Source organism: Citrobacter braakii, assembly GCF_002075345.1.
GTDB classification, from domain to species: domain Bacteria; phylum Pseudomonadota; class Gammaproteobacteria; order Enterobacterales; family Enterobacteriaceae; genus Citrobacter; species Citrobacter braakii.
On record NZ_NAEW01000008.1, the window covers coordinates 1 to 57,671 of the forward strand.

Here is a 57,671-nt window from a genome sequence, read left to right on the forward strand (position 1 = left end):
CAGAATTTGCCTGGCGGCTGTAGCGCGGTGGTCCCACCTGACCCCATGCCGAACTCAGAAGTGAAACGCCGTAGCGCCGATGGTAGTGTGGGGTCTCCCCATGCGAGAGTAGGGAACTGCCAGGCATCAAATAAGTGAAGAAGCCCATCCTGCCGGATGGGCTTTTTTGCGTCTGTGCGGAATGAAAATCGCCGGATGCAGCGTACCATTTTATCCAGCCCATCATGTTGTAACCGGTGTGCAGGCCTGGGAAGCGCAGCACACCAGGCTCTCCCGGCAGCACATTGCCTGCTATCCGTGCACGGGGTTGTGTCGCTCGAGATCGTCCACTTCTGTACGTCCCGTCACGTTAAACCCCATCTTCTTATAGAAGCCAGATGTCAGCTTGTTAAAAGGCACGACTAATCTTACGTATGGATTTTGTGAGGGGTAGAGCAGTAAAGATATTGAGAGATGATCGGTTGGAAAGTATCAGAAACTATAAAAGCAAAAACCCGCCTCTAGGGCGGGTTCTTTAGAATAGTGGTGCCCGGACTCGGACTCGGAATCGAACCAAGGACACGGGGATTTTCAATCCCTTAAAAAAATACCAAACGATCTAGTAGAACTGACAGCCCTTTACTGGTTTACCTTAAGTAAAATGTTTCAGTTGGGCGCTACAAGCCTTAAATGAGGTTCAAATGAGGCGTTTCGGAGCTACCAGATATCTACCATTGAGCATGGATGGCTTATTACAGTGTAGCTTCGTAGGTCTGACATCTATGTTGAATTAGATGAAAGAACCTCATCCAGAGCAAGCAAAGTAATTACATCCCCAGCAATATCTGATCTGATTCCTGGCGATTCCGACCTCACCATTATAGTGATGGGCTGCCCCCAGAAGAATCAGAGAACAGATACCATTTTTACTGTAAACCGTGGCCAATACTACTTGACCACTACAGTTTTGTCAGACGATACTTGCATTAAGTATGAAGTTAAATACCTTTTTTCAGCAAATAAAGGTCAGCACGTCTGAAGCGTGGATTGCTCTCTAGACGCTCATCGGTTGCTCCCTTTTTGCCCAAGGGAATAAGAAAGGTATCAAAATTCTTTGCCACTACTTGATGAGCAAGGTACTGTGCTCGCCTTAAAGACAGCCAGTCATTAAAAGAATCTTCCCCTGTAGCATCCGTACTACCGACAATCAACAGTATATAATCCTCAGCCGAATATTGCGCAATGGCATTACGTATATTGCTGAGGTCTTGCCGATTTCGATTCGCATGCGCGCTAGCAGGAGAAAAGTACACGCTGCCAATCAGCTGCGGACTCACTTTCAGCTGGTTTTGAAGGATTTCCATATAGTTACTTTGCTCGCCCGCAAGACGGGGCGAACAGAGTTTATCAAGATGATCCAAAAACAAACGTGTTTTCTTCGCTCGCGCAATAGCCTCCTGGGAAATGACGGTGCGCGTTGTACCATCATAATTCAAGGCGTCATTTTTTTTGTTTTTTATTAGAGAGTTGGAATGAGTCACACTGCGGTTTTCACAGTTAAAAGTCGTCATTCCCTCCATCGGCTTTGCAAAGGATATACCCGATATAAACGAGAAGCAGATGAAATAATATTTAACCATTGACATTACGGGTCGTCGACTCCTGGGAAAAATAATGTATAAAACGCGTTTCGATTTCTTTGTCGAAATCATCGACATAATTATCAAGAAAAATAAAGCCGGTATCGTTATTCCAGCTCGTGGCGCATTGCAAAGCCACATAGTTATCAGCAGCATCCGCATCCGGTGCCACCACCACGAGTTTACTTACCTTTCCTGAAGAGAAGGTATTCTTGATGGTTGTACAAGCTTCCTGAACGCCAGCTAAGGTTTCTGGATCGATGGAATCATCTTTCCCTGAGATAAACATAATCACCACATTGCGGGTAAGGCTTGAACTCCCCGAAAAAAAACTTCTTCCGGCCCAAAGCAACCCTTCCAGCGCCAACAGATCTTTCCCGGAATAGTCTATTGAGTTAAGCGCGGATTTAACGCTTTCCGGTGAGGACATATTGCTGCTAACCACAGTCGATGGGCAGGTATTCGTGTCGCCAAAATAATTATTTCTGGAGACAGAAAGTGCATAGTGAACCGTTGGCGATAACGTGATTTTCGACGCAGACTGAGAATAGTTCTCTTCGGGCATGGAAAAATCACCCTGATTTGCTACCTCATCTGTGTAATCTTCGAAATAGCGATAATTCTGGTAGCGCTTTGCATAGTGCTGCGCCAACGGCAGGAATTTTATATAGTTTTCACTTGCCTGGAGGTCTTCAACAACCTTGGTTTGTTTATCTACCTTTTCCTGAGCATTATCAATGCTAGCCTCAAGCTGCGGCAGGCTATTGGTAAGCGAAGTCAACTGGTTATTAACTGAATCAATTTGCTTTTGCAACTCAGCATACTCTTCGGTGCCCGGTTTATACTTAGCCTGTTCTTTCTTAAGATCGGCTAACTTTCTGTCCAGAGTAACGATAGAACTATTGGTACTGGAAAAGTTATTTTTTGCAGAGGTAAGTTGCGACTTATAGGATGTCAGAAGATCTTCCTCCCTAAAAGCGTTCTCCCACCAGACAAAACTAAAGTCGTCACCACGGTTAATTCCCGTATAACATCTACCGGCATTATTGACGCGATAAGAATAGGGAATAATATTGACCCTGGTATCCGCAGCATCACCCGTTAACCGTTTTATGGCATTATAAAGGGGCTGACTAACGCGGCTCATATTCGGTTTATTTTCAGGAGTACTTTCAACGGCCAGATGTATATTTAAAGGATGAAGGACCTTAACCGTATTATCCAGAGAAGTAATATTGAGATGTTTGCTTAAGTGCAGCGAATCATTCAATGTTTCAAAGGGGACAGTGGTGGTTTGCGAAGTATTTGTTCTTGCTGAAATAATTTCCTGCAGCCGATCATTATCTTTCAACTCCTCCATATCCTCTACGGAAGCATACTTGAACTTCTGCGTATACTTAAAGGGGCTTGTACCCGATGCGCTGACAATCTCATTAAGCGCTGTCTGTGAACGACCATGATCGATCAGGGAAGTCCGAGCGACAGCGCTGGTAATATGGATATTTCTTAGTTTGTCCAGGATAGAAAATGAAGTGTTTTCTACCCAGAATATTGAGATCATCACCATCATGCCACCAATAGCCCATAGCGGCATTAAGCTTCCCTTTTCAGAGAAAAAATGCGTTTGTAATTTCATTTATGATTCTCTATCAATGATGATGTCCAGGCATCACCGAACTGCTGCCAATAACGAGATCACCATCAGAATAAAACATATTACTTATTTTACGGCAGACGGTAACTCTATACATTCCGTTATTTTTGGCAAAAGAAGTTTGAACATTGAAGCTATAAGCCGATAGCTTTTTTTTCAAAGAACATTGTGTCCCGTCCTTTGAAGGAATATGGATTACCTGATAGGCATCTGTCTGATAGGCAACCTCTTCGACATAAAGATCGAAAAACTCTTTCGACGATTCCCCAAGAGCCTGAATATGATGCCTTAAAAGCTCAATATCTTTTGCCTGCAAATTTTTATTACTAAATAATGTGGATCGCTGCGCAACCAGACTGGCGACCTGGGCCGAAGTTTTTTCAGCACTATAACTTAATACCATCACGTAAGTTTGCTGCAGAGCGTAAATAAAAAGTCCGGAAAAAAACAAAAATACAAAGGCGGCCTCAACTGCGACACTGCCTTTTTCACAGTTAAGTCGTTCACCTATAGTAGTCATTAACAGCGATAGTCTCTCTTATCAGAACAACAGGAAGGCCAAATAACTCGCATATTTCATCACTAGATGCCAAGCGTTTGACCTCATAACTAAATTTGATTATTTTACTTTTTTCACTACATTTTTCGGCCGTTGTTTTTGAAATATCACTATAACACTCGACGGCAGATGGCTTATATTTCAATGAATTAAAATAGTTTCCTGTTCCCAGAGATTTTATCTGTTCGTCAAAATCAAAAGATAACTTGTCTGGTTCACTCTTAAGCAAGGCAAGATCGCTTCTTTCGGTGGCCAGGGATTCATTCAAGGCGATCATTGCCATATCATTTTGAAATTTCAATATCTCATAGGTAAACATGATAAACATAAAGATAATCAAAAAAACCATAGAGGTTTCTATTGATGCAACTCCTGACTCAGATTCGAAATCGTTTAAACGCTGGGTCATATTTTATATTTTACTGGCTTTAAGTTCTTTCATAATAATATTGGCGTCGTCGATAGAATAACGGGTTAAAAGTAGATCATAAGCCCGTCCAGTGCTACCTTCGCTGACGAGACTAAGGATCAGATTTGAGAAAATTTGTTCACTATCTTGCTCCTGATAGGCCTGATAAAAAACATCTGCGACTGGCGTCGCATTACCGGCTTTAGTCTTCTTCATCCACTTTGCCAGATTGATATTCTGCGCGAGGGCGTCATTGCCAGGCAAAAATTGCTTTGCCTTCTCCAGAAGTGCTATGCAGGTATTAAAAGCATTTTTTTTACAATAGGCGATGGCTACATACATCATACCTTTCCCTTTATCTTCATCGGCCAGAACCGAACTCGACTGATTGAGATCTTCATAATGTTCAATTGCGCTATCCAGCTCATTACGTAACAAATTGTTCCGCAATAGCGCAATTTTCAGACGGGAATAATGTCGGCTACTGGCATCAACCATTTTGCTCAGCGCGGTCAGCTCGCTATTTTCCATGTCGTAACGATTAAGCTGATGATAGATATCAGCAAGGCGGAAGCGAACATCAACATCATAAATATTATTTTGAGCCTCCACCCGAGTAAGTTCCAGGGCCTTTTCAAGCGCACCGACTTCTACCGCTAGCGCGGCAGTTAGTCTGGTATCCTTGGAACTATTAACCTGCGAGCAAGAACAGGCCAGTAGAACAAATAAAACAAGAAACTTTTTCATGAAATCATATCCAACGAGAGATTTTGCATGGAGCGTAATAGGCCAGGTAAAATAATTTCCACAATAATAGGAAACATGATAAACAAAATTAATGGAATACCCATCTTTGCATTCACTGCACCAATTTTTTCTTCCGTTTCAATAAAATGAAACTGCCGTATCTCTTGCGCAAGGTTTTGCAGACTGCTGTGCATGCCCGCCCCAAACTGCGCCGAGTTCTTCACCGTAGAATTAAACTCCTGAACTTCAGAAAGGGGAACTTCTAGGTAAAGACGATCGCAGGCCTCATTCAGTGAAGCATATTTTATGGTATTACCAAAGTTAGATATACTTTGTCCCAGTAACGGAGAAAAGCGATGAAGCAAGGGTGATATAGCATCTACCGAAGAGGTTAACGTCATCCCGGTTTTGATGCAGGTTGACATGAGATCAAGAAAATAGACAAAGTTTGTTCTGAACTTCAGAAGTTGTTTTTTATGTTTACGCTCAAGATGTATCTTTAAACCAATATAAAAAATCGTACTCCACACCGGAAACGCATAGAAAGGTATATCACCAAACGTTGCCTTAACCACCAACATTGCCAGCAAGACCAAATATGCAGCAAATACACCAAGATAGAACAGGGTGCTTTGCTCATGGTTATAGTAGCCAGCATTCCTTACCAACTCATGAAACTGAGTCTGGCTCAGATACTTTTCGTTAAATTTATATATCTTTTCTTTCAGGTGGTTAAATATATACTTCGCTCTGTTAGAAAAACTTAAATACTCTGTGATAGTATTATGTTTAGAAACGATAAAATAAAATCTATCGTAATATTCCTCTTCTTTTTTTTGTTTTCTTATAACAAAGAAGAATACAACAACACCAAAAGCAAAAAGGATAATGGAAACTATCTGGATCACAGTTCAACCTTTTGAATCATCCGCGATATAATTACAAAACCTAGCGAAACGCTAATGACCACATAAATCAGAACATAGCGCCCATAAAGTTCATTAAACAAATAAATAAAATTCGCATGTGCAAAAGAATACATCACACCGAGCATTATCGCAGGCAAGGTTGCTAGAATAAAAGCAGCCCCACGCGATTCAGAAGTCAGCGCTCTGGTCTTCTTTTTGATTATCTGTGCGGCAATTAAGTCATCCGCCAGAGCCATCAATGTATCCTTTAAACTGCTGCCTTTCTGCACAGAAATTTTCAGGTAAGAGCTAAAAACATAGTATCCCTTGTAAGGATAGATTTCTTCGCCCTTATCCAGTATTTCTTCGAAACTGACTCCGCTTTTTAGCTGCAATGAAATTCGCTTAAACTCTCTCTGCATAATGCCAGCCAGGTTAATCGAAACTGAATCGACGGAAGCATAAAGCGTTTGGCCCACGGCGAGGTTACGGCTAATCAATCGCAGCGCATACGGAAAATGAACTTCAAAGTAGTCACTGAATGCTTTCTGGTATTTTTTACGTACGACATAAACTGCAATGGCAAACGTCGTCCCAACAGACAGCGCATACGTCAAAGGCGAAGTCTTAAACGTTATGCAACAAAACCCCACAAAACATACGTAGCCGAACGTCAGAATAGATGCCGTGACAACATTCTTAATGCCATAAATAAGAATAAAATCCGGTGACGAACTGCCACTAAAATACGACCCCAATGTCTTTTTAGACACTGTTTTCGCCTTGCTTTCTATAAAATCATCGCCCATGATCGCAGCAAGCTTGCGGTTGAGATATTGAGTCTTAACTCGTTTAAAAATAACCCAGCCAGGCAGGAGACAAAAAAATATGAAAGCAAAAAAGCTAGTCATTGATAATTTCCTTCAACTCCTGCTGCAAACCATAAAATGCGACTTTACGATCCAGAAGAGAATGCGAAAAATTACGTTGTTGCTGATACACCTGTGTACCATCATTTTTTTTAACGCTGTTAAGGACGAAAACATCCTGGCTTTGTATCACATCCCCTTCAATACCACCGATCTCGCTGATACAGGTAACCTTACGTTCACCGTTCGACAAACGAGCACATTGTACAATAATGTCTACAGCCTGAGAGATCTGTCCTTTTAATGTTCTGGTAGGAATATTGGGATTGGCCATCGACAGCATACTTTCCAGACGAACCAACGCATCCTTTGGCGTATTGGCGTGAATGGTTGAGAATGACCCATCGTGCCCGGTATTCATTGCCTGCAACATTTCAAAGGCTTCTTCACCACGGCACTCACCAATAATAATGCGGTCCGGGCGCATACGGAGTGAGTTAATCACCAAGTCACGTATGCTGATATTGCCCTCACCGTCAACACCTTTCGGGCGGGATTCCAGTCTGACAACATGCGCCTTTTGGATCTGTAATTCCGCCGCATCTTCTATTGTCACTACCCTGTCGCCATCGTTAATTTCATTGGAGAGTGCATTTAACAACGTCGTTTTACCCGAGCCTGTGCCGCCAGAGATAATAATATTCGCTTTAACGCGCACCATCAGACTCAGATAATGCGCCATCTCCGGGGTCATGGAAGAAAAATTTATCAGTTCCATCAGACCCAGCTTATCTTCTTTAAACTTACGGATTGAGATAGTACAGCCATCCAGAGCTATCGGCGGAACAATAATATTTACGCGGCTACCATCTTGTAAGCGTGCATCCACCATCGGTGAACTTTCATCCACTCGTCTGCCTATCGCTGCCACGATTCTTTGTGCAACGCGCATTATCTGATCGTTGTTTTTAAAGATAGATTCCAGCCGAATCAACTTCCCCGCTCTTTCAATATAAAGTGAAGATGTCCCGTTTACCATAATATCATTTACCGAGGTGTCATTTAACAACTCCTGCAATGGGCCAAGGCCAAATATATCATCATAGTAACTTTTTACCAGCTTATCTATATTGCGTCTGGTGATAATGATATTTTCACTATCGAGAATTGAAATCAGTTGAGTCTCAATTGAATCCAGCGTTTCAACAATATCAACAACATTATTTCCATCTATTTTTAATCGCTCCACCAAAAGGCTGCGTACTTTCTCATATTCTTTGATTTGCATAACTTACCTGAAAATAAAGTCAATGATATTTATGGTGTTATCTTTTTTGAATCGACTTAAAAAAGATTCCTCTCTTAACATGGTGGTAGAGAAGTCAACCTTAACCCCAAGTTTGGAATGAATATCATTATCGGTTATACGCAACCCGGCATGGTGCAAAGGTTGCCGTAAGCAGAACAATTTGTCTTTACCTTTACCATTGCTTTCTTGCTTAAAAGATATTTTGTTACGTAAAAAGTTTAGATTATAAATGGACTCTATTTGACCATTGGTGAGCAACACTCGTATATCACTATTATCCAGTAAATTCATTCCTGCTGAGGATGTCATTAGATAATAGGGTACATTGATAAAAATAAACCCGTAGATATCTGAGACAGAATCAATAAAGTTATCAATGCCTTTAACCAGCGCATCTGAATCACTCATAGATATGTCATCCATTAATAAATTGAATGAAATGTAGTCAAAATGCTCATCAAATGCATTAATAAGCTTACGGGATGACAGCGAATCTAATTCTTCACCATCCCGGGTTATATGTTGTAGCGCTTGCTTATTCGCGCGTACGCCCAGATCGGCATCATAATAAATATTAGCCAGATCACAGTTAATAAATAATGTTGAGTAAGATTTAAGCGTTTTATTCTTTTTTAAGTCTCTGAAGGCGTAATAACTCAAATTAATATCTGGGGTTGTATTGCAGATCGCAATCGTCATCGAGGTTCGCGACCGGACATAGCCAAATCCTTTAAGAATGGTTTTAGTTAGTCTGGGTAAATCAACATTATTAATAAAGTATGCGGCATAACCTTGTTCTTCTGCGTTCCACGATGCATCTAGGGAATTATTATCACCAAGCAGTACCGCCGGATAGCGCCCGCGAAGAATCATGGCAAACTCTTCTATATCGCTGCTGGAGTACGACGTACCATCTACAATAAACCACAGACGGCTTGACGTTGACACCCAGTCTTCAATGATCGTGATCGTATCCTTTGGTGTGGCAGTATGGTATTCCAGTCCAATGCCATAGACACGAAGCGCTTCTTCTAGTTCGGATGTTTGTTTGTTAGTGGAACTAAAATAAATAACTAAATCTTTCTTTTTAGCTGGAGAAAAACGTTTTTTAAACTTATCAAAATTCATGCTAAATCCTCAATTGCCGATCGTTAATGCTGGTAGCACAAATTTCAGATTGATTGTATTCACGTATTTCACGAGTGCTACTTTTATACCAGTTAAAATCATCCAACTGATTAACATAGCAGGCTTTTGGATTGTACTTGTTAAGCTGTAGTTGTATATCATGGATTGCATCGCTAACCACCACTTCAGATTTAATAGCATAAGTGTTTACAAGGTTAACAGCTATTGCATGTGCCGCATTTATATTTTCATTTTTACTGAAAACCGTCGCATTAACAAACCCATTGGCGGCGTTCTCAAGAATTATTTGCTCTAGTTTTAAAAATGTATATGCATCTGGTTGGGTAGTAATCTTGATAATGATAACATTATCATCCACGGTATTTAACCAGTTATCAGGCACGCTACATGCGCTGACAGCCAGGCTAACAAGCACAATTATTAATCTTTTACTCAATGACATAATCGGCCTCTTTCAACAATTCCATCGTGGACTTATGGGTCACTTTATTGATATTGAAAAAAGTTTCCCATGGACTGGAAAAACTGGCAAGTGGGAGACTAATAGTATTTTTTTCGGTAGGCTTGATATATTCTACCGTCGCAAAAATCACCAATTCACTTCTACCACTGTTAAAACCTATAGATTTAAATAATGCACCAAACATGGGAATATCACTCAGGCCAGGCACCTTGTTGACATATTGAGCTTGGTTATTATCAATTAATCCACCAAGAACAAAGCTTTCCCCATCGCGCATGCGCACCGAGGTCGCGACATTTCGGGTATTAATGGTCGGCAACTCTGTGTTTTCATATTTGTAATAGCCACCAATTTGTGATGACTCAACGGTTACATCCATGCTGATAGATGCGTCTGTATTTATCACCGGGGCAAAATTAAGTTTAACACCATAGTCTTTCCATTCAACCGTTGAGCCATTTTCACTACGTTGAAATATAGGAATCTGGCCGCCGCCATGAAAGCTTGCCGTCTTGCCATTCGTCACGGTCAGACTGGGTGTGGTGAGAACATTGGCAAGATTATTTTTTGCAAGTGCATTGATTGCAATGCCTAATGAGTTGAAACTCATTCCTTTTACCATGGAACTGTAAAGCCCACCACTGATGGTTAAATCGCTTCCGTTACTGGAGACAGCCCCCTGGCCCCAATCAATTCCCAGCGTCTCGGTAACCTCTTTAGACACTTCGGCGACGGTAACACGTATTTTAATCTGTTGATTCTTCTGCGTGAACAGTGAGTACTTTATTTGCTCCTCACTAAAGTATTCCTGGACGAGATCTTTTATATAATCAATATCTTCACTGGTGCTGACGGTGCCGCTGATGGTTAAAGAATTTCCCATGTCGATAGCTTTAACTTCTTTGAAACCTTCATTGGCTAGCAAAGTATTGATGACGGTAGCCTGACCACGAAAATCATTTACGGAAATCGGAAGCGTACGCGCTTCCCCTTGTTTACCATTGATAATAATATTGGTCTGGCCGCTGGTTTTGCCAAAAATATAAATGTTATGTTCATCCACCACTCTGAAATCTGCAACATCGGGAGAACCAATAACAACTGTATCAATGTCGAAATCAACTCTGTACTCTTTCGTTTTATTAACATCAATATCAAGTGCAAGGCATGCATGACTGAACATGAGCAACAGTAAACCGCCAAGAGTTTTATTAATTACGTCCATTTGAACTTTTTGCTCCTCGAATCTCGATGACTTTAATTTTCTTCTCTGCCAGTGGCGCACCAGAAACAATATCCGCAGCGGTTATTTCTCTTGAGTCGACGCTGATACTTGCTAACGGCTTGTTAAGCATGGTCACTGTCACAGGTGAAACAAAGAACATCCCCAGAACCTGGGCCTGAATAACGCTATCAATGTCATCCTTGTTAAAATAGGCATAAACAATTCTGGTATCGGGCGCATTGCCGCTTTTATCTAATTTACTGGAACTTCTATCAATAGTATCACCCTTAGAAATATCCAGCAGACTAGATTTTTTTTCTTTCCCAGCCCGGTCTTTGGCATTTTTAACAATCCAGACATTACTGGCAAACTTCTTCACGCGCGTATCTTTGTAATCTTTACCTGTTGAGCCACCTCTCTTCTGGTAGAAATCTTCACGATAGATCTTGTTATCGTTAGAGATCAAATAAAGGTCTACAAAACCGTAGTCAGCTACTTTGGGATTTAGAATACTTTCAGCACTTACCGATAATGGAAAGGCAATAAGTTCAGAATCTATTTTTTCTGGCAAATTCTTAAGATTTTCCAGAGTCAAAACCTGCCCTGCACTGATTTCAGTTTCGGCAATTGCACCTTCGCTAAGCAAAACATCCATCTTTTTTTCATCCAGCGCTTCTGCCAGTTCATCAGGACGTTGCCCAGGGTTAAATTTAATCGTTTTTCGGGTATAAAAGTCACCTTCAGGAATTTCACCTCTTTGCATATCTTTCTGCGCCACGAAATATACGCTTTCGATGCGTTCGTCAATGATGGGTTGCTTATCATCAGCCCCTTTTTTATAAATACCCATTACGCCAACCAACATCACGACAATAGCCAGAATTGCTATATATCTATAGCGCATATAATTCGCCTTTCATTCAACCGATAAAAGTAAACGTGCATAAAGCTAATGCTATAGGTATACCGTAAGGAATACCTTTTTTAATCATATCAACTTTTCCCAATGGCGGTATTTTGCACAAGACAAAATGCCACAGCAGGGACCAGCATCCACCAATAAAAATCACCACATAGAGAATAGCTATGTGCCATTGCTCAGGACATAATAACAAGGTCAGAAAAAGAAACTTTACATCTCCCATCCCGATAATATTTTTATATGATAATGCAATGCCGCAAGACAACGTGATCGCTGGGATAATATATCCCCCTCTAACATAGCAATTGCTTTCATCTAAACCAAGTAAGTAAGCAAATCCAATGAAAAGCAGTACAACCAAGGCTTTGTTGGGGATGCGCCGGTATCGAATATCCATCCACATAATATATATGGATGTTAAAACAATCAGAATATAAAGAATCATACTTGTTCAGTACCTATGACGGGAGGTAATCACCCCATTATACCCATCACTAATACCATTTTCGTACACGCATCATACAATCTACCCATATAATAGAAATTTTCATTAGAGCCTCCATGAACGTCAAAGATATAATACTCTCATGCAGACGTCGCTACGCCAATAATAGCGTATTCAGTCGCTGCTACATCTGTATCTTGGACAAGATGATTTGCTGCCTTTGGCAAATAAAGTTAATTTTAAATAGATATAAACCTTTAGATTTCCTTCTGCGCTATCTCAAGTGCCAACAATAATAACAAAATTCTTTAAGTTCCTCTTGTCAAGATAGTTTCAGCATATGTTATTTTGACTTCCATAATTTTCCATGCGTATACAAGGGCGATCAAGAAATCCCCACCCTCCCGGGAAAAAATGAAATATAATCCTGCTGACATCGCCACACCAATAATGGCATATTCAATCGCAGTAACACCTGCATCACGGGAGAAATGGTTAACGGTCTGTGGCAATGCTACAAGCTTTATACCGATATACAACTTAAGAAGAATTTCATAGATCACGTAATTATCAAACCTGCAAATGAAGAATATAACATGGCCATATAACACTGACCTGTAATTTGGTCAGTGTTATTCATTATGACCGCGTAATTACTTATTCAGAATGTTGCCCGCACCTGTGATTTTCGTAGACATTGTTTTCCATGCGGCTTCCAAGGAGGCGAGGAATCCACCCTCATCAAAGATGTAGAACAGACCAGAAGCCATTGCCACACCAATAATGGCATATTCAATCGCAGTAATTCCCTTCTCACCGACTAGGTGATTTACTTTATGTGCCATATGAATGTGAGCGGCAGTGTATGCTTTAATAATCATGTTGTTTAACATCGTCAATTCCAATTATGAACAATGGGTTACTTAGAACATTCAGTCGGTCTATTTCAAGGATCAAGTAGACACAAGCAAGAATATGTTATTTGTTTACACCAAGCGTTAACTTGATTACGGCATAGTAAGACGCTGAACTTCCTTTGTCATATCAAAAAAAAATATATAAATAAAATACCTTATTCTATAAATAAAATCACTAGCGATCTCTTTTAAGTATAAAGACCAGTTTATCATTTATCTGTTCGTTTATAGCTTCAATCGGAAAGATATCTTCATTGTTCATGATGAGTACAAACTGCCCCCGACTCTGATGCATGGCTACCGGGATAAAACGTGTCTCTTCAAATTTTTTCATTCCGCTCGTCGTCTGAGCTCTTCCTGAGATAGTGGCTTTTGTAAAAGACTGTTTTTGCAATGATAATGTTTTGAATTCAACATAGCTTTCCGCACGATACGTATTTTCAGATACAGCCAGTTTGCTTTTATCTCTGGTAACCTTTATAAAAGTCATTTTATCGTCGATATCAAAGGTTACATTCACTTTGACAACATAATTGTTTTCATTTGACCGCAATATTCCATGGTAGCTTGATGTAAAAATGCTCTGCTCACGTTTACCGTCAAACCAGGCAAGGCCAACAGCAAAAAAGATCAGTGCAGCAAGTAGTATCAAGTATTTAAAGCGATGTATTGCAGAGCGTTGTATTGGTATCGACAATTTCGCCATCATCAAGCGTCCTTCTGACTAAATGACAATTCACATTCCTTTTGTTCAACTGATAATCTATGCGTTCTTTATGAAAAGTGAATTTCACACCATCAAGATAAAACTGATTAATTTCATCTTTCGAATATTCCCTTATGACACCAACACCGACTCCCGCCATACTGCAGGCCAACAACAGTGACATCAATACAATGACCCTTAATGATAGCTTTTTACGCGCCCTGATACTTTTTTTATGATTATTTAACATTTCATGCTTTACAGAGTGGTCGGTAATGACGATCAACGCATTAGCTTCGCTGGATGCTAAATCCTCAGGTTCACACGTGGGACCGATGTCGCTATCGAACGTAAACAGAGCTGCAATATCCTTATCAATAACATAACCTTCCCGAGGCTTCGTCTTTATCAATTGCCTATCATTGTCCTTAATTTTCCTACGTAGCGAGTTGATCGTTTGATTTATTGTAAAATCACTTACAAATCGCCCATTCCATACTTCCTCTGCAATTTTCTGGCGTGAGATACAGGCCGGAGATGTATTTAAAAGAATCTCCAGAAGACATTTTTCCTTCGCCCGTAAAGCGATCATTTCACCTTTGAGATACACATTTTTGTTGTCTAAATTAAGGTCGCTATCGTTGCAGTCATCTACAGTAACCATATGAAATGTCCTTCGTCTTTCTGTACCACCATTATAAGAACGGAAAATTACAAATCACTATTTTTGTCTATATATGTTAAATCAACGAGAAAATACAATGTTTATTATTTTATGCGATATATTATCTCGCTTAGTGGCACTCTTTTTCGTAACGCGAGATTTCTGGATCATATTTCATAAAAATACAAGCTTTTCATTTCTAAACGAATGCTAAACAAGTCGTATTTTATATTCTATTTATCCGGAAATCCTCTCTCTGGTAATGGTTGCCATATAAACTAACTTTCGGTATCTGCAAGTTTAGTCATAAAATGTAAGCATAACGTAAAGAATTTCGCACCCGGCATTACGCTATAATTCAATTACCCGGCCCACGTTCAATATATATTTCATTTTTTATAAAAGTGATAACTTGCTAATGGGGTCCCATACCCCAGACCAAAGCTGCAGCTCCAGCGGCACCTTATTTTTACCTTTCTGGCGGTTTAGCCCGTCCCCCCTTTCCCTCCTGCTACACCTCTATAGGGCAGATTTGTCTATGGGCCCGGGGTCACTCCATAACTCAATTACCAGTTCTACTGGTAAATCATCATACTATGACGTGGAAAGCGGGGAATTTTGCTGATGCGAAGAATCGTAAGGGGAAATAGGAATATTACAGGTGGAGTAAATGGTGGAAACACCCGACTGACAAGGGGGGTTGATGACGCTGAGTTTTTCCCCCTTGCCTGAAGAGGAGTCTCCCCGGTCTTCCCCCGGGGGCAGGGTCAGGTAATTTGTTGTTAAATAAGGTAAATTATGAAATCCCCCATTTCCCAGTATTCTCTGCTTCATTATGAATAATCTTAGAGAAAGGAACCGTAGAGGACCGTAGAAAGACCGTAGCAGTGGGGTAAGGAAGAGACACATCAGAGGGTGTTGAGGTGTCTAAAAGTAACGAACATCTGCGAAAATGGCGAGAAATCCAGCAAACAATTAACGTGCCGTAACGACCAGAAATCTACCGTAGCCAGAAAAGGAAAAAGCCTCGCTTTTCAGCGAGGCCTTATGAATAGTGGTGCCCGGACTCGGAATCGAACCAAGGACACGGGGATTTTCAATCCCCTGCTCTACCGACTGAGCTATCCGGGCAACGGGGCGCATTAAACCGTAATCCGGACACCCCGTCAACCAAATTTCTCGCTTTTTCTGTCGGTTGCTTAACTATGCAGCGATTTCGCTGTTTTCTCGAGGGTTTTGCTCAAAATTACAGCCCGCCGTTATCGCCTTCGCGGGGAACCCATTCACTTTTAATGGATGTTACATGGCGTGTGCCGGTAACTGAATACTCTCCGACAATATCCTGATCTTTTGGCGAAACGAGAGTGATGAACTCTCCTCTACCAAAATAACTCTCGACAGAACCGATAAGGCACTCCCCATTTACCCAGACAGGAATGGCTGCGACAGGTTCAGACGTATAGTTCCCTGCAATCCCTGAACTGTAATTGTCCGCGTCTTCCTGCAACGTACCGGCAGGGATTGGGCAGATAGGGGAAACGCCGTCGCTTGCCTGTTGGTTTTGTAAAAGAATGCTTTGCATTTTGTTCAGTTCGGTAATGAGCTTTGTTTTGTCTTTGGTATTCAATTTCGGGAGTAGGGGTTGTCCTTCTTCCCGTGGTTCGATTGAATTCATATCGTATTCATAGCGATAGTGGACGGCTACGACGGGAGCCTTCTCGTCTGGGCTAAATGGACGCAACAGATAAAGCTTCTCTTCATTATATAAGCCGTTGTACCAGAGAGCGTAAACCTTACCGTTGATGCGCACCCATTGGCTCCACTGGTTGGCGCCGCGCCCATTCTCCGAAAATAGCGCCCCGGGTACGCCAAAGTTATCGTCATCCTGTTTGCCATTAACGACGACGAAGGCATTATCACCGCGTTTGAGTACGCCGGTGTAGCTGAATAATCCTGTGCCACCAACGTAGCTGTTGATGATGAGATCGCGTTTACCGTCGTCATCCAGATCAATGAGCGTAAAGTTCACGCCTCCATTTTCCGAATCGACACTAAACGTTGTGCGGGAAAATGCCTGCCACTCATCATCGCTAATCTCAGGGGAGGGTTTCGCGGTTGGTTCTGTTGAGTCTTCAGCGTAAGAGATCCTGAAATCAGTGATTTGACCGGTTAATGGAAACTGACTGGCGATTTTGCTCAGTTCTAAGCCCGGATCGCTTTTTTGCATGCTCTCTACGGCGCTACGTAGCGTTTTTAGGGCCGTGTTATCTGTGTCTACATCAGACTGAGAACGTACGATGCTAACGAACGTAGGGAGCGTCCAGACACCGCCAACAGAAAGGTTTCCTTGTCCGCCGCTGCGGTATTCGTCGCGCAAGGTGAAGTTGTTACCCTCCCAGACCCAGAGCTGAATGGGATCGCTGAAACGGGCTATCTCACCGTCCTCATATTCACTGGCATCACTCGTGATTAGTTTAGGCGAAGAAGTTAGTTCAGTATTGGTTAGCCAGAGGATGGTACGTGAGCTATCAAAGCATTCGGTTTGAATGAGTACATGTTGTTTATCCACCGGAATGCGGTAATAAATGCGTTCCTGACCCTCTTCCAGTTCGCGGCAATTCATCTCGGGAGTGACCCTAATTTGGGGTTCTATTTTTTGTCGCTGCGCGGTCGTTAATGGTTCCACGTCCGGCGTGCGGAGGACGGGTTGGGTGATGATAAGTGGGGCCGGCTCATCGTTAAGCACATCATTACTGGTTTTATCTCCTGGATGCAGCACAGCGCTTTGGGTATTGATGCGTTTCTGGAATTCATCCATTTTCAGCAGCACAGCGCTCGAACCTGCATTAGAAAGCAGTAATCGTTCGCCATCTGCTGCAAACTCAATGGTATTGTCCTGACGTAAGGCGTCCAGAAACACCTTTCGCTGTTGGTAGTTGAGTTTAAAATATCCCTCTGCGGAAAACGTTAGCGCGCCTTCCTTTTGACCATCAATAAAAAGCGTGGCGTCTTTCAGGGAGGGTTGATTCGCCGTACGCTGTGCAAAAGCAACCTCGACATACACGCTGGTGTCGGGGCCAGCCGCACGTGTGAGCAGTACGCTTACCGCATGGTCACTATAACCTGCTGCCCGACAGGTACCCGTATTATCACACGCAACTTCCCAGTCTTTATGTGCAAACGAAAAACCGTTTAATGGATTGGCATACAGGGGGGCAGAGATAAAACCTGCGAGGAGAATGCAGTGCGCGAGACGCATATAATTCCTTTTAATATGTCGGTATTGCCGAAATTATATGCGGTTCACAAAAGTTACGAAATCCGAATTAAGTCAGCGCACCGCCCATACGGCACTGAGCAAAGCGCAGGATATCTTCAGCCAGACGGTGTGCCGTTTCGACATCAGCATGGCTACGATTCACCAGCATGCGGCTCAGACAGCCCTCCAGCACCAGTTCCATCTGTTTGGCGACCATTGCTGGGTCGTCAACTTCCAGCGTCGTCAGCAGCTCATGGGTGAAGTCATGTGCCGCCTTTTTTTGCTGATCGGCTAACTGATGGATCGGATGCCCGGGATCGGGGTAAAACGTACAGGCGGCGATAAACAGGCAGCCTGGATAGCGATTATTGCTCACGCATTCGGACAGCGCGGTGTAGCGTGCCAGTAATTTCTGTTCAGCGCTCAGGGTGTCATCCAGCAAAAGTTGACGCCGCCAGATATCCACCCGCTGGCTGAGGTAACGTAACGCATCGTACAGAATGGCCTCTTTGTCGGGCCAAAAGCGTTGTAGTTCATCAAGAGGATAATCGATACGATCGGCCACCATTTCCAGTGTGGTATTGGCTATCCCTTGAACCTCAAGTAATTTCAGGGCTTCTCCCAGGACATCTTCACGTTGCACGGTATTCTCCTCCGTATTTCTTGTTGCAAGTGTCGCTCACGGTTGGCGATCGCGCAAATGTGCGCTGAAGGTCGTGGCATCCATAAAGCCGGTTACCCGAGCCTCCGGATGCTCTTTCCCCTCGGCGTCAAAGAACAAAATAGTCGGCAAACCTAAAACTTGTAGATGTTTCAGCAGAGCGACATCCTGGGCATTATTTGCAGTCACATCCGCCTGCAAAAGCACCGTGTCGCCTAGCGCTTGCTGAACCTGCTGATTGCTAAACGTATACTTCTCAAACTCCTTACAGGCCACGCACCAGTCAGCATACAGATCCAACATCACGGGCTTGCCTTTAGCTTGTGCCAGCGCCTGATTTAGCGCATCTACCGAAGCCACAGGCGTGAAGTTAAGGTGTGTCTGGGTTTGAGCTTGCGGCACGCCGAACGCCCAGTCCTGCAATGGCCGTACGCTTACCAGCGCTGCAGCTAACAGGATAATTTGCACGATGCGCATCCAGGCGTGCTTTGCCTGGAGGCTGGTGATAAATGCCCAGCTAAAGAATGCGACGCCCAACAGCGACCACAGGCGAACGCCCCAGTCGTCGCCAATGATGCGTTCGAGTAAGAAGACGGGGAGCGCCAGAATGACAAAGCCAAAAGCGGTTTTGACATGTTCCATCCATGGGCCGCTTTTAGGTAACAGACGATTACCGAATACGGTAATTAGCATCAGAGGTAATCCCATCCCCAGCGCGTACAGATACAGCGTGCCGCCTCCCAGCCACATGTTCCCGCTCTGAGCGATATACAGCAAAATCGCGCTTAGCGGGGCTGTTGTACAAGGAGAACAGATGAGGCCGGCAATCGCCCCCATCGCAAAGACGCTACCGGGGGAACCGCCTTGTTGACGGTTACTCATCAATGTAAGGCGTGTTTGCAGCGATGAAGGGAGCTGCAGCGTGAACAAGCCAAACATCGAAAGGGCCAGCAGCGTAAAGACCACGGCAAGGCCAATCAGGACGTAAGGATGCTGTAGCGCAGCCTGGAACTGCAATCCGGCGGCCGCAACAACCAGACCCAGCGCGGTATAAGTGAGCGCCATTCCCTGGACGTAGATAAACGTCAGCAGCAGCGCGCGTCCGGTTGATAAGCGTTGTTTGCCGCCCAGCACGATACCGGAAATCAGCGGATACATCGGCAATACGCAAGGTGTAAATGCGATGCCAATTCCGATTAGCAATGCCCACAGCGCAGAGAAGGGAAGCTGGGTTGCAGGTTGTGGTCTCTCTTGCAAAGTATCGGTGGCAGGCACTGGCGCAGGTGTCGCCCTGGTATTGGCAGACACTTCACTTAATGGCACCGTTTTAGTTTCAGGCGGATAGCAAAAACCGGCGTCGGCACAGCCTTGGTATGTGACCGTTAATGTTGCGCCAGATTTAGCCTGATTGACCGTGACCGGGATAGTCAATTGTTTACGGTAAATCTCACTTTTGCCATAAAACTCATCTTCATGCCAGACGCCTGGCGGTAGTTTTACCTCGGCGATATCGGCCTGAGATGGCGTAATGCTTATCTGTTTTCGGTACAGATAGTAGCCATCTTTAACCTGCCATGAGAGGTTCAGATCGTGTTGGTTTTGCTGAAAATCAAAAGCAAACGCCCGATCGGCAGGAACAAACTGCGAGCGGCCAGGCGCGTCAAATAATCCGGCAAAGGTAGATGTGCTGCACAGCAGCAGGATCAGCGTAAGGATGCGTTGAGCCATGAGCGGTAATCAAAGTCTCCGTGAGTGACGGGTAAAACCAGAAGTTCAGGCGTTTGGTATGGATGATGTGACTTCAGGCAATCGAGAAGGGCTTGCTGGTGTGTGACGGTGGTTTTTAAAATCATCTGGACTTCATATTCCTGCTCCAGCTTACCTTCCCAATAATAGAGGGAGGTCGCGCCAGGCAGCAGCGTCACGCAGGCAGCCAGCTTTTCCGCCAGCACTTTGGCGGCCAGATCCTGGGCGGTTGCTTCATCCGGGGCGGTACAGAGCACCACAACGGTATCGGGGATGGAAATATCCTGACTCTTTACATCAAGCATAAACACCTCGAAAGAACAGAGTAACCAGCTAAAGAGTGGTCACTATACAACGGACGAGGGAAGGATGTTAGTTAAAGCGGGATGATGAGGAGGAGGAACTGCAGGGCGCGAAGGCACCCTGCAGTAAAGTTTTACAGCATGAAGCTGCCCAGCAAGAAGCCGAAGCAGACAGCCAAAAGCACGCCCAGAGTACCCGGGATGAAGAACGGATGGTTAAAGACGAATTTACCGATGCGGGTTGTACCGGTGTCATCCATCTGCACCGCCGCAACCAGAGTTGGGTAGGTTGGCAGAATGAACAGGCCAGAAACAGCTGCGAAAGACGCAACAGCAGTCAGTGGGGAAACGTTCAGAGCCAGAGCCATCGGCATCAGTGCTTTAGCGGTTGCAGCCTGAGAGTACAGCAGCGCAGAAGCAAAGAAGAAAATGACAGCCAGCAACCACGGATGACCCTGAATTACGCTACCTGCAGTATCTTTGATCCAGTCAATGTTGTGAGATACGAAGGTATCACCCAGCCATGCAACACCCAGGATACAAATACAGGCGCTCATACCCGCTTTAAAGGTGCTGGAGTTCAGGATGGAGTCAGTTTCAACGCGGCAGACGATCGTAGTCAGCGTCGCGACGCTCAGCATGATGATCAGGATTGCGTTGGTGGTGTTCATCAGCGGTTTAGCGACCAGGCCGAGGCTTGGGCTGTTGATGATGGCGTATACAACTACGCAAATCACGCCCAGCAGGAACAACCAAACGGAGGTTTTCGCGCCAGCTTTGATTTCAACTTGTCTTTCACCACGCAGTTCAACCAAACCTTCTTCCAGACGCTTACGATAAATCGGGTCGTCAGACAGTTTGGAGTTGAACAGCATCGTTACCAGGAAGGACATCACCAGAACGGCCAGCAGAGTGGACGGAATGACCACGGACAGCAGGTGAATGTAGCTGATGCCATGACCTTCCATTACGGAAGACATGTAAACCACAGCTGCGGAGATTGGCGACGCCGTAATCGCAATCTGTGCAGAAACCACTGCGGTAGAGAGCGGACGGCAAGGTTTGATACCTTGTTCCTTCGCGACTTCAGCGATAACCGGCAGAGTTGCCAGAGAGATGTTGCCGGTACCGGCAAAGATAGTCAGGAAATAGGTCACGATTGGTGCAAGAATCGTGATGTATTTCGGGTTTTTACGCAGCAGTTTTTCAGTTTGATGAACCAGATAGTCCAGACCACCGGCAATCTGCATGGCAGAGATGGCAGCGATAACCGCCATGATAATGGAAATAACATCGAACGGAATATTACCTGGTTTTACGCCAATAGCGGCAAGAACCAGAACACCCAGCCCACCTGCAAATCCAATACCGATACCCCCAAGTCTGGCACCTAAAAAGATTGCCAGCAAAACGATGATAAGTTCTAAAACTATCATATTAGCCTTCCTTGTTGTTTAACAAGTTGATATTAAATTGTTGTTTTTAAGTAACTTCGAGTAAGAAAAAAGGCACGTCATCATGACGTGCCTTCTCCGGTACTACCCTACACGATTACTGTTCGCTTTCATCAGTATAACGTTTTGCTTTATAAGCAGGGTGCATCAGGTTCTGTGCAGAGAAGATATCGTCCAGTTCAGACTCGGTCAACAGACCGCGTTCCAGGACAACTTCACGTACGCTCTTACCGGTTTCGGCACAAATTTTACCGACGATGTCGCCGTTGTGGTGACCGATGAACGGGTTGAGATAAGTAACGATGCCGATGGAGTTGAATACAAACGCTTCACAGACTTCTTTGTTAGCAGTGATACCACTAACGCATTTTTCCAGCAGGTTGTAGCAAGCATTGCTCAGAATGTGAATGGATTCAAACATTGCCTGGCCAATGACCGGCTCCATTACGTTCAGCTGCAGCTGACCAGCTTCAGATGCCATAGTAACGGTGATGTCGTTACCGATGACTTTAAAGCAAACCTGGTTTACGACTTCTGGAACAACTGGGTTCACTTTTGCTGGCATGATAGAAGAACCAGCCTGCAGTTCCGGCAGGTTGATCTCGTTCAGACCAGCACGTGGGCCAGAGGAGAGCAAACGCAGGTCGTTACAGATTTTGGACATCTTAACAGCCAGACGTTTCAGTGCGCCGTGAACCATAACGTATGCGCCGCAGTCAGAAGTTGCTTCAATCAGGTCTTCTGCCGGAACACAGGCGAAGCCAGTGACTTCAGCCAGTTTCTGTACTGCCAGCGGGGAGTATTCTTTCGGCGTGTTCAGACCCGTACCGATTGCAGTTGCACCGAGGTTAACTTCCAGCAGCAGCTCAGCGGTACGACTAATGTTTTTCACTTCTTCTTTCAACAGTACGCTGAAAGCATGGAATTCCTGACCGAGGGTCATCGGTACAGCATCCTGCAGCTGGGTACGGCCCATTTTCAGGATGTCCTGGAATTCAACAGCTTTTTGTTCGAAGCCTTCACGCAGCTGGTTCAGGGCATCGATCAGTTTGATGATGGATGCGTATACCGCGATACGGAAGCCAGTTGGGTAAGCGTCGTTGGTAGACTGACATTTGTTAACGTGGTCGTTCGGGTTCAGGTACTGATATTCACCTTTCTGGTGCCCCATCAGTTCCAGACCGATATTGGCCAGCACTTCGTTGGTGTTCATGTTGACGGAGGTACCCGCACCACCCTGGTAAACATCTACCGGGAATTGATCCATGCATTTTCCGTTATTCAGGACTTCATCACACGCCGCGATGATGGCATTTGCCACACTCTTAGGAATGGTTTGCAGCTCTTTGTTGGCCATTGCCGCTGCCTTTTTAACCATTACCATACCGCGAACAAATTCAGGAATGTCGCTGATTTTGTTGTTGCTAATGTAGAAGTTTTCAATCGCTCTCAGAGTGTGAACACCGTAGTAGGCGTCCGCTGGAACTTCCCTGGTACCCAACAAGTCTTCTTCGATACGAATGTTGTTTAACATGTGAACCTTCTTTTTCAAGCTGCCAATGATTTGACTAAACACACAGGATATATGTGATTTCGATTGTTTCTCGACCGACGATTATCCCCTGCATCGGTCTGATACTCGAGATCATATGCTGGTTCAGGATTTCTACCGTAATCTGGATCACTTAAAGCGTGGAATTTACCCCTTATTTATTATTCTGTGAAATGGATCACCCCTTTAGGATTAATACTAAAAATAAGTGTACAAGCGACTTGAAATTTTGCTAACCACCTCAACATCTAATTGATGCGAGTCACATAATTCATCGGACAGGCGTTGAAAAAAACGACTGTTATTGACAGGAGAACCCTTTGCGCTGGATACCATTACTTGCCATTTTTCTCTATGTTTACATAGAGATATCTATTTTTATTCAGGTTGCCCATGTCCTGGGTGTCCTGATGACGCTGATTTTGGTTATTTTTACGTCGGTTATCGGTATGTCTCTGGTTCGTAACCAGGGATTTAAAAACTTTTTACTGATGCAACAAAAAATGGCGGCTGGTGAAAGTCCTGCTGCAGAAATGATCAAGAGCGTGTCGCTGATCATTGCTGGTCTGCTGTTGGTACTGCCCGGTTTTTTCACCGATTTCCTCGGTCTTCTTCTTTTATTACCCCCGGTGCAAAAACATCTGACGATGAAACTGCTGCCGCATTTGCGTTTTTCGCGTATGCCGGGCGGTGGTTTTAGCGCCGGAACCGGTGGCGGTGAGACCTTTGATGGCGAATTTCAGCGCAAAGACGACGATCGCAACCGTATTGATCATAAAGACGATCCTCGGGATTAAGCATCAGTATGCGGGCCGGATAAGCGTGAGCACCATCCGGCAAAATGCTTATCTGCCGGATGACGGCGTCAACGTCGCCTTATCCGGCCTGCGGGGTAAAAACAGCCACAGCCCTGCCAGCATAATCAGCGCATACAGGCTCTTCCAGCCAACCATTGCCAACAGCAGCAGACACAGTAGACCGCCAATGACCGCCAGCATGCGATAATGCCCTTTCAGTAATCGACATCCCGCCAGCATGCACAGCAAATAAATCATAATAAAGATGCCGTTAGCATAGACGATTAACGCATCGAGATTGATTTTCAGCATATAGATGCACAACGTACTGATCACGCAGCAGCCCAATACGGCGTTTAGCGCATTGCGCGGAAGGTAACGGGGAGACAGACGCGCCAGATGACTTTCCGGCTTATATTGCGCTTGCGACCAGACCAGCCGGGCGAAGCTTTGAATATAAATGTTGAGACTGGCAAAACAGGCCAGATAACCAATGATGCAGGCGACCCACAGTGCCTGTACGCCAAATAACTGCACGACGATCTCTGGCAGTGAGGCCGCCGCCGCCATTTGCTCACCGTAGGCGCCAAAATGAAGCACGACGACGGTGCATGCCCAATAAACAGAGCCCGCAAGCAGCAGGCCGATCATCAGCGCGCGCGGGAAATCCCGCTCCGGGTTTTTGAATTCAGATGCCAGATGGGCAAACGCTTCAAGGCCAACAAAACACCAGAACATCACCGACAGCGCGGCGAACAGTCCGGGGAGCTCAATCTCGGTTATCGCAGGGAAGGGGATTTCGCCAGGTTTCACATCGCCCGCCCACCAGATGGCGACAATGAGGGCAACAATCAATCCGGCAATGACCGTTTGCAGATTAGCGCTAGAGCTGGCACCGTGGGAGCCGATATACCAAACCAATGCCAGCGTACCGAGCTCTGCCAACAGAAGCTGTTCGTCATGCCAGCCAAACATCGCTTGACCAAATCCGGCGGCAATATGTAATGCCGCAGGCAAGCCGACGGGAATCACCGACAAAAATAGCCATCCGGTGACGCGCTCCAGGCGTGAGCCAAAGGCCATACCAACAAAATGCGCCACGCCACCCGCGCTGGGAAAATGACGACCCAGTACGGCAAAGACAATCGCCACGGGAAAGACTAAAACAATCAGCACCGGCCAGGCCCACAGGCTGTTGTTGCCAGCCACCAGCGCGGCTAGCGCAGGGACGGCGAAAACGCCTGTACCTAGCAATGATGTCGACAACAGGCCAATGCCCTGAGCCAGTCCCAGCTCTTGTTTCAGTCCGCTCATAAGTTGTTATCCGGTTATGCCCATTGACCGGGCTACAGCGCAGATTTTTGATGGTATCACAATCGTATTTGCTTATGACGACGTGACTGAAATCGTTATAAAATGTGATGCGCGTCGGCGTTTTGACGGAATTTTCTGCTGATATAAATTTTTTTTCGCTTGCCCCCTTGAAGGTACAAAGCCCCATCCCCATTTCTCTGGTCACTAGCCGGGAAACCGTTCACGGGCCGGCGTCACCCATAACTGATAAAGACTTTCTCAAAGGAGAGCTATCAATGAGTATTCGTCCGTTACATGATCGTGTGATCGTCAAACGTAAAGAAGTTGAATCTAAATCTGCTGGCGGCATCGTACTGACCGGTTCTGCAGCAGGTAAATCAACTCGTGGCGAAATCATCGCTGTCGGTAAGGGCCGCATCCTGGACAACGGTACCGTACAGCCGCTGGACGTTAAAGTCGGCGATATCGTTATTTTCAACGATGGCTACGGTGTTAAATCTGAGAAGATCGACAATGAAGAAGTGTTGATCATGTCTGAAAGTGACATCCTGGCAATTGTTGAAGCCTAATCCGCGAACGACACTGAACATACGAATTTAAGGGAAAGAGAAAATGGCAGCTAAAGACGTAAAATTCGGTAACGACGCTCGTGTGAAAATGCTGCGCGGCGTAAACGTACTGGCAGATGCAGTGAAAGTTACCCTCGGTCCAAAAGGCCGTAACGTAGTTCTGGATAAATCTTTCGGTGCACCGACCATCACTAAAGATGGTGTTTCCGTAGCCCGTGAAATCGAACTGGAAGACAAGTTCGAAAACATGGGGGCGCAGATGGTGAAAGAAGTTGCCTCTAAAGCGAACGACGCTGCAGGCGACGGTACCACCACCGCAACCGTACTGGCGCAGTCCATCATCACTGAAGGTCTGAAAGCCGTTGCTGCGGGCATGAACCCGATGGATCTGAAACGTGGTATCGACAAAGCTGTCGCTGCTGCCGTTGAAGAACTGAAAGCACTGTCCGTACCGTGCTCTGACTCTAAAGCGATTGCTCAGGTTGGTACTATCTCCGCTAACTCCGACGAAACCGTAGGTAAACTGATCGCTGAAGCGATGGACAAAGTCGGTAAAGAAGGCGTGATCACCGTTGAAGACGGTACCGGTCTGCAGGACGAACTGGACGTGGTTGAAGGTATGCAGTTCGACCGTGGTTACCTGTCTCCTTACTTCATCAACAAGCCGGAAACTGGCGCAGTAGAACTGGAAAGCCCGTTCATCCTGCTGGCTGACAAGAAAATCTCCAACATCCGCGAAATGCTGCCGGTGCTGGAAGCAGTAGCAAAAGCCGGTAAACCACTGCTGATCATCGCTGAAGATGTTGAAGGCGAAGCGCTGGCAACTCTGGTTGTTAACACCATGCGCGGTATCGTGAAAGTCGCGGCGGTTAAAGCGCCTGGCTTCGGCGACCGTCGTAAAGCGATGCTGCAGGATATCGCTACCCTGACCGGTGGTACCGTTATCTCTGAAGAGATCGGTATGGAGCTGGAAAAAGCAACTCTGGAAGATCTGGGTCAGGCGAAACGCGTTGTTATCAACAAAGACACCACCACCATCATTGATGGCGTGGGTGACGAAGCTGCAATCCAGGGTCGCGTGACTCAGATTCGTCAGCAGATCGAAGAAGCAACTTCCGACTACGACCGTGAAAAACTGCAGGAGCGCGTAGCGAAACTGGCAGGCGGCGTTGCGGTTATCAAAGTTGGTGCTGCGACTGAAGTTGAAATGAAAGAGAAGAAAGCCCGCGTTGAAGATGCCCTGCACGCGACTCGTGCTGCGGTAGAAGAAGGCGTGGTTGCTGGTGGTGGTGTTGCGCTGATTCGCGTAGCGTCTAAAATTGCCGGTCTGAAAGGTCAGAACGAAGACCAGAACGTAGGTATCAAAGTTGCGCTGCGCGCAATGGAATCTCCGCTGCGTCAAATCGTACTGAACTGCGGCGAAGAGCCGTCTGTAGTGGCTAACACCGTGAAAGCGGGTGACGGTAACTACGGTTACAACGCTGCAACTGAAGAATACGGTAACATGATCGACATGGGTATCCTGGATCCAACCAAAGTAACGCGTTCAGCTCTGCAGTACGCGGCTTCTGTTGCGGGTCTGATGATCACCACCGAGTGCATGGTTACTGACCTGCCGAAAGGCGATGCGCCTGACTTAGGTGCTGCTGGTGGTATGGGCGGCATGGGTGGAATGGGCGGCATGATGTAATTTAATCTTCATACTTCAAGCCGCAGGTTCATTAGCTGCGTTCGTTTACCCCAGTCACTTACTCATGTAAGCACTGGGGGATTCATGAACCTGCCGCCTGCCTGCAACTTGAATTATTTGATTAAATACGTATCTCGCGAAAAATGAGAAACCCTCGGGCAGAAATGTCCGGGGGTTTTTCTTTTGGTCATCTTTTTAGTATATGATTCAGCTACGGACATAACGTCCAGCTCATTGATTATGGGGAATGACATGCACGTGAAATATTTAGCAGGGATCGTTGGTGCCGCGCTACTGATGGCGGGTTGTAGCTCCAGCAACGAACTGAGTTCAGCCGGGCAAAGCGTACGCTTCGTCGAAGAGAAGCCTGGCGCAGAGTGTCAACTGATTGGCACTGCAACCGGTACGCAAAACAACTGGCTTTCTGGCCAGCACGGCGAAGAGGGTGGCTCTATGCGTGGCGCAGCAAACGATCTGCGTAACCAGGCTGCGGCAATAGGTGGTAACGTGATTTATGGCGTCAGCAGCCCATCACAGGGAATGCTGTCCAGCTTTGTTCCTACTGCCAGTGAAATGACCGGACAGGTTTATAAGTGCCCAAATTGATAAATGCTGTTGATGCCTGATGGCGACGCTAAAACGTCTTATCAGGCCTACGATACAAATTCGTCGGCCTGATAAGCGCAGAAACATCAGGCATTTTGAGCGTTATGCACAGACTGAGCGCGTAAATGATGCAGCGCGCGCAGGCACTGATCCTGATTGAGCTTTTGCGCCTTATCACCCGTCAACGTTCTGACAAACACCTGGCACGGTACACCAGCAAGCTTTTTCAGCCGTGGGCTGAAATCGAGAAGACGGCGAGTAATGGCTTCGGCCTCTTTGCTGCCGGAAGGGGCGCGAGTTTTTACTACCGAACCACAGAACTGGGCTTTTCCTTGATCATCCGTATAGCGGTAAATAATCGCCAGATAATGATTAAACAGGCTTTGTTTCCATTCGGGGTGCGTATAAGAGTCGTATTCCAGATTGTCGTTTGCCTGGCAATCAACATCGTACAGCGGCAGGAAATCCAGCAGCGATGTAATTCGTAGCGCTAATTCCCGCATGCCAGCATTATTTATTGCATGAATAACAGCATGGACCAGCACCCGAATCTGTAGTTCATTAATCAGTAATTCACACGTTTGTCCATCATGCAGTGTCAGAGAAAATGTTAAGTTTTCGCCTTTGTCATCCACTAACATCAGCGAATTTATGCGACGATTAATGTCGGCATTTTTTAGCTCATCTTCCTGAATCAAAGGAATATTTTCGTGCATCTTTTGGCTGGCTTTATCGCATTCCTTCTCATATTGCGCATGCTCTTCTTCGCTAAGCTGATGTTTAGCGGATAGCCTGCTTTCCAGGGCGATAAGCAGATCTCTTAGCCCAAGCGGAGAAAGAAAAAATAACGACGATTTATTCCTTGGTTCTTTTATCTTTAATGCTAAAGCAATAAATTCATTCTTTTGACGAATAACACCGGTATTAATGCCCTTAATACTTATAGCCATAAAAGGTTCTCCCTAACCATATATTTATTAATATTCTGAATTTGGTTCTACTAATACAAATTATGAATTAATGATTTTATAGCACTAATTAAAATAGCACAGATTAAAAGCGTGGCTCCACTTGTGAGGATTTAAATAATAAGTAATCGTGGTGAGTGTCCGAAATCGGACACTCAATAATGGTTATTGTTGGCGTAGTTGCAGATCCAACGGCGTTTTACTTGGCTCTCCGCCAATTTCACGCGCCAGTTTGGGGACCATATAGCCGGAAACCAACGTCAGCAGTTCACGCATAATGTGACGTGCCTCATCGTCGCTGACCATAAAGTGGGCGGCACCTTGCACTTTGTCCAGTACGTGCAGGTAATAGGGCATCACCCCCGCATCAAACAGGGCGTTGCTCAGGTTCGCCAGCGTTTGTGCGTTATCGTTCACGCCACGCAGCAAAACGCTTTGGTTGAGTAGCGTGACGCCAGCGGTACGCAGTCGGACCATCGCCTGGTGAAACGCCTCATCGACCTCATTGGCGTGGTTAATGTGGTTGACCAGCAGAACCTGCAGGGAGGAGCGCGCAAAGCGCTGGACCAGTCCTTCAGTAATGCGCGCGGGGATCACAATCGGCAAACGGCTGTGAATGCGCAGACGCTTAATGTGCGGGATGGCTTCCAGTTGCGTGAGTAACCAGTCCAGTTCATGGTCCTTGGCCATTAGCGGATCACCACCGGAGAAGATAATCTCATCCAGCTCAGGATGCGCGCTAATGTAGTCCAGGGCGACCTGCCAGTTGCGCTTATTGCCCTGGTTTTCGGCATACGGGAAGTGTCGGCGGAAGCAATAGCGACAATTTACCGCGCAACCGCCTTTAACCAACAACAGCGCCCGGTTGCGATATTTATGCAGCAAACCGGGGACCACGCTGTGCTGTTCTTCCAGCGGATCGGTCGAGTAGCCAGGTGCAGCAACAAACTCTTCCTGGGAAGTAAGTACCTGACGCAAAAGCGGATCGTCCGGATTGCCTTTTTCCATACGAGCAATAAAGGCGCGCGGTACGCGCAGGGCGAAAAGTCGTCTCGCGTCGCGTCCGGCCAACAGTTTTTCATCTGCGTCTATATTCAAAAGATGCAGAAGTTCATCAGGATCGGTCACAACATCGGCAAGTTGCGATAACCAATCTTCTCTGGATGGGGTATTTAGGGTTACAATATGCGCCATTTTGTGGCTTAGCTACCAGTTAACAATTTTCAGAGGGCCTTATGGCAACGTACTATAGCAACGATTTTCGTGCTGGTCTTAAAATCATGTTGGACGGCGAACCTTATGCGGTTGAAGCCAGCGAATTCGTTAAACCAGGTAAAGGCCAGGCATTTGCGCGCGTTAAGCTGCGTCGCCTGCTGACCGGTACTCGCGTAGAGAAAACCTTCAAGTCTACCGACTCCGCTGAAGGCGCAGACGTAGCCGACATGAACCTGACCTTCCTGTATAGCGACGGTGAGTTCTGGCACTTTATGAATAACACCACTTTCGAACAGCTGGCTGCAGACGAGAAAGCGGTAGGCGATAACGCTAAATGGCTGCTGGACCAGGCTGAATGCATCGTGACCCTGTGGAACGGTCAGCCGATCTCCGTGACTCCGCCAAACTTCGTTGAGCTGGAAGTCGTTGAAACTGACCCAGGTCTGAAAGGCGATACCGCTGGTACTGGCGGCAAACCGGCTACTCTGTCTACTGGCGCAGTCGTTAAAGTTCCGCTGTTCGTACAGATCGGTGAAGTGATCAAAGTGGATACTCGCTCCGGCGAATACGTTTCTCGCGTAAAATAAGATATCTATTTGATCTTATGGCGCAGGTTGCTGCGCCATACTTTTTCCAGGGCAGGAATGATGAAACGTCTTCTCAGTCTTGTAATGCTCATCCTTTTCACCAGCACTCTCCTGGCGGGTTGTAATACCGCGCGCGGCTTCGGTGAAGACATCAAACATCTTGGCAATTCAATCTCTCACGCCGCCAGCTAACACTCTCTCATAGTCTTAAAAACGGTTGTTTATCCATCACACTTCCGGATCTTGTCTATTATTAATGAGCTATACACAAACAATATTGGCTAGAAAAGGAAGACGTTATGGTTAAAAAGACAATTGCTGCGATCTTTTCTGTGTTGGTTCTTTCTTCAGTGTTGACTGCGTGCAATACCACGAAAGGTGTTGGGCAGGATATCTCTGAGGGCGGTAGCGCAATCTCTGGTGCAGCGACAAAAGCTCAACAATAATCATGAACGGTACGACGTCACGTCGTACCGTTAATTCCCCTTCCCGGGGAGTGAGAGAAACGGCGAGAAGCGGTTCCCCATGTGCAGTTTCATGCGGATATTCCGTTTATAGGTGTAGACCGTCTTGCCATGAATGCTGAGTGCGGCGGCTATCGCATTGTTACTCACACCATCCATCCACATCGACAATACTTTCTCCTCCTGCGGCGTAAGCAGCGGAGTCGCGTTTTCGGCTATTTCTAATGTGGGGCGAAGCTGTAGCGCCTCCTGAATCGTGTGTGAGAGCGCGTTCAGTGTTGTGTGCTTGGTTAAGACCGAATAGGTGACGGATTGAGAGGAAGCTATTGAGGTGTGCTGTCTTTCAACTGATTGCAGTAAAATCAGCGGGATGACGCCGCAGCTCATGAAAAAGGGTTTAATTGGCGGACTGGTATGCGTCTCGCTAATAAAACTGTATAAATCCGCGATCACCAGATGCGGCTTCCACTGCAAAATATGCTCTTTTGCTAACAGGAGATTATTGATCCCTGACACAAGAAATGAGGAGCTGAACCTGCCAGAATGATTAAGCAAGGCCTCAATCCCTGTGCGGGTAAAGTGGCACCGGTCAATCACTAAAATTTTAAGCATAACCTTTTCGCATTCAGAAGAGAGGCAATCGACTTTCCGGATTCAGAAAGCCCTTCATCATAGAGAACTCCGATGAGTGCCAAATGCGGGAACTACGCCGCTAATTATGCTTAATTCTTGCTTTTAGCGGGCAGCGAATAAAAAGGTTGAAATTCATTTTCTCTCGGGCAAAAATGCCATTTCACACATCAGCTTTGCAGGACGACCTGCAAACGCTTCTTTCACCGGGGACGGCCCCATTGTTCTGGAGCCTGATATGTCCTGGATCGTTTTATTAATTGCAGGTCTGCTCGAAGTTGTCTGGGCGATTGGCCTGAAATATACCCACGGTTTTACGCGTTTGACGCCAAGCATTATCACTATTGTGGCAATGATCGTCAGTATCGCCATGCTCTCCTGGGCAATGCGTACGTTGCCTGTAGGAACCGCCTATGCCGTATGGACGGGTATCGGCGCAGTCGGGGCGGCCATTACAGGGATTCTGCTGCTGGGTGAATCTGCCAGCCCGGCGCGGTTACTGAGCCTCGGGCTGATTGTGGCCGGTATTATTGGCCTCAAGCTGAGCACCCACTAAGCACCAGGCTGTTTTACCCAAATCAGCTTATTCACCTCAAACCCTTCCCGGGTCGCGATGGCCAGCATTTGCTGTTTCATTTCATCTGAAATAGTAGGGGTCCGTGAAAGGATCCACAGGTAGTCGCGATCCGGCCCGCAAACCAGCGCGTGACGATATTCCCTGTCGAGGGCAATCACGTTATACCCGCCATAGAAGGGGCCAAAAAACGAGACCTTGAGCGCAGCGCGGTTTGGGTCGCCAGTGAAGTAGGCTTTCCCCTCCGTTTTCTGCCACATTCCTCTGTCCGGGTTATAGCCCTTGTTAATAACATTGATACCGCCGTCGTCGCGCAGGCTGTAGGTAGCAGTCACTTTTTCCAGTCCGCGTTCGAATCGATGGTCGAAACGCGCAATTTCATACCAGGTGCCCAGATAGCGTGTGGCATCAAAGTTATTTACTACGGTAACACCTTTCGGGGGTGTTGGGGTGCTGCAAGCGACAACCAGAAATGCAGCCGTAACTGCAGCAACGACGGGCAGAATGCGCATGGGATTTTCCTTGCTGGATTTTTGTTAAGTGTAGATGACAGCAGGAAAAAAAGAGAAAGAAAGGAAGCCCAATATCCAGGGCCTCCTTGTCCGTTACTGCAGTTTTTCAAGAATGCGCCAGGCGGCCTCGACGCGAACAGGGTTTGGGTAGCTCTTGTTTGCCAGCATCACGATGCCAAGGTTTTTTTCTGGAACGAAAGCAACGTAGCTGCCGAATCCGCCAGTGGAGCCCGTTTTATGCACCCATGAGGCTTTCACGGCAGGCGCGGGCGGGTTTACCTCAACGGCAGGAAGCGCTGCCAGTGCCACTTTGCTGTCGCTACCGCTAATTATCGAGTCGGCTTTCACCGGCCAGTTCAGCATCTCCCAGCCCAGGCCCTGGTACATATCGCCAACACGCCAGTAACGTGACTGCGCAAGCTCGATGCCCTGCTGGAGCGTTTTCTCCTGAACCTGGCTGGCATCCATGTTGGCCTGAACCCAACGGGTCATATCGATAACGCTCGATTTCACCCCGTAGGCTTCGGCATCAAGTTGGCCAGGGGATACATGCACTGGCTTTCCTTCGCGATAACCCCAGGCATAATCTTTTTGTTCGCTCTGCGGAACCGTAATCCAGGTATGCGCCAGTTTTAAGGGGCGCAGGACGCGTTTGGTCATCGCCTCTTCGTAGCTCATGCCTGAGGGTTTGACCGCCAGGGCACCAAACAGACCAATGCTGGAGTTAGCATAAAGACGTTTAGCGCCTGGGGCCCATTGCGGCTGCCAGTTTTGATAAAAGCGTAGTAACGCGGCTTTATCCGTAACGTCGTCCGGAACCTGAAGCGGCAGGCCGCCTGCCGTGTAGGTGGCTAAGTGCAGCAGGCTGATACCCTGCCACTGCTTACCAGTCAGTTCAGGCCAGTAATGCGTGACCGGATCGCTGAGCTTAATTTCGCCGCGGGCGATAGCATCGCCGCCCAGCACGCCGTTGAACGTTTTACTGACCGAACCGAGTTCAAACAGCGTTTGTTGAGTGACTGGACGGTTATTGGCGATATCGGCTTTACCCCAGGTAAAGTAATAAGGTTTCCCCTGATAGATAATCGCAACGGCCATGCCCGGAATTGCCTGCTCCTGCATCAGCGGTGTGATGGTGCGGTTAACGATATCGGCAATTTGTTGTTCTGTTTTTGCGGCGGCAAACGTGGAGAAAGAAGCTGTCAGCAGCAGCGCGCAGCATATCGATTTTTTCATCATGAAATCAGTTCCGTAATTAAAAGCGAAAGGGTGTCCGGGCCCGTCAGACGTAATCAGTGTGTTTGATTTGCACCGTGTTGACAAACGGTTAAATTTAGCAGCAGATATAAGTTTTTCTAACAGGCCAGATAATGACGCGTAGCTATATCCCTCTTAACTCGCTGCGGGCTTTTGAAGCAGCGGCCAGACATCTCAGCTTTACCCGCGCTGCGATTGAGCTCAACGTGACGCATTCTGCAATAAGCCAGCATGTGAAAGCGCTGGAGCAACAGCTGAATTGTCAGCTTTTTGTGCGTGGTTCTCGAGGGTTAATGTTGACGACTGAAGGGGAAAGTCTGTTACCTGTACTTAATGACTCTTTCGATCGTATGGCGGGGATGCTGGATCGTTTTGCCACTAAACAGACTCAGGAAAAACTTAAAATTGGCGTGGTGGGGACCTTTGCGGTCGGTTGTCTTTTCCCTCTGTTGAGCGACTTTAAGCGCCACTGTCCGCATATTGATTTGCATATTTCCACCCACAATAACCGTGTGGATCCCGCCGCCGAAGGGCTGGATTATACTATTCGCTACGGAGGAGGAGCCTGGCACGATACCGATGCGCAATATTTGTGTAGCGCGCTGATGTCTCCGCTGTGTTCACCGACATTGGCCTCGCAGATTAAAGCACCTGTGGACATCCTGAAATTTCCGTTATTACGATCGTATCGGCGTGATGAATGGACGCTTTGGATGCAGGCCGCCGGAGAAGCGCCTCCGTCACCGACGCACAACGTGGTGGTGTTTGACTCGTCCGTCTCAATGCTGGAAGCCGCGCAGGCGGGGATTGGTGTGGCAATTGCACCGGTAAGAATGTTCACGCATTTGCTCAGTAGTGAACGTATCGTGCAGCCTTTTCTAACGCAGATTGATCTGGGGAGTTACTGGATAACGCGTTTACAATCTCGTCCGGAGACGCCCGCGATGCGTGAGTTTTCCCGCTGGTTGACCGGGATGCTGCACTAATAAAAAGGCCCGCCATTGGCGGGCCTGATAATTAACGCATGCGATTAGATGGTCAGGATCCCAATAGCCGTTACAACGGTCAGGATAGCTGCCAGTCCGTAGAATACCCATTTGCCCGCAGGCACGTGGATTTTCAGGTCATGCATCGCGTGGTGCATACGGTGTAAACCACACCACAGCGGCAGAACGATCATCAGGAACAGAAACGCACGTCCGATGAAGCTCTGAGCGAATGCCAGTACGCGTTCATAGCTGAAAGCATCAGGAACAAAGCCCAGCGGCAGCATAATGCCGACCAGCAGGATCATCACCGGCGCAATGATTGCGCTCCACATACCGCCTGCACCAAACAGGCCCCAGAATACGGGTTCGTCAGAGCGTTTTGGATTTGGATTAATCATTCCGGACTCCTTACCAGAACAGGGCAACAAACAGTATTACTACTGTCGCAACCACAGTAACTGCCCAGAGACCTTTGATGATCGGCTCTGGCCCCATTTTTTCGTCTTTTACGATGATGTTGGCAGCTTTTGGCGCCAGCTCAAACCAGGTTTTGGTATGCAGCAGCGCTGCTGCCAGGGCGATAATATTCAGGATCACCACCACCGGGTTTTGCAAAAAGGCGACAAAGCCCATCCAGGACTCTGCACCATGCTTGAGTGCAAACAGGCCGATAATCAGTTCAATGCTGAACCAGACTGCCGGAACCGCCGTGCCTTCGCGCAGCATGTAAAAACGATAAAATGGCAGCTTTTTCCACCAGGTGGACGTCATTGGTCGCACATAGGGTTTGCGTTTAGTCGTCATCGTGCACTCCTTAGCGTGGTTTCAGGGTAGCGATAAGAAAGTCTTTTGAACTTTCAACTTTACCCTGCTGAATGGCCGCAGCCGGATCGACGTGTTTCGGGCAGACTTCGGAGCAGTAGCCCACAAAAGTACAGGACCAGACACCGTTCGGGCTGTTCAACTGAGCCATACGCTCCTTCTTACCGTGGTCGCGGCTATCTTCGTTGTAACGATGCGCCAGCGTAATCGCAGCCGGTCCAATGAACTCTGGGTTCAGGCCGAACTGCGGGCACGCGGCGTAGCACAGACCACAGTTGATGCAACCGGAGAACTGATGATACTTCGCCATCTGCGCCGGAGTCTGGGTGTTTGGACCCTGATCCGGTGTGCGCGGGTTACCGATGATGTACGGTTTGATCGCTTCCAGGCTTTCGATAAAGTGCGTCATGTCGACGACCAGATCGCGCTCAATCGGGAAGTTGCCCAGCGCTTCAACCTTCATGCCGTTGGTGTAATCACGCAGGAAGGTTTTGCACGCCAGTTTAGGTACATTGTTGACCATCATGCCGCAGGAGCCGCAGATCGCCATACGGCAGGACCAGCGGTAGCTCAGGTCCGGTGCCAGGTTATCCTTGATGTAGCCCAACGCATCCAGCAGTGACGTGGTTTCATCATAAGGAACTTCGTAGAAAGCACTGTGCGGCGCGGTATCGGTTTCCGGGTTATAGCGCACCACCTCAACTTTCAGGTTTTTCATCTCAGCCATTCGCCTTCTCCTTCTTATCGGCTGCTTCCGCTTCGCCACCGTAAACACGTTTAGCCGGTGGCAGAGTGGTGATTTTCACGTCGCTGTATTCCAGGCGAGTCGTGCCGTCAGCATCGCGGAAGGCGAGGGTGTGTTTGAGGAAGTTCACATCGTCACGCTCGGTGCAGCCTTCATCCAGACGCTGATGCGCGCCGCGGGATTCTTTACGCGCCAGAGCAGAGTGCGCCATACATTCAGCAACGTTCAGACCGTGACCCAGTTCGATGGTGTACAGCAGGTCGGTGTTGAAGACGCTGGAGGTATCAGTGATACGTACGCGCTTGAAGCGTTCCTGCAGCTCCGCCAGTTTATCAACGGTTTTCTGCATGAGTTCCGGTGTACGGTAGATACCGCAACCTTCTTCCATGGACAGGCCCATTTCGTCACGGATCTTAGACCAGTTTTCGTTACCTTCCTGGTTAACCAGATCTTTCAGACGTTTTTCAACGCCAGCAACCTGCGCATCGAGCGCGGCACTGTTTGCAGCGCCAGCCGTTGCAGCACGTTCTGCAGCCTGTTCACCGGCCATACGACCGAAGACCACCAGTTCCGCCAGGGAGTTAGAACCCAGACGGTTAGCGCCATGCAGACCAACAGAGGAACATTCGCCCACAGCGAACAGACCTTTAATGCGGGTTTCACAGTGCTGATCGGTTTCGATACCGCCCATGGTGTAGTGCGCGGTAGGACGTACCGGGATCGGCTCTTTAACCGGATCGACACCCACGTAGGCTTTCGCCAGTTCGCAGATGAACGGTAAACGTTCGAGCAGTTTTTTCTCGCCGAGGTGACGCAGGTCGAGGTGAACCACATCGCCACGCGGGGTGGAAATGGTGTTGCCTTTACGCCATTCGTGCCAGAACGCCTGAGAAACTTTGTCGCGCGGACCGAGTTCCATGTATTTGTTTTTCGGTTCGCCCAGCGGGGTTTCCGGACCCATGCCGTAATCTTGCAGATAACGGTAGCCGTTTTTGTTGACCAGGATACCGCCTTCACCACGGCAGCCTTCGGTCATCAGGATACCAGAGCCTGGCAGACCCGTCGGGTGATACTGAACGAATTCCATATCACGCAGCGGAACGCCGTGGCTCAGCGCCATGCCCATACCGTCGCCGGTTACGATGCCACCGTTGGTGTTGTAACGGTAAACACGACCTGCGCCGCCCGTTGCCATCACAACAGCATTAGCACGGATCTGCATCAGCGTGCCTTCCATCATGTTCATGGCAACCAGGCCGCGAGCATGGCCATCATCAACCAGGATATCCAGAACGAAGTGTTCGTCAAAGCGCTGAATCTGCGGGAACTGCAAAGATGTTTGGAACAGCGTATGCAACATGTGGAAGCCGGTTTTATCCGCGGCAAACCAGGTACGCTCGATTTTCATACCGCCGAAGCGACGTACGTTGACGCTACCGTCTTCACGGCGGCTCCATGGGCAGCCCCATTGTTCCAGTTGCGTCATTTCAGTTGGGCAGTGGTGGACAAAGTAATCCACGACATCCTGCTCACACAGCCAGTCTCCGCCTGCTACCGTATCGTGAAAATGGTAGTCAAAGCTGTCATGATCCTGCGCGACAGCAGCAGAGCCGCCTTCGGCAGCAACGGTATGGCTGCGCATTGGGTACACTTTTGAGATCAGTGCGATTTTAGCGTTGGGATTTGCTTGTGCGGCAGCAATTGCAGCACGTAATCCCGCGCCACCGGCGCCTATAATGGCAAGATCGGCTTGAAAGGTTTGCACGACATTCCTCCAGATTGTTGTTATTTCATTCCTGCCTGAAATCAGATGCTTCATCGGCTTCAAACAGGTTATGAACGCGTTTCCACTGCTCCTTTATAGGTACAATAGTATAGTCTCAGGGATGTGCGGGAAATTTGACGTGTTCGATTTTTTTAGCGTGTCAAAGGGGGGAATTATCATTGAATTTGATTAATTTAATTACTAAACCACCCCATGTCGCTTTTTTTATCCAATTGCCAGTGTGGATTATTGGCGCGCGAAATTTGTCTCGTTAACGCGATACGAGTAGACTTCGTGCCCTTGTCTTAAATCGGAGAAACAACCATGAGCGAAACGGCAACCTGGCAGCCGAGCGCGTCCATCCCCAATCTGTTAAAACGTGCAGCAATTATAGCGGAGATTCGCCGCTTTTTTGCCGATCGTGGCGTGCTTGAGGTTGAGACCCCTTGTATGAGTCAGGCAACGGTAACGGACATCCATCTGTTCCCGTTCGAAACGCGTTTCGTCGGCCCTGGACACGCCCAGGGAATGAATCTCTATTTAATGACCAGCCCGGAATACCATATGAAGCGCCTGCTGGTGGCAGGATGCGGCCCGGTGTATCAACTGTGCCGCAGCTTCCGTAATGAAGAGATGGGGCGTCATCATAACCCTGAATTCACCATGCTCGAGTGGTATCGTCCGCACTACGATATGTATCGCCTGATGAATGAAGTGGATGATTTGCTCCAGCAGGTGCTGGACTGCTCACCTGCGGAAAGTCTCTCTTACCAGCAAGCCTTCCAGCGCCATCTGGAGATAGACCCGCTGTCTGCTGATAAAACCCAACTGCGGGAAGTGGCGGCGAAATTGGATCTCAGTAATATCGCCGATACCGAAGAAGACCGGGACACCTTACTGCAGTTGCTGTTTACGATGGGCGTTGAGCCGCATATTGGCAAAGACAAACCGACGTTTGTGTATCATTTCCCGGCCAGCCAGGCATCACTGGCGCAAATCAGTACCGAAGATCACCGCGTGGCTGAACGTTTCGAGGTTTACTACAAAGGTATTGAGCTGGCGAATGGTTTCCATGAATTGACCGACGCGCGCGAACAGCAGCAGCGGTTTGAACAGGATAACCGCAAACGTGCCGCGCGTGGCTTGCCGCAGCAGCCTATCGACACCAACCTGCTTGAAGCGTTAAAAGTGGGTATGCCGGATTGCTCTGGCGTGGCGCTGGGCGTTGACCGTCTGGTGATGCTGGCGCTGGGTGCAAAGAGCCTGGCCGAGGTTATCGCATTTACCGTCGATCGCGCGTAACGTCTCTCCTTCAATACAAAGTGGCGGTGAAATAGCCACTTTGTAGCATATTTTTTCATTTACCCTCTAATAGCCACAATTTACTCCTGGATATTTGATATCGTTCAGGTATCAATTCTGTGTTGATTTTTCTATCGCTGAACTCTGAAAAGAGGGCAGTGCCAACCGGTGAGTGGCGTTTGTTAAACGCTTGCCAGAGTAAGGGATGGTTTAATGACCCAAACAATAAAAAAGATGAGCCTTATAGGTCTCATCCTCATGATATTTACGTCTGTTTTCGGTTTTGCGAATAGCCCCTCCGCATTCTATCTAATGGGGTATAGCGCGATTCCGTGGTATATATTTTCTGCATTATTATTCTTTATCCCATTTGCTTTAATGATGGCGGAAATGGGGGCTGCCTATCGGAAAGAAGAGGGCGGAATCTATTCGTGGATGAATAATAGCGTTGGGCCACGCTATGCGTTTATCGGCACGTTTATGTGGTTTTCTTCCTATGTAATATGGATGGTAAGTACCGCAGCGAAAGTCTGGGTACCTTTTTCAACCTTCTTATTTGGCGCAGACATGACGCAGCACTGGCGTTTTGCGGGGCTTGAGCCTACGCAGGTCGTCGGGTTGCTCGCCGTCGGTTGGATGATTCTGGTAACCTGCGTGGCCTCCCGGGGTATTAATAAGATTGCTCGTATTACGGCAGTAGGCGGAATTGCCGTAATGTGTCTTAATTTAGTTCTGTTGTTAGTGAGTGTCGCTATTTTGTTATTAACTGGTGGTCACTTTGCGCAGGATATTAATTTCATCTCCTCGCCTAATCCGGGATATCAGTCCGGTCTGGCCATGTTGTCATTTGTTGTGTTTGCTATTTTTGCTTACGGCGGAATAGAAGCCGTGGGTGGATTAGTTGATAAAACAGAAAAGCCAGAAAAGAACTTTGCGAAAGGCATTGTCTTTGCCGCGATTGTCATTTCTGTCGGTTATTCACTGGCCATATTTTTATGGGGCGTTAGCACCAACTGGCAGCAAGTATTAAGCAATAGCTCGGTCAACCTCGGCAATATAACGTATATCCTGATGAAAAGCCTCGGGATGACGTTAGGTAACGCGCTGCATGTTTCTCCTGAAACCGCGATGGTGACGGGGGTGTGGTTCGCGCGTATCACCGGGCTTTCTATGTTTCTCGCCTATACCGGCGCTTTTTTCACGCTCAGCTATTCGCCACTAAAAGCGATTATTCAGGGAACGCCGAAGGCGCTGTGGCCAGCGCCGATGACCAAACTGAATGCCGTGGGGATGCCGACGACGGCAATGTGGTTGCAGTGCCTGCTGGTGAGCCTGTTTATCCTGCTGGTTTCGTTTGGCGGCGATACGGCTTCAGCGTTCTATAACAAACTGACGCTGATGGCGAACGTCTCGATGACGCTGCCGTATCTGTTCCTCGCGCTGGCGTTTCCGTTCTTTAAAGCCCGTACGGGCCTGGAAAGACCGTTTGTTGTCTTTAAAACCCGAGCGGCGACGTTACTGGCCACATCGGTGGTTGTGCTGGTGGTGACGTTTGCCAATGTGTTCACCATCATCCAGCCGGTGATTGAAGCTGGGGACTGGAACAGCGCATTGTGGATGACCGGAGGCCCGATCTTCTTCTCACTGTTGGCAATGGCGATTTATCAGAACTACAGCCGCCGCACGGCCAACGAGCCTGAGTGGGCGGTGGAGTAAACTTCCTGCTGAATCCGGCCTACAAAAATGATTCTTCGTAGGCCGGATTCGGCGAAGCTGCCATCCGGCATCATTTTTGTTTACAAACTCCCCGCCGGGCGACTGCTTCTGCCCGCAGAACTTAAGGTTCTTCCCGTTTGCTTACCGCCGAGGCTCTCCAGACGCATCTGGAACGGTGGGAACGGCATATCGATACCGTGCTCACGGAAGCCAGCCAGAATCAGCTGGTGGATTTCGTGGCGCAGCGGCATACGATGCCCCATCTCAGCGGCATAAATACGCAGTTCGAAGATTTGAATCCCTTGCTGCAGGTCAACCAGGAAGACTTCTGGCGCCGGGTTATCGATAACCAGCGAGCAGCGTTGTGCGGCAGTAAGGAGGATCTGCGTAACCTCCTCGCTGTTAGCCTCCGACGGTGCCGGGATGGTTAATACCACACGGGTGACCGAATCCGATAACGACCAGTTGATAAACTGCTCGGTGATAAAGGCTTTGTTGGGCACGATGATCTCTTTGCGGTCCCAGTCGCTGATGGTCGTGGCGCGGGTATTAATTTTCGTCACGCTACCGGTAAGATCGCGAATCGTCACTGTGTCGCCAATGCGGATTGGTTTTTCAAAGAGGATAATCAGGCCGGAAATAAAGTTGGCGAAGATCTCCTGCAAACCAAAGCCCAGACCGACACCGAGAGCCGCTACCAGCCATTGCAGTTTGGACCACTCAATACCGATCATTGAGAAGCCAACCAGACCGCCAATCAGCATCAGCAGGTACTTGGTGATGGTGGTGATGGCGTAACCGGTGCCGGGGGTTAAATCGAGATGTTGCAGCAGCGCCAGCTCCAGCAGCGCGGGCAGGTTGCGCACTAACTGGGTAGTGATGATAAACACCAGGATTGCGATAAGCACTGCACCCAGCGTTATCGGCTCTAAACTTTCCACACCCTGCACCGTGGAGGTGACATCCCACAACGAGATATTTTCCAGGAAGCCGAAAGCGGAATGAATTTCTGACCACAGCACAATGACCGAGAGCAGGGCGATAAGCATCAGGATAGAGCGCACCAGGCGCAGTGATTGCGCGCTGATAGCATCCAGATCCACTTCGCTTTCATCAACATCAATCGTGCCTTCAAGGCTGGTGGAATGCGCTGGTTCTTCTTCACCCCGTGCGCGCTGCGCCAGCATTTCGGCACGTCGATGCTTGGCGCGGTCAAACGCCAGTCGGCGGCGCTGGATCAGCATCCAGCGGCGGATAACGTGATACACCACCAGTAACAAGAACCAGATAGCTACGGACGTTTCCAGACGCGCCAGTAAAGCTTGCGACGTGGCGAGATAGCCCACTGCCGCAGCGAGAATGGCAATCAGCGGTGCGCCCATCAGCATATTCCACAGCATGCTGTTGACCATGTTATCGCTGTTGCCTTCTTTATCGAGGTACAGCGGTATCCCGGCGCGTTTCAGGCTCAGGGTCACGACCGCCAGCGCACCGCAAATCAGAATAAAGCACAGACGCCCCAGTGAGGCGGAGAATTCCCGGTCATTGAGATTATCAAACATAATCACCGCCATGATCAGCGGCACAATCAGCCCGATACTCATCAGGTAATAGTGCATGGCTTTCGCGACGCGGTTACGCGGCCAGCCAAAGTGGGCAATGAACAGACCGTTGGGGCGCGCAAAGGTGGCGCAAATCATTACTGCCCACAGCATGGGCACCGTGGCGGTAACGCCATCCCCGATAGCGACAGCTAATGGATAAGGCCAGGCTTCCTGCAATCCGTAACCGAGCGTTGCCCACAGCACCGGCAACGGAGAAGCGACGAGTATCGACCAGAACACCGTGCGTATCGTCAGCCAGAAGTGGTCCTGGGTGACTTTCCCGACCCGCGCAGATGAACGCTCCAAAAAACGGGTGAAGTGTTTGCGCGAAGAGAGGCTAAAGCCAACCAGCACCAATGCCGCGAAAAGCGGGAGCAGCGTTTCTTTGCTGGTCAGCATCATGATGCTGGCTTTGCCCAACTGATTAAACGTATCTAATGAGATCAGACGCCGCAGATCCTGGACGATGTCGACAGGCCAGGAGAGGGAGATGGGGCTAACGTCCGAGGTCCAGAACAGATAGCGGTGCGTTGCTTCGTTGACCTCTTTTAGCGCATCTTCCAGTTGGCTGTTAGAGACTTTGAGCTTGGTCAGCTCAAGGATCAGCGTATCGCCGCCCTGTAACAAAGAGTTCAGCAGCTCACGCTGGGTGCGTAACTGGGCGTTGAGAATGCTGCTCTGTTCAGCGGTCAGCGGTTGTCCATCGGCCTGATGAATCTGACGCAACTGCGGCTGTTTGTTGAGGAGATCCTCATAGCGCATACGGTGCACGCGAAGCTGCGCCATTTCAGTATCCAACTGCTGAGGCTTGGGCATTTCCGGTAAACGGGATACCTGCGCGCGCAGCGCTTCTCCCAGCATATTTGAGACCCCAAGCCACTGAGACTGCTCTCGCAGCGTATTCAATGCCTGGCGCACCTGCAGCGTTTGGCTGGCGGCTTGACGCTGTTGCGAGGCGACCAGGTCCATACGTTGCGCCTGCTGGTTTAATGCCTGAGACAGTTCGCGGTTAACCTTGAACTGGTCGACAATACCTTCCGGCAGTCCCGCGCTGTTTTCCGCCAACAGTTCGGTGCTTTCCAGCGCTCGCTCTGCTTCACGCTGACGTTGACTGTTGAGCTGGTTGCGCAAAGCCTGCAGGTAAGTATCGAGCTGCTGGCTCTGTTTTTCCGCCAGCTCTGAGCGCATACGCGCCAGCTCCTGGCGGTTATTAGCGGAAAGCTGCGCCAGCTCCAGTTCATCGACCAGGGCTTTGAGTTTGGCGGATTCAGCCTGCATCGCCTGATTCTGCGCGGGATTAGAGTTGGCGGTACCAATACGTCGCTCAAGCTCATTTAGCTGGCGGCGGGCATCGGTTTGCTGTTGAGGAAGCTGGCTTAACGAGTCTGCGATTTCCCGGGCGCGATCCTGCTCCTGCTGGGCCTGACGACTCTTTTCCAACAGTTGGCTGCTGACCTGGAGGATCTCCTGGTTTAACGCATCGGTGGTGAGTCCGGTTGGCACATTGCGCGGTTCGTCGCGCAGGTTGCTAAGCTGCGCGCGTAATGTTGCGGACAGCTTGGGGAAGTTATCAATAACCTGCTGATATTGCTGGGCACGCTCGAGAGAACCTTTACGCTCCTCGAGGGCATTCAGCGCGGACTGGAGAGCCTCAACGGTTTCTGGCTGAGCAGGTTTCGCCGCTTTTGCCTGCTCCAGTTCCTGGGTGAGTTGTTTGGCATCGGGGGCCGTCGCAGCGTACGCCCCCAGGCTGAGGCACCAGGCCATCAGAAAAGTGATAATCAGGCGCACAGCAGCGATTCCTATGTTTAACTTTCGTCTTTTTTGTCGTCAACCAGCGGGCTGGCGTCGTGTTCTGCTTCGATCTCTTCTTTCGCAAGCGGGGCAGGTTCTGCCGCTGGCGTCACGAATATCTCGGTCGAGATGGCCATTGGCTGGCCGATTTTGGTCACTGAAAGGTCCTGCAACTGCTCAACCAGGTTAACTTTGCCAGGCGCGAACAGGTTGATAACGGTGGAACCGAGCTTAAAGCGGCCCATTTCCTGACCTTTCAGCAGCGCCACCGACCCTTCGCTTTCACCTTCCGGCCAGGTCCAGCGTTTGATGACGCCTTCACGCGGTGGGGTAATGGTGCCAGCCCATGCGGTTTCAATACTGCCGACGATGGTCGCGCCGACCAGAATCTGCACCATCGGGCCAAATTCGGTATCAAACAGACAGATTACGCGTTCGTTGCGTGCAAACAGGTTTGGAACGTTTTGCGCAGTCAGGATATTTACAGAGAAGAGATCGCCTGGCACGTACATCATTTCACGCAGGATACCGTTACACGGCATATGTACACGGTGGTAATCGCGTGGAGATAAGTAAGTGGTCACAAACGTACCGTTGCGGAATTTGTCCGCCATCTGGTAGTTGCCGGCCAGCAGTGCTTCAAGGGTATAGCTGTGCCCTTTGGCCTGCAGTAGTTTGTCTTCTTCGATGTTTCCTAACTGGTTAATCACGCCGTCAGCAGGCATGACCAGTACGTTTGGATCGGTGTTAATCGGGCGAACGTCGTCGCGCAGTGGGCGAACAAAGAAGTCGTTAAAGGTGCGATAGCTGGCGGTATCCGGCTTTTGCGCCTCTTTCATATCGACCTTGTAATATTTCACGAACAGATCGATAACCAGTTTAGTCAGCCATCCTGCTCGTTTGCTCGCACCCCAACCCGCCAGGCGAGTGAGCCATAGTTTCGGCAGAATGTATTGTAGCGAAAGCTTAAATGAGTTTAACAAGGTAGCCTCCAGGCCATAATTTGTTCCCGATCCGGCATACGGGCCGGATCCTGAAAAAAGGGGGACGATTCTAGCGATGCTTAGCTTAGTTGTCAGTTGTCTGTATCAGAAAAGTTTTTACGTGTTTTTACCTGCGCCATGCTTTCCAGGATGCGGTGATAATTTTCAAACCGAGTTTCGGCTATTGCCCCTTTTTCTACGGCCTCACGGATAGCGCAGCCTGGGTCGGTATCATGCTTGCAGTCGCGGTATTTGCAGTGGCCCAGGTAGTCATGGAATTCGACAAAACCATGTGTGATTTGTTCCGGCTCCAGATGCCACAACCCGAACTCACGTACGCCAGGGGAGTCGATAACGTCGCCACCGTGCGGGAAATGATACAGGCGAGAGGCAGTGGTGGTGTGCTGTCCAAGGCCGGAGTTGTCGGAGACATCGTTGGTCAGGATCTCTTCCTGCAGGCCGAGAAGATTATTGAGCAGGCTAGATTTACCAACGCCCGACTGACCGGCAAAAATGCTGATGCGATCGGTTAATGCTTCTTCAAGCGGTTTCAGGCCGTCTTTCGTGCGGCTTGATACCATCAACACGCGATAGCCAATGTGGCGATAAATATCCATCTGTTCGTTAACAAAGGCCATGCCTTCATCATCCAGCAGATCGATCTTATTCAAGACGATAATTGGTTCAACGTGTAGCGTTTCACAGGCTACCAGATACCGGTCGATAATATTGAGTGACAGCTCGGGTAAGATGGCTGAGACAATAACGATCTGGTTGATGTTGGCGGCAATGGGTTTCACCCCGTCGTAAAAGTCGGGGCGTGTCAGTACCGAGGTACGCTCGTGTACCGCCTCAACGATGCCTTTGACATTCACGCCTTCTGCTGCTGCTTTTCCCGGGCGCCAGACAACGCGATCGCCGGTGACCAGCGAGCGAATTGTACGGCGGATGTTGCAGCGGTGAATCTCACCGTCAGCAGATTCCACGTCGGCATGCATGCCAAAACGGCTGATAACGATGCCTTCAGCGGTTTCGCCAAACAGGTTGTCGTCGTAGTCTGGCTTCTCCGTGGACGTTTTCAGACGACGCTGGTGATTGGCGTTCACACGGCGCTGTTGGCCTTTGGAGAGTTTATTCTTACTCAATCGGACTGACTCCTGGTCGCCCATAATGGGCAAAACATTTATGATACACGCAATTTTAGATGAATATAGTCACACTGAATGTGACGCTGAAGGGTGGAAAATAGCATGAGTGCCAATGAAAACAACCTGATTTGGATCGATCTGGAGATGACAGGTCTGGATCCCGAGCGCGATCGCATAATTGAGATAGCCACGCTGGTGACGGATGCCAACCTGAATATTCTGGCTGAAGGACCGACAATTGCGGTGCACCAGTCCGACGAACAGCTGGCATTAATGGATGACTGGAACGTACGTACGCATACCGGTAGTGGGCTAGTGGATCGCGTGAAGGCGAGCACCATGGGGGATCGTGAAGCTGAACTGGCTACGCTGGCTTTTTTGAAAGAGTGGGTTCCAGAAGGGAAATCACCTATCTGCGGCAACAGCATCGGTCAGGATCGTCGTTTCCTGTTTAAATACATGCCGGAGCTGGAGGCATATTTCCATTATCGCTATCTTGACGTCAGTACGCTGAAAGAGCTGGCGCGTCGTTGGAAGCCGGAAATTCTTGCTGGCTTCACCAAGCAGGGAACGCATCAGGCGATGGACGATATTCGTGAATCTGTTGCTGAGCTTGCTTACTATCGCGAACATTTTATTAAGCTTTGATTTTGTGGATGGCCGGACGGCGCTGCGGCTTACCCGGCCTGCGAATATCGTTCCTGCGCGCTTGCACTGAGGCTGGATTGTCGCTAAATTAGACGACTTGCCGATAAATTCAGCACTTAAACAGAAAAACGAAAAAATCGCTTTTAGGGGGGTTGCAGCTAAACGGATTTCTCGTATAATGCGCCTCCCGTAACGACAGAGAATTACACGTTACGGCAGCAGCAAAAGCAGTACAAATTTGCGGGAATAGCTCAGTTGGTAGAGCACGACCTTGCCAAGGTCGGGGTCGCGAGTTCGAGTCTCGTTTCCCGCTCCAAAATTTGAAAGTGCTTGTAAAGCACAGACCACCAATCGCAGAATTTCGAATTGCGACAAGGCGGCAACTGAATGAGTCCTTAGAAGCTTACCGAAGTAAGTGACTTAGGCGAATGAAGGCAGCCAACGCAGTAGTGGTTCGAAAGACGAAGATTAAGCGGGAATAGCTCAGTTGGTAGAGCACGACCTTGCCAAGGTCGGGGTCGCGAGTTCGAGTCTCGTTTCCCGCTCCAAAATTTGAAAGTGCTTATGTCTACAAAGCACAGACACACCCAAGCGGGAATAGCTCAGTTGGTAGAGCACGACCTTGCCAAGGTCGGGGTCGCGAGTTCGAGTCTCGTTTCCCGCTCCAAATTCTTACCCCAATAAAAATATCCACAGCGAATAAATACGTTGGGGACGTTTTGTTTCGTCATTGACATACTCTTGTAAACAGACTTATCCACAGGTTCGGGTATTATTCCTGGAATGCAAAAAACTTAGTCGGGTGAATAGTATCATTTTAACTCTTTGAAAATATTGAATTAATTATCATTTCAAATTGTTAATGCGATCACTTGACGATTTTTTCCCTCTTGAATATCAATGTGTTTTTATTTTTATACACAAGCTGTGGATGACTTAAGCGTCACGCGGCAGACCCTTTTCAATGACCCTGACCAAACGTTGTTTCTTCGGTAACTGCACTTCAACTACGCAGGCATTTCGCTTCTCGATTTGCTGAGCAACCGCCCACTCTATGTGTTCGTCGAGAAGTGGGTGCTCACCTCTGCGACTTTCCAGCGCGTGAATAACGGCTTCATCCCATGGGGCATTACCCAGCGCAACAGCGATATTTCGCAGCCAGCGCAGGTGACCAATACGACGAATAGCAGACCCCTCCGTGACTTTTAAAAACCACGCTTCGCTCCAGCTAAACAGCTCTATTAACTCTGGAGCATGAAGTTGTTTGCGTGGGTTGAAGTCATCCTCTGTCGTCAACTGAGAGTAACGGTTCCACGGGCAAATGAGTTGGCAATCATCGCAGCCGTAAATTCGATTCCCCAACAGGGGACGAAACTCTTCCGGGATCGCACCTTCCAGTTCGATAGTGAGATAAGAGATACAGCGGCGCGCATCTACCGTGTAGGGTTCAACGATGGCTCCGGTGGGACAGATGGTCATACAGGCGACGCATTTCCCGCATCCTTCTTCTACTGGGTTGTCGACCGGCAGGGGCAAATCGATCAGTAATTCCCCGAGAAAGAAAAATGAACCGGCTGCGCGATTGAGGATAAGTGAGTGCTTACCTGTCCAGCCAAGCCCGGCTTTTTCCGCTAATGGACGCTCAAGAATGGGCGCAGAATCGACAAAAGGTCTAAAATTCAGCGAAACGCAGTGCTGTTGAATCCTCTCTCCCAGCTTTTTTAAGCGGTTACGCAGCAGTTTATGGTAGTCACGCCCAAGCGCGTAACGGCTGACGTAACCCAGAGAGGGGTTTTTCAACGTGCTGGCAAAGGCCGCATTGGCAGGAAGATAGTTCATACGTACGCTGATGACACGTAGCGTACCGGGTAATAATTCGTGAGGTCGGGCGCGCATCATGCCGTGACGGGCCATCCAGTCCATCTCGCCGTGATAGTGTTTATCCAGCCAGGCCTGCAGTTTGGGCTCCGCTTCGCTGAGGTCGGTATCAGCAATACCGACCTGCTGAAAGCCAAGCTCCAGCCCCCACTGCTTAATATTTTGCGCTAACTGATTGAGATCGAGGGGCTCTGACATGACGGACCATACAATGAAGAAAAACCCCGCAAGTATACCACACTCCATTTGGCACGCCGATGACATCAGGCGGATGGAGCGAGAGGCGGCAGACAGTTTAGGACTGACGTTGTACGAGCTGATGCAACGGGCGGGAGAGGCGGCGTTTCAGGTCACCCGCGAGACATATCCAAACGCTCAGCACTGGCTGGTGCTATGTGGTCATGGCAACAACGGTGGTGATGGTTACGTGGTGGCAAGGCTTGCCAAAGCTCAGGGGCTTGATATTACGTTGCTGGCACAGGAGAGTGATAAAGCGCTCCCTGAGGAAGCACAGCAGGCGCGCGACGCCTGGCTTAACGCCGGTGGCGTCATTCATGCTGCGGATATCAATTGGCCAGATCGCGTGGACATCATTATTGATGCGCTGTCAGGCACGGGCTTAAAACACGCGCCGCGTGAGCCTCTCTCGGCATTGATCGAACGTGCCAATCACCATCCTGCCCCTGTCGTGGCGATAGACATTCCATCCGGCCTGCTGGCGCAGACGGGCGCGGCGCCGGGCGCGGTTATCAATGCGGCGCACACCGTGACCTTTATTGCGTTGAAGCCTGGTCTGCTAACCGGTAAAGCGCGCGATGTCACCGGACGCCTGCATGTTAACGCACTCGGACTGGACGACTGGCTGGCGGGGCAGAACGCGCCGCTGCAACGGTTTGATGCTCAACAGCTTGTACACTGGTTAACGCCGCGTCGACCCACCTCGCACAAAGGCTCCCACGGTCGGCTGGTGATCATCGGTGGTGACCACGGCACGGCTGGCGCAATACGCATGGCCGGTGAAGCGGCGCTGCGTGCAGGAGCCGGGTTGGTCAAAGTGCTGACCCGAAGTGAAAATATTGCGCCTATTCTGACTGCCAGACCGGAACTGATGGTCGATACGCTGACGCCGCAGACTCTGGAGGAGAGCCTGGCGTGGGCGGATGTTGTGGTGATAGGACCAGGGCTTGGTCAGCAGGAATGGGGTAAAAAAGCGCTGCAGAAGGTAGAGAATTTTCGCAAACCGATGCTCTGGGATGCGGATGCGCTGAACCTGCTGGCAATCAACCCCGATAAACGTCACAATCGCGTGATCACGCCGCATCCTGGTGAAGCCGCGCGACTTCTGGGCTGTTCCATTGCAGAAATTGAAGACGATCGATTACTTTGTGCACAACGTCTGGTAAAACGGTACGGAGGCGTCGTCGTGCTGAAAGGCGCGGGTACGGTTGTTGCTGCCGAACAGGCCGAATTGGGTATTATTGATACCGGCAATGCTGGAATGGCCAGCGGCGGAATGGGTGATGTGCTTTCCGGTATTATTGGCGCATTGCTCGGACAGAAGCTTACCCCGTATGATGCGGCATGTGCGGGCTGTGTCGCGCACGGTGCGGCGGCGGATGTGCTGGCGGCGCGTTTTGGTACGCGCGGCATGCTGGCGACAGATCTCTTTACCACGCTACAGCGTATTGTTAACCCTGATGTGATTGACGTTTATCATGATGAATCGAGTAATTCCACTACCTGATGAGCAGGCGACTTTAGACCTGGGACTGCGGGTAGCCAAAGCCTGTGATGGCGCGACGGTAATTTATTTGTACGGCGACCTGGGGGCGGGTAAAACCACTTTCAGCCGGGGATTCCTGCAGGCGTTAGGTCACAAAGGAAATGTAAAAAGCCCCACCTATACGCTGGTTGAACCCTATTCGCTCGATAATTTGATGGTATATCACTTCGATCTGTACCGACTTGCGGACCCAGAGGAGCTGGAATTTATGGGGATCCGCGATTATTTTGCCAATGACGCCATCTGCCTGGTGGAATGGCCGCAACAAGGTAAAGGTGTACTGCCAGACCCGGACGTCGAAATACACATTGAATATCAGGCGCAAGGTCGAGAGGCGCGCATAAGCGCAGTCTCCTCATCGGGTGATTTATTGCTGGCGCGTTTAGCCGATTAACCTTAAGGGTGGCGGGATGATTTATCGCATCAGAAACTGGCTGATGGCAACACTGGTCCTGCTGTGCGCGCAGGCAGGGGCCGCCAGCCTCTCCGATCTTCAGGTGTCCAATGGCGATCAACAAGCGCGGATTACGCTGAGCTTTATTGGCGATCCTGAATACGCAGTTTCGCAGGACGGGAAACGAACCGTCGCGTTGGATATTAAACAAACCGGTGTGATTCAGGGGTTACCGCTGCTGTTTAGCGGCAATAATCTGGTGAAATCTATCCGTTCCGGCACGCCAAAAGATGCGCAGTCTCTGCGCCTGGTTGTGGATTTAACCGAGAACGGCAAAGCCGAAGCCGTAAAACGCCAGAACGGCGGCAATTATACCGTCGTGTTTACCATCAAAGCTGATGCGCCACCGCCGCCTCCACCACCTCCAGTGGTTGCGAAGCGTGTTGAAGCGCCGGTTATCGCCCCGCGCCCTGCCGAGCCTGCGCGTAATCCGTTTAAAGCGGAAAACGATCGCACCACGATGGTAACCAACAGTAATACCTCCACACGACCTGCGGCGCGCGCCAGTACCAGTAACGGCGAAAAAGTAGTTATCGCCATTGATGCCGGACACGGCGGGCAGGATCCTGGCGCTATTGGTCCCGGTGGCACACGTGAGAAAAACGTCACTATTGCCGTAGCGCGCAAACTGCGCAGTTTGCTCAATGATGACCCGATGTTTAAAGGCGTACTCACCCGTGATGGCGATTACTTTATCTCGGTGATGGGGCGTTCAGACGTTGCGCGTAAACAAAACGCCAACTTCCTGGTCTCTATTCATGCGGATGCTGCGCCAAACCGGGATGCCACTGGTGCTTCCGTCTGGGTACTGTCAAACCGTCGGGCAAACAGTGAGATGGCCGGCTGGCTGGAACAGCACGAAAAGCAATCGGAACTGTTGGGTGGGGCGGGTGATGTTCTGGCAAACAGCCAGTCCGATCCTTATCTCAGCCAGGCCGTGTTGGATCTGCAGTTCGGTCATTCGCAACGCGTTGGGTATGATGTAGCGACCAGCATGATCGGCCAGTTAGAACGTATTGGCTCGATGCATAAGCGTCGTCCGGAACACGCCAGCCTTGGGGTATTACGTTCGCCTGATATCCCGTCAGTGCTGGTTGAAACCGGCTTTATCAGTAACAACAGCGAAGAGCGTCTGTTGGCGAGTGATGACTACCAGCAGCAGCTGGCCGAGGCAATTTACAAAGGATTGCGTAACTATTTCCAGGCGCACCCGATGCAAACCGGGCCTCAGGGCACACAGGCGCAAACCGCCAGTGCGGTATCGCCTGGTAACACGTTAACAAATTAAGGATTAGCCATGCCGATTCAGGTTCTACCGCCACAGCTGGCGAACCAGATTGCCGCAGGCGAGGTGGTAGAACGGCCTGCGTCAGTGGTGAAGGAGCTGGTGGAAAACAGTATCGATGCCGGTGCGACGCGCATTGATATTGATATTGAGCGCGGCGGCGCGAAGCTTATCCGTATTCGTGACAACGGCTGCGGGATTAAAAAAGACGAGCTGGCGCTGGCGCTGGCGCGTCATGCCACCAGTAAAATTTCCTCGCTTGACGATCTCGAAGCCATCGTGAGCCTCGGGTTTCGCGGCGAAGCGCTGGCCAGTATCAGCTCCGTTTCTCGTTTAACCCTGACGTCGCGTACGCAAGAACAACCTGAAGCCTGGCAAGCCTATGCCGAAGGGCGCGACATGGATGTGACGGTTAAACCCGCTGCGCATCCGGTGGGAACCACGCTGGAGGTGTTAGATCTGTTCTACAACACCCCGGCGCGGCGCAAGTTTATGCGCACCGAGAAAACTGAATTTAATCATATCGACGAAATAATCCGCCGCATTGCGCTGGCACGTTTTGATGTGACGATTAATTTGTCGCACAACGGCAAAGTGGTGCGTCAGTACCGGGCAGTGGCCGCGGATGGGCAGCAGGAGCGCCGACTGGGCGCGATTTGCGGCACGCCGTTTCTGGAACATGCGCTGGCGATTGAATGGCAGCATGGCGATTTAACGCTGCGCGGCTGGGTGGCCGATCCTAACCACACAACGGCGGCGCTGGCGGAAATCCAGTACTGCTATGTGAATGGCCGGATGATGCGCGACCGGTTGATCAACCATGCTATTCGTCAGGCCTGTGAAGATAAGCTGGGAGCCGATCAGCAGCCCGCTTTTGTGTTGTATCTGGAAATCGACCCGCATCAGGTGGATGTTAACGTACATCCCGCCAAACATGAGGTCCGTTTTCATCAGTCCCGCCTGGTGCATGATTTTATTTACCAGGGCGTGTTGAGCGTCCTGCAACAGCAGCTTGAAACGCCGCTGCCGTTGGCTGATGACGACGAGCCCGCCCCAAGGCACATCCCGGAAAACCGCGTCGCGGCCGGGCGTAACCATTTTGCCGAACCGGCCCCGGCGCGTGAACCTGCGACGCCGCGTTACTCAGCATCTGCTGGCGCTGGCAGTAGTGGTGGCCGTCAGACGGGGGCCAGCTGGCCTCATGCCCAACCTGGATATCAAAAGCAGCAGGGTGAGATTTATCAGCAACTGCTACAGACGCCGGTTCCGCCGCGTAAAACGCCGGTTTCTGAAACGCCATCAGCACCTCTGACCGGCAGCAGTCAGGGCTTTGGGCGGGTGCTAACCATTGTCGGTACGGACTGCGCATTACTCGAATGCGATGGTCATATTCGGTTGCTGGCATTGCCGGTGGCGGAACGTTGGCTACGTCAGGCGCAGTTAACGCCGGACCAGGGCGTCGTATGCGCTCAGCCGTTACTGATCCCTTTACGTCTAAAAGTGACCGCTGATGAAAAAGCGGCGCTGCAAAAAGGGCAGAGCCAACTGGCTGAGTTGGGTATTGAATTTCAACTGGATGCGCAGCATGTGACCATCCGGGCGGTGCCTTTACCCTTACGCCAACAAAATTTACAAATCTTGATTCCTGAACTGATAGGCTACCTGGCGCAGCAGTCCGAATTCGAACCGGGCAATATTGCACAGTGGATTGCACGTAATCTGATTAGCGAGCATCCGCAGTGGAGCATGGCTCAGGCGATTACGCTGTTAGCGGATGTTGAGCGGCTTTGCCCACAACTCGTGAAGGCACCGCCGGGTGGTTTGTTACAACCTGTTGATTTACATTCGGTAATGAATGCCCTGAAACATGAGTGATACCCGTAAGGTGAGCCTGCCAAAGGCGATTTTTTTGATGGGGCCGACGGCCTCCGGTAAAACGGCACTGGCAATTGAATTGCGTAAAGTTTTGCCTGTAGAGTTGATAAGCGTTGATTCCGCCCTTATTTACAAGGGGATGGATATCGGTACAGCCAAGCCTGATGCAGATGAATTACAGGCCGCGCCGCACCGGTTGCTGGATATCCGCGATCCGTCCCAGGCGTACTCTGCTGCGGATTTTCGCCGCGATGCGTTAGCCGAGATGGCCGATATCACCGCCGCGGGGCGTATTCCGCTGCTGGTGGGTGGCACAATGTTATATTTCAAAGCCTTGCTTGAAGGGCTGTCGCCGTTACCGTCGGCAGATCCGGAAGTCAGGGCAAGAATTGAGCAGCAGGCGGCAGAGCATGGGTGGGACGCGTTACACCGACAGCTTCAGGAAATAGATCCGGTGGCTGCGGCGCGTATTCATCCAAATGATCCGCAAAGACTTTCCCGGGCACTGGAAGTTTTTTTCATTTCGGGTAAAACTTTAACGGAGCTGACGCAAACGTCAGGAGATGCTTTGCCGTATCAGGTGCATCAGTTTGCTATCGCCCCGGCGAGCCGTGAACTGCTCCATCAGCGAATTGAGCAGCGTTTTCATCAGATGTTGGCTTCAGGTTTTGAAGCAGAAGTCCGGGCGCTATTTGCCCGTGGAGATTTGCATACGGATTTGCCTTCCATTCGTTGTGTAGGGTATCGCCAGATGTGGTCATACATTGAAGGCGAAATTTCATACGATGAAATGGTTTATAGAGGTGTTTGCGCCACGAGGCAGTTGGCGAAGCGACAGGTAACCTGGTTGCGTGGTTGGGAAGGGGTGCACTGGCTTGACAGTGAAAAGCCTGACCAGGCGCGAAACGAAGTATTACAGGTTGTTGGTGCTATCGCGAACTGAATGTGTACAATTGAAACGTATCGTGCGCAATTTTTCAGAATCGAAAGGTTCAAAGTACAAATAAGCATATAAGGAAAAGAGAGAATGGCTAAGGGGCAATCTTTACAAGATCCGTTCCTGAACGCACTGCGTCGGGAACGTGTTCCAGTTTCTATTTATTTGGTGAATGGTATTAAGCTGCAAGGTCAAATCGAGTCTTTTGATCAGTTCGTGATCCTGTTGAAAAACACGGTCAGCCAGATGGTTTATAAGCACGCGATTTCTACTGTTGTCCCGTCTCGCCCGGTTTCTCATCACAGCAATAATGCCACCGGCGGCACTGGCAGCAACTACCATCACGGTAGCAACGCGCAAGGTTCATCTGCGCAACAGGACAGCGAAGAAACCGAATAAGGTTGTTAGCTGTTTTACACACGGGGAGCCAGCGATCCTGCGTTCCCCGTTGATATATATTAAGGGGTTGACGCTTGTTTGACCGTTATGATGCCGGTGAGCAGGCGGTACTGGTACACATCTATTTTTCGCAAGACAAAGATATGGAAGACCTCCAGGAGTTTGAATCTCTGGTTTCTTCCGCCGGTGTCGAAGCAATGCAGGTGATTACCGGGAGCCGTAAAGCACCGCACCCGAAGTATTTTGTTGGTGAAGGTAAGGCAATCGAAATTGCGGAAGCCGTAAAAGCGACTGGCGCTGCGGTGGTGATTTTTGATCATGCTCTAAGCCCCGCCCAGGAACGTAACCTGGAACAGTTGTGCCAGTGTCTTGTTATCGACAGGACAGGTCTTATTTTAGATATTTTTGCCCAGCGTGCGCGCACCCATGAGGGTAAGTTGCAGGTTGAGCTGGCGCAGTTGCGCCATATGGCTACTCGTCTGGTCCGTGGCTGGACCCACCTTGAAAGGCAAAAGGGCGGGATTGGTTTGCGCGGTCCGGGTGAAACCCAGCTCGAAACCGACCGTCGTTTGCTGCGTAATCGCATTTTGCAAATACAGTCGCGCCTGGAAAAAGTTGAAAAGCAACGTGAGCAGGGGCGACAGTCGCGCAAGAAAGCGGATGTCCCAACCGTATCACTGGTGGGATATACCAACGCCGGAAAATCCACCCTGTTCAACCAGATCACCGAAGCCCGGGTTTACGCAGCGGATCAGCTGTTTGCAACCCTGGACCCAACGCTGCGCCGTATAGACGTAGCGGACGTCGGTGAAACCGTGCTGG

General features: G+C 49.0%; 56 protein-coding genes, 4 tRNA genes, 1 rRNA gene and 1 pseudogene (1 of these 62 running past the window's edge). 23 read left to right on the forward strand and 39 right to left on the reverse strand.

Features of this window, described 5'->3' with window-relative positions; translation table 11 throughout:
* Positions 1–9: 9 nt before the first annotated feature.
* A 5S ribosomal RNA gene (gene rrf / locus BZK42_RS17280) occupies positions 10–125 on the forward strand.
* 166 nt (positions 126–291) lie between these two features.
* On the opposite strand, the pseudogene BZK42_RS29685 reads toward rrf, so the two are convergent.
* From BZK42_RS29685 to aspA, 25 genes and pseudogenes are all read right to left on the reverse strand, one after another.
* Positions 292–390, reverse strand: a pseudogene (locus BZK42_RS29685) (acetyltransferase); the annotation flags it as partial.
* A 587-nt stretch (positions 391–977) separates the two neighbouring features.
* Positions 978–1,625, reverse strand: a complete 648-nt coding sequence (locus BZK42_RS17285; RefSeq protein WP_158083363.1) for an OmpA family protein — start codon at positions 1,623–1,625, stop codon at positions 978–980.
* Entirely contained in the window at positions 1,612–3,255 is a 1,644-nt protein-coding gene (locus tag BZK42_RS28735) for a hypothetical protein (protein WP_158083364.1), read from the reverse strand. Before BZK42_RS28735 ends, BZK42_RS17285 begins: the two co-directional genes overlap by 14 nt.
* Positions 3,256–3,268: 13 nt before the next feature.
* Positions 3,269–3,793 carry a tight adherence pilus pseudopilin TadF gene (gene tadF / locus BZK42_RS17295; protein WP_053390204.1) on the reverse strand — a complete coding sequence of 175 codons (525 nt, stop codon included), beginning with the start codon at positions 3,791–3,793 and terminating at the stop codon, positions 3,269–3,271.
* Entirely contained in the window at positions 3,777–4,241 is a 465-nt protein-coding gene (locus tag BZK42_RS17300; protein WP_141244102.1) for a hypothetical protein, read from the reverse strand. Before BZK42_RS17300 ends, tadF begins: the two co-directional genes overlap by 17 nt.
* A 3-nt stretch (positions 4,242–4,244) precedes the next feature.
* The gene (locus tag BZK42_RS17305) at positions 4,245–4,988 is read right to left on the reverse strand and encodes a tetratricopeptide repeat protein (RefSeq protein ID WP_053390202.1); all 744 of its coding nucleotides are present in this window, start codon (positions 4,986–4,988) and stop codon (positions 4,245–4,247) included.
* A complete protein-coding gene (locus tag BZK42_RS17310) occupies positions 4,985–5,896 on the reverse strand; it encodes a type II secretion system F family protein (RefSeq protein WP_065554868.1) in 912 nt (303 codons plus the stop codon). The genes BZK42_RS17305 and BZK42_RS17310 overlap by 4 nt, the downstream gene beginning before the upstream one ends.
* Positions 5,893–6,807, reverse strand: a complete 915-nt coding sequence (locus BZK42_RS17315) for a type II secretion system F family protein (RefSeq protein ID WP_065554869.1) — start codon at positions 6,805–6,807, stop codon at positions 5,893–5,895. The genes BZK42_RS17310 and BZK42_RS17315 overlap by 4 nt, the downstream gene beginning before the upstream one ends.
* Positions 6,800–8,053, reverse strand: a complete 1,254-nt coding sequence (locus BZK42_RS17320) for a TadA family conjugal transfer-associated ATPase (RefSeq protein WP_053390135.1) — start codon at positions 8,051–8,053, stop codon at positions 6,800–6,802. The genes BZK42_RS17315 and BZK42_RS17320 overlap by 8 nt, the downstream gene beginning before the upstream one ends.
* A gap of 3 nt (positions 8,054–8,056) precedes the next feature.
* A complete protein-coding gene (locus BZK42_RS17325; RefSeq protein ID WP_053390134.1) occupies positions 8,057–9,202 on the reverse strand; it encodes a hypothetical protein in 1,146 nt (381 codons plus the stop codon).
* Between the two features lies 1 nt (position 9,203).
* Complete coding sequence (locus BZK42_RS17330; protein ID WP_053390133.1) at positions 9,204–9,665, reverse strand: hypothetical protein; 462 nt, start codon at positions 9,663–9,665, stop codon at positions 9,204–9,206.
* Positions 9,652–10,911 (reverse strand): type II and III secretion system protein family protein, encoded by a 1,260-nt coding sequence (locus BZK42_RS17335; RefSeq protein ID WP_053390132.1) that lies wholly within the window; start codon positions 10,909–10,911, stop codon positions 9,652–9,654. Before BZK42_RS17335 ends, BZK42_RS17330 begins: the two co-directional genes overlap by 14 nt.
* Complete coding sequence (locus BZK42_RS17340) at positions 10,898–11,815, reverse strand: hypothetical protein (protein ID WP_053390131.1); 918 nt, start codon at positions 11,813–11,815, stop codon at positions 10,898–10,900. The genes BZK42_RS17335 and BZK42_RS17340 overlap by 14 nt, the downstream gene beginning before the upstream one ends.
* A 16-nt stretch (positions 11,816–11,831) precedes the next feature.
* Entirely contained in the window at positions 11,832–12,278 is a 447-nt protein-coding gene (locus tag BZK42_RS17345; RefSeq protein ID WP_053390130.1) for an A24 family peptidase, read from the reverse strand.
* Between the two features lie 308 nt (positions 12,279–12,586).
* Complete coding sequence (locus BZK42_RS17350; protein ID WP_053390129.1) at positions 12,587–12,841, reverse strand: hypothetical protein; 255 nt, start codon at positions 12,839–12,841, stop codon at positions 12,587–12,589.
* Between the two features lie 90 nt (positions 12,842–12,931).
* The gene (locus BZK42_RS17355; protein ID WP_053390128.1) at positions 12,932–13,171 is read right to left on the reverse strand and encodes a Flp family type IVb pilin; all 240 of its coding nucleotides are present in this window, start codon (positions 13,169–13,171) and stop codon (positions 12,932–12,934) included.
* Between the two features lie 199 nt (positions 13,172–13,370).
* Positions 13,371–13,904, reverse strand: coding sequence for a hypothetical protein (locus BZK42_RS17360; protein WP_053390127.1), 534 nt, complete (start codon positions 13,902–13,904; stop codon positions 13,371–13,373).
* Positions 13,852–14,565: a winged helix-turn-helix domain-containing protein gene (locus BZK42_RS17365; protein ID WP_053390126.1), complete on the reverse strand. Its 714-nt coding sequence runs from the start codon at positions 14,563–14,565 to the stop codon at positions 13,852–13,854. The genes BZK42_RS17360 and BZK42_RS17365 overlap by 53 nt, the downstream gene beginning before the upstream one ends.
* Before the next feature lie 1,055 nt (positions 14,566–15,620).
* Positions 15,621–15,696 (reverse strand) — tRNA-Phe (locus tag BZK42_RS17370).
* A gap of 115 nt (positions 15,697–15,811) precedes the next feature.
* Complete coding sequence (locus BZK42_RS17375; protein ID WP_080859572.1) at positions 15,812–17,824, reverse strand: DUF1176 domain-containing protein; 2,013 nt, start codon at positions 17,822–17,824, stop codon at positions 15,812–15,814.
* A gap of 67 nt (positions 17,825–17,891) precedes the next feature.
* Positions 17,892–18,467: a transcriptional regulator gene (locus BZK42_RS17380; protein ID WP_016151385.1), complete on the reverse strand. Its 576-nt coding sequence runs from the start codon at positions 18,465–18,467 to the stop codon at positions 17,892–17,894.
* A 36-nt stretch (positions 18,468–18,503) separates the two neighbouring features.
* Positions 18,504–20,213 (reverse strand): protein-disulfide reductase DsbD, encoded by a 1,710-nt coding sequence (locus tag BZK42_RS17385; RefSeq protein ID WP_080859573.1) that lies wholly within the window; start codon positions 20,211–20,213, stop codon positions 18,504–18,506.
* Positions 20,189–20,536: a divalent cation tolerance protein CutA gene (gene cutA / locus BZK42_RS17390; protein ID WP_003025447.1), complete on the reverse strand. Its 348-nt coding sequence runs from the start codon at positions 20,534–20,536 to the stop codon at positions 20,189–20,191. Before cutA ends, BZK42_RS17385 begins: the two co-directional genes overlap by 25 nt.
* Before the next feature lie 131 nt (positions 20,537–20,667).
* A complete protein-coding gene (gene dcuA, locus BZK42_RS17395; RefSeq protein ID WP_016151387.1) occupies positions 20,668–21,969 on the reverse strand; it encodes an anaerobic C4-dicarboxylate transporter DcuA in 1,302 nt (433 codons plus the stop codon).
* 115 nt (positions 21,970–22,084) lie between these two features.
* Positions 22,085–23,521: an aspartate ammonia-lyase gene (gene aspA / locus BZK42_RS17400; RefSeq protein ID WP_016151388.1), complete on the reverse strand. Its 1,437-nt coding sequence runs from the start codon at positions 23,519–23,521 to the stop codon at positions 22,085–22,087.
* A 338-nt stretch (positions 23,522–23,859) separates the two neighbouring features.
* On the opposite strand from aspA, the gene BZK42_RS17405 reads away from it, so the two are divergent.
* Positions 23,860–24,336, forward strand: a complete 477-nt coding sequence (locus BZK42_RS17405) for an FxsA family protein (RefSeq protein ID WP_016151389.1) — start codon at positions 23,860–23,862, stop codon at positions 24,334–24,336.
* Between the two features lie 48 nt (positions 24,337–24,384).
* Here the strand turns inward: BZK42_RS17405 and yjeH are convergent, their stop codons facing one another.
* On the reverse strand, positions 24,385–25,650 hold the full coding sequence (yjeH, locus tag BZK42_RS17410; protein ID WP_080859574.1) for an L-methionine/branched-chain amino acid transporter: 1,266 nt from the start codon (positions 25,648–25,650) through the stop codon (positions 24,385–24,387).
* 275 nt (positions 25,651–25,925) lie between these two features.
* On the opposite strand from yjeH, the gene BZK42_RS17415 reads away from it, so the two are divergent.
* The 3 genes from BZK42_RS17415 (at position 25,926) to BZK42_RS17430 (ending at position 28,515) form a co-directional block, all read left to right on the forward strand.
* Positions 25,926–26,219: a co-chaperone GroES gene (locus tag BZK42_RS17415; protein ID WP_000027827.1), complete on the forward strand. Its 294-nt coding sequence runs from the start codon at positions 25,926–25,928 to the stop codon at positions 26,217–26,219.
* Positions 26,220–26,262: 43 nt separating this feature from the next.
* Complete coding sequence (gene groL / locus BZK42_RS17420) at positions 26,263–27,909, forward strand: chaperonin GroEL (RefSeq protein ID WP_003025464.1); 1,647 nt, start codon at positions 26,263–26,265, stop codon at positions 27,907–27,909.
* 252 nt (positions 27,910–28,161) lie between these two features.
* Positions 28,162–28,515, forward strand: a complete 354-nt coding sequence (locus BZK42_RS17430; protein ID WP_080859575.1) for a DUF4156 domain-containing protein — start codon at positions 28,162–28,164, stop codon at positions 28,513–28,515.
* A gap of 86 nt (positions 28,516–28,601) precedes the next feature.
* Here BZK42_RS17430 and yjeJ read toward each other — a convergent pair whose 3' ends face one another.
* Together yjeJ and epmB are read right to left on the reverse strand one after the other, a co-directional pair.
* Positions 28,602–29,465: a YjeJ family protein gene (yjeJ, locus tag BZK42_RS17435; protein ID WP_080859576.1), complete on the reverse strand. Its 864-nt coding sequence runs from the start codon at positions 29,463–29,465 to the stop codon at positions 28,602–28,604.
* A gap of 183 nt (positions 29,466–29,648) precedes the next feature.
* The gene (epmB, locus tag BZK42_RS17440; protein WP_047358982.1) at positions 29,649–30,677 is read right to left on the reverse strand and encodes an EF-P beta-lysylation protein EpmB; all 1,029 of its coding nucleotides are present in this window, start codon (positions 30,675–30,677) and stop codon (positions 29,649–29,651) included.
* A 41-nt stretch (positions 30,678–30,718) separates the two neighbouring features.
* Between epmB and efp the strand changes: the two genes are divergently transcribed.
* From efp to ecnB, 3 genes are all read left to right on the forward strand, one after another.
* Complete coding sequence (gene efp / locus BZK42_RS17445; protein WP_003025478.1) at positions 30,719–31,285, forward strand: elongation factor P; 567 nt, start codon at positions 30,719–30,721, stop codon at positions 31,283–31,285.
* Positions 31,286–31,342: 57 nt separating this feature from the next.
* Entirely contained in the window at positions 31,343–31,477 is a 135-nt protein-coding gene (ecnA, locus tag BZK42_RS17450; protein ID WP_016151394.1) for a lipoprotein antitoxin entericidin A, read from the forward strand.
* Between the two features lie 107 nt (positions 31,478–31,584).
* Positions 31,585–31,731: a lipoprotein toxin entericidin B gene (gene ecnB, locus BZK42_RS17455; RefSeq protein ID WP_016151395.1), complete on the forward strand. Its 147-nt coding sequence runs from the start codon at positions 31,585–31,587 to the stop codon at positions 31,729–31,731.
* 30 nt (positions 31,732–31,761) lie between these two features.
* On the opposite strand, the gene BZK42_RS17460 is transcribed toward ecnB, so the two are convergent.
* Positions 31,762–32,361, reverse strand: a complete 600-nt coding sequence (locus BZK42_RS17460) for a LuxR C-terminal-related transcriptional regulator (RefSeq protein WP_080859577.1) — start codon at positions 32,359–32,361, stop codon at positions 31,762–31,764.
* A 256-nt stretch (positions 32,362–32,617) separates the two neighbouring features.
* Between BZK42_RS17460 and sugE the strand changes: the two genes are divergently transcribed.
* Complete coding sequence (gene sugE / locus BZK42_RS17465; RefSeq protein ID WP_016151397.1) at positions 32,618–32,935, forward strand: quaternary ammonium compound efflux SMR transporter SugE; 318 nt, start codon at positions 32,618–32,620, stop codon at positions 32,933–32,935.
* On the opposite strand, the gene BZK42_RS17470 is transcribed toward sugE, so the two are convergent.
* Both BZK42_RS17470 and blaCMY read right to left on the reverse strand, forming a co-directional pair.
* Positions 32,932–33,465: a lipocalin family protein gene (locus BZK42_RS17470; protein WP_016151398.1), complete on the reverse strand. Its 534-nt coding sequence runs from the start codon at positions 33,463–33,465 to the stop codon at positions 32,932–32,934. The genes sugE and BZK42_RS17470 overlap by 4 nt on opposite strands.
* 93 nt (positions 33,466–33,558) lie before the next feature.
* Positions 33,559–34,704 (reverse strand): CMY-2 family class C beta-lactamase, encoded by a 1,146-nt coding sequence (gene blaCMY / locus BZK42_RS17475; protein WP_080859579.1) that lies wholly within the window; start codon positions 34,702–34,704, stop codon positions 33,559–33,561.
* Between the two features lie 131 nt (positions 34,705–34,835).
* Between blaCMY and ampR the strand changes: the two genes are divergently transcribed.
* Positions 34,836–35,708 (forward strand): LysR family transcriptional regulator AmpR, encoded by an 873-nt coding sequence (gene ampR / locus BZK42_RS17480; RefSeq protein WP_016155499.1) that lies wholly within the window; start codon positions 34,836–34,838, stop codon positions 35,706–35,708.
* Between the two features lie 44 nt (positions 35,709–35,752).
* Here the strand turns inward: ampR and frdD are convergent, their stop codons facing one another.
* Genes frdD through frdA form a run of 4 tightly spaced genes read right to left on the reverse strand, consistent with a single transcriptional unit; the run spans position 35,753 to position 39,043 of the window.
* Positions 35,753–36,109, reverse strand: coding sequence for a fumarate reductase subunit FrdD (frdD, locus tag BZK42_RS17485; protein ID WP_003025535.1), 357 nt, complete (start codon positions 36,107–36,109; stop codon positions 35,753–35,755).
* A gap of 10 nt (positions 36,110–36,119) precedes the next feature.
* Complete coding sequence (gene frdC / locus BZK42_RS17490) at positions 36,120–36,515, reverse strand: fumarate reductase subunit FrdC (RefSeq protein WP_016151401.1); 396 nt, start codon at positions 36,513–36,515, stop codon at positions 36,120–36,122.
* A 10-nt stretch (positions 36,516–36,525) separates the two neighbouring features.
* Positions 36,526–37,260, reverse strand: a complete 735-nt coding sequence (gene frdB / locus BZK42_RS17495) for a fumarate reductase iron-sulfur protein (protein WP_006686291.1) — start codon at positions 37,258–37,260, stop codon at positions 36,526–36,528.
* Positions 37,253–39,043, reverse strand: a complete 1,791-nt coding sequence (gene frdA, locus BZK42_RS17500) for a fumarate reductase (quinol) flavoprotein subunit (protein ID WP_016151402.1) — start codon at positions 39,041–39,043, stop codon at positions 37,253–37,255. Before frdA ends, frdB begins: the two co-directional genes overlap by 8 nt.
* Positions 39,044–39,367: 324 nt before the next feature.
* On the opposite strand from frdA, the gene epmA reads away from it, so the two are divergent.
* On the forward strand, positions 39,368–40,345 hold the full coding sequence (gene epmA, locus BZK42_RS17505; protein WP_080859581.1) for an elongation factor P--(R)-beta-lysine ligase: 978 nt from the start codon (positions 39,368–39,370) through the stop codon (positions 40,343–40,345).
* Positions 40,346–40,558: 213 nt separating this feature from the next.
* The gene (gene yjeM / locus BZK42_RS17510) at positions 40,559–42,061 is read left to right on the forward strand and encodes a glutamate/gamma-aminobutyrate family transporter YjeM (protein ID WP_080859584.1); all 1,503 of its coding nucleotides are present in this window, start codon (positions 40,559–40,561) and stop codon (positions 42,059–42,061) included.
* Between the two features lie 80 nt (positions 42,062–42,141).
* Here the strand turns inward: yjeM and mscM are convergent, their stop codons facing one another.
* The 3 genes from mscM to rsgA form a co-directional block, all read right to left on the reverse strand.
* Complete coding sequence (gene mscM / locus BZK42_RS17515; protein ID WP_016151404.1) at positions 42,142–45,456, reverse strand: miniconductance mechanosensitive channel MscM; 3,315 nt, start codon at positions 45,454–45,456, stop codon at positions 42,142–42,144.
* 17 nt (positions 45,457–45,473) lie between these two features.
* Entirely contained in the window at positions 45,474–46,442 is a 969-nt protein-coding gene (gene asd / locus BZK42_RS17520; protein ID WP_080859588.1) for an archaetidylserine decarboxylase, read from the reverse strand.
* 92 nt (positions 46,443–46,534) lie between these two features.
* On the reverse strand, positions 46,535–47,587 hold the full coding sequence (gene rsgA, locus BZK42_RS17525) for a small ribosomal subunit biogenesis GTPase RsgA (RefSeq protein ID WP_019078196.1): 1,053 nt from the start codon (positions 47,585–47,587) through the stop codon (positions 46,535–46,537).
* A 105-nt stretch (positions 47,588–47,692) separates the two neighbouring features.
* Between rsgA and orn the strand changes: the two genes are divergently transcribed.
* The 4 genes from orn to BZK42_RS17545 all read left to right on the forward strand — a co-directional run bounded on the left by orn (position 47,693) and on the right by BZK42_RS17545 (position 48,905).
* Complete coding sequence (gene orn / locus BZK42_RS17530; RefSeq protein WP_016151407.1) at positions 47,693–48,238, forward strand: oligoribonuclease; 546 nt, start codon at positions 47,693–47,695, stop codon at positions 48,236–48,238.
* A gap of 240 nt (positions 48,239–48,478) precedes the next feature.
* Positions 48,479–48,554 (forward strand) — tRNA-Gly (locus BZK42_RS17535).
* Positions 48,555–48,710: 156 nt separating this feature from the next.
* Positions 48,711–48,786: transfer RNA gene (locus tag BZK42_RS17540), tRNA-Gly, on the forward strand.
* A gap of 43 nt (positions 48,787–48,829) precedes the next feature.
* Positions 48,830–48,905: transfer RNA gene (locus tag BZK42_RS17545), tRNA-Gly, on the forward strand.
* Between the two features lie 269 nt (positions 48,906–49,174).
* Here BZK42_RS17545 and queG read toward each other — a convergent pair.
* Positions 49,175–50,314: a tRNA epoxyqueuosine(34) reductase QueG gene (gene queG, locus BZK42_RS17550; RefSeq protein ID WP_016155506.1), complete on the reverse strand. Its 1,140-nt coding sequence runs from the start codon at positions 50,312–50,314 to the stop codon at positions 49,175–49,177.
* On the opposite strand from queG, the gene nnr reads away from it, so the two are divergent.
* The 7 genes from nnr to hflX all read left to right on the forward strand — a co-directional run.
* A complete protein-coding gene (gene nnr, locus BZK42_RS17555; protein ID WP_080859590.1) occupies positions 50,313–51,860 on the forward strand; it encodes a bifunctional ADP-dependent NAD(P)H-hydrate dehydratase/NAD(P)H-hydrate epimerase in 1,548 nt (515 codons plus the stop codon). The genes queG and nnr overlap by 2 nt on opposite strands.
* Positions 51,832–52,293, forward strand: a complete 462-nt coding sequence (gene tsaE, locus BZK42_RS17560; RefSeq protein WP_016151410.1) for a tRNA (adenosine(37)-N6)-threonylcarbamoyltransferase complex ATPase subunit type 1 TsaE — start codon at positions 51,832–51,834, stop codon at positions 52,291–52,293. The genes nnr and tsaE overlap by 29 nt, the downstream gene beginning before the upstream one ends.
* A 16-nt stretch (positions 52,294–52,309) precedes the next feature.
* A complete protein-coding gene (gene amiB, locus BZK42_RS17565; RefSeq protein WP_065554875.1) occupies positions 52,310–53,641 on the forward strand; it encodes an N-acetylmuramoyl-L-alanine amidase AmiB in 1,332 nt (443 codons plus the stop codon).
* Between the two features lie 9 nt (positions 53,642–53,650).
* Positions 53,651–55,513, forward strand: coding sequence for a DNA mismatch repair endonuclease MutL (gene mutL / locus BZK42_RS17570; protein WP_080859593.1), 1,863 nt, complete (start codon positions 53,651–53,653; stop codon positions 55,511–55,513).
* Positions 55,506–56,456 (forward strand): tRNA (adenosine(37)-N6)-dimethylallyltransferase MiaA, encoded by a 951-nt coding sequence (miaA, locus tag BZK42_RS17575; protein WP_080859595.1) that lies wholly within the window; start codon positions 55,506–55,508, stop codon positions 56,454–56,456. Before mutL ends, miaA begins: the two co-directional genes overlap by 8 nt.
* A gap of 84 nt (positions 56,457–56,540) precedes the next feature.
* On the forward strand, positions 56,541–56,849 hold the full coding sequence (gene hfq, locus BZK42_RS17580; RefSeq protein ID WP_003025584.1) for an RNA chaperone Hfq: 309 nt from the start codon (positions 56,541–56,543) through the stop codon (positions 56,847–56,849).
* Positions 56,850–56,923: 74 nt separating this feature from the next.
* Positions 56,924–57,671: the 5' portion of a ribosome rescue GTPase HflX gene (hflX, locus tag BZK42_RS17585; protein WP_016151415.1), read on the forward strand. 533 nt of this gene lie beyond the right edge of the window; 748 of the gene's 1,281 nt are visible here — the first part of the coding sequence; its start codon is at positions 56,924–56,926; its stop codon lies beyond the right edge, outside the window.

Bases quoted from the DNA above. Each gene is read 5' to 3' on its own strand.
- BZK42_RS17285 (WP_158083363.1), bottom strand. From the start codon at position 1,625: ATGTCAATGGTTAAATATTATTTCATCTGCTTCTCGTTTATATCGGGT.
- BZK42_RS28735 (WP_158083364.1), bottom strand. From the start codon at position 3,255: ATGAAATTACAAACGCATTTTTTCTCTGAAAAGGGAAGCTTAATGCCG.
- tadF (WP_053390204.1), bottom strand. From the start codon at position 3,793: ATGACTACTATAGGTGAACGACTTAACTGTGAAAAAGGCAGTGTCGCA.
- BZK42_RS17300 (WP_141244102.1), bottom strand. From the start codon at position 4,241: ATGACCCAGCGTTTAAACGATTTCGAATCTGAGTCAGGAGTTGCATCA.
- BZK42_RS17305 (WP_053390202.1), bottom strand. From the start codon at position 4,988: ATGAAAAAGTTTCTTGTTTTATTTGTTCTACTGGCCTGTTCTTGCTCG.
- BZK42_RS17315 (WP_065554869.1), bottom strand. From the start codon at position 6,807: ATGACTAGCTTTTTTGCTTTCATATTTTTTTGTCTCCTGCCTGGCTGG.
- BZK42_RS17320 (WP_053390135.1), bottom strand. From the start codon at position 8,053: ATGCAAATCAAAGAATATGAGAAAGTACGCAGCCTTTTGGTGGAGCGA.
- BZK42_RS17325 (WP_053390134.1), bottom strand. From the start codon at position 9,202: ATGAATTTTGATAAGTTTAAAAAACGTTTTTCTCCAGCTAAAAAGAAA.
- BZK42_RS17330 (WP_053390133.1), bottom strand. From the start codon at position 9,665: ATGTCATTGAGTAAAAGATTAATAATTGTGCTTGTTAGCCTGGCTGTC.
- BZK42_RS17335 (WP_053390132.1), bottom strand. From the start codon at position 10,911: ATGGACGTAATTAATAAAACTCTTGGCGGTTTACTGTTGCTCATGTTC.
- BZK42_RS17340 (WP_053390131.1), bottom strand. From the start codon at position 11,815: ATGCGCTATAGATATATAGCAATTCTGGCTATTGTCGTGATGTTGGTT.
- BZK42_RS17345 (WP_053390130.1), bottom strand. From the start codon at position 12,278: ATGATTCTTTATATTCTGATTGTTTTAACATCCATATATATTATGTGG.
- BZK42_RS17355 (WP_053390128.1), bottom strand. From the start codon at position 13,171: ATGTTAAACAACATGATTATTAAAGCATACACTGCCGCTCACATTCAT.
- BZK42_RS17360 (WP_053390127.1), bottom strand. From the start codon at position 13,904: ATGATGGCGAAATTGTCGATACCAATACAACGCTCTGCAATACATCGC.
- BZK42_RS17365 (WP_053390126.1), bottom strand. From the start codon at position 14,565: ATGGTTACTGTAGATGACTGCAACGATAGCGACCTTAATTTAGACAAC.
- BZK42_RS17375 (WP_080859572.1), bottom strand. From the start codon at position 17,824: ATGCGTCTCGCGCACTGCATTCTCCTCGCAGGTTTTATCTCTGCCCCC.
- BZK42_RS17385 (WP_080859573.1), bottom strand. From the start codon at position 20,213: ATGGCTCAACGCATCCTTACGCTGATCCTGCTGCTGTGCAGCACATCT.
- cutA (WP_003025447.1), bottom strand. From the start codon at position 20,536: ATGCTTGATGTAAAGAGTCAGGATATTTCCATCCCCGATACCGTTGTG.
- dcuA (WP_016151387.1), bottom strand. From the start codon at position 21,969: ATGATAGTTTTAGAACTTATCATCGTTTTGCTGGCAATCTTTTTAGGT.
- aspA (WP_016151388.1), bottom strand. From the start codon at position 23,521: ATGTTAAACAACATTCGTATCGAAGAAGACTTGTTGGGTACCAGGGAA.
- yjeH (WP_080859574.1), bottom strand. From the start codon at position 25,650: ATGAGCGGACTGAAACAAGAGCTGGGACTGGCTCAGGGCATTGGCCTG.
- BZK42_RS17415 (WP_000027827.1), top strand. From the start codon at position 25,926: ATGAGTATTCGTCCGTTACATGATCGTGTGATCGTCAAACGTAAAGAA.
- groL (WP_003025464.1), top strand. From the start codon at position 26,263: ATGGCAGCTAAAGACGTAAAATTCGGTAACGACGCTCGTGTGAAAATG.
- BZK42_RS17430 (WP_080859575.1), top strand. From the start codon at position 28,162: ATGCACGTGAAATATTTAGCAGGGATCGTTGGTGCCGCGCTACTGATG.
- yjeJ (WP_080859576.1), bottom strand. From the start codon at position 29,465: ATGGCTATAAGTATTAAGGGCATTAATACCGGTGTTATTCGTCAAAAG.
- epmB (WP_047358982.1), bottom strand. From the start codon at position 30,677: ATGGCGCATATTGTAACCCTAAATACCCCATCCAGAGAAGATTGGTTA.
- efp (WP_003025478.1), top strand. From the start codon at position 30,719: ATGGCAACGTACTATAGCAACGATTTTCGTGCTGGTCTTAAAATCATG.
- ecnA (WP_016151394.1), top strand. From the start codon at position 31,343: ATGATGAAACGTCTTCTCAGTCTTGTAATGCTCATCCTTTTCACCAGC.
- ecnB (WP_016151395.1), top strand. From the start codon at position 31,585: ATGGTTAAAAAGACAATTGCTGCGATCTTTTCTGTGTTGGTTCTTTCT.
- BZK42_RS17460 (WP_080859577.1), bottom strand. From the start codon at position 32,361: ATGCTTAAAATTTTAGTGATTGACCGGTGCCACTTTACCCGCACAGGG.
- sugE (WP_016151397.1), top strand. From the start codon at position 32,618: ATGTCCTGGATCGTTTTATTAATTGCAGGTCTGCTCGAAGTTGTCTGG.
- BZK42_RS17470 (WP_016151398.1), bottom strand. From the start codon at position 33,465: ATGCGCATTCTGCCCGTCGTTGCTGCAGTTACGGCTGCATTTCTGGTT.
- blaCMY (WP_080859579.1), bottom strand. From the start codon at position 34,704: ATGATGAAAAAATCGATATGCTGCGCGCTGCTGCTGACAGCTTCTTTC.
- ampR (WP_016155499.1), top strand. From the start codon at position 34,836: ATGACGCGTAGCTATATCCCTCTTAACTCGCTGCGGGCTTTTGAAGCA.
- frdD (WP_003025535.1), bottom strand. From the start codon at position 36,109: ATGATTAATCCAAATCCAAAACGCTCTGACGAACCCGTATTCTGGGGC.
- frdC (WP_016151401.1), bottom strand. From the start codon at position 36,515: ATGACGACTAAACGCAAACCCTATGTGCGACCAATGACGTCCACCTGG.
- frdB (WP_006686291.1), bottom strand. From the start codon at position 37,260: ATGGCTGAGATGAAAAACCTGAAAGTTGAGGTGGTGCGCTATAACCCG.
- epmA (WP_080859581.1), top strand. From the start codon at position 39,368: ATGAGCGAAACGGCAACCTGGCAGCCGAGCGCGTCCATCCCCAATCTG.
- yjeM (WP_080859584.1), top strand. From the start codon at position 40,559: ATGACCCAAACAATAAAAAAGATGAGCCTTATAGGTCTCATCCTCATG.
- orn (WP_016151407.1), top strand. From the start codon at position 47,693: ATGAGTGCCAATGAAAACAACCTGATTTGGATCGATCTGGAGATGACA.
- nnr (WP_080859590.1), top strand. From the start codon at position 50,313: ATGACGGACCATACAATGAAGAAAAACCCCGCAAGTATACCACACTCC.
- queG (WP_016155506.1), bottom strand. From the start codon at position 50,314: ATGTCAGAGCCCCTCGATCTCAATCAGTTAGCGCAAAATATTAAGCAG.
- tsaE (WP_016151410.1), top strand. From the start codon at position 51,832: ATGATGAATCGAGTAATTCCACTACCTGATGAGCAGGCGACTTTAGAC.
- amiB (WP_065554875.1), top strand. From the start codon at position 52,310: ATGATTTATCGCATCAGAAACTGGCTGATGGCAACACTGGTCCTGCTG.
- mutL (WP_080859593.1), top strand. From the start codon at position 53,651: ATGCCGATTCAGGTTCTACCGCCACAGCTGGCGAACCAGATTGCCGCA.
- miaA (WP_080859595.1), top strand. From the start codon at position 55,506: ATGAGTGATACCCGTAAGGTGAGCCTGCCAAAGGCGATTTTTTTGATG.
- hfq (WP_003025584.1), top strand. From the start codon at position 56,541: ATGGCTAAGGGGCAATCTTTACAAGATCCGTTCCTGAACGCACTGCGT.